Origin of the sequence: Paenibacillus sonchi, assembly GCF_016772475.1 — a bacterium.
In the GTDB taxonomy this organism is placed as follows: domain Bacteria; phylum Bacillota; class Bacilli; order Paenibacillales; family Paenibacillaceae; genus Paenibacillus_AQ; species Paenibacillus_AQ sonchi.
This window is the reverse complement of the sequence record NZ_CP068595.1, coordinates 1-56,682: the sequence shown is the minus strand read 5'-3', so window position 1 is coordinate 56,682 and position 56,682 is coordinate 1. Positions and strand designations below refer to the sequence as shown.

63 protein-coding genes and 3 pseudogenes (1 of these 66 only partly in view) are annotated in these 56,682 nt (G+C 45.7%); 26 read left to right on the top strand and 40 right to left on the bottom strand.

All coding sequences use genetic code 11. The features are described from left to right. The 8 genes from JI735_RS00330 to JI735_RS00295 form a co-directional block, all read left to right on the top strand. Positions 1-414: the end of a sensor histidine kinase gene (locus JI735_RS00330; RefSeq protein WP_202676922.1), read on the top strand. Its footprint begins 1,353 nt before the window's first position; only the last 414 of its 1,767 coding nucleotides appear in the window; its start codon lies beyond the left edge, outside the window; it ends in the stop codon at positions 412-414. A gap of 1 nt (position 415) precedes the next feature. Continuing rightward, positions 416-1,189 (top strand): response regulator transcription factor, encoded by a 774-nt coding sequence (locus JI735_RS00325; RefSeq protein WP_039837117.1) that lies wholly within the window; start codon positions 416-418, stop codon positions 1,187-1,189. A 25-nt stretch (positions 1,190-1,214) separates the two neighbouring features. After that, positions 1,215-2,513: an ABC transporter substrate-binding protein gene (locus JI735_RS00320; RefSeq protein ID WP_039837118.1), complete on the top strand. Its 1,299-nt coding sequence runs from the start codon at positions 1,215-1,217 to the stop codon at positions 2,511-2,513. Between the two features lie 124 nt (positions 2,514-2,637). Further along, entirely contained in the window at positions 2,638-3,999 is a 1,362-nt protein-coding gene (locus tag JI735_RS00315; RefSeq protein ID WP_202677598.1) for an FAD-dependent oxidoreductase, read from the top strand. A 30-nt stretch (positions 4,000-4,029) separates the two neighbouring features. After that, entirely contained in the window at positions 4,030-5,322 is a 1,293-nt protein-coding gene (locus JI735_RS00310) for a TRAP transporter large permease subunit (protein WP_039837120.1), read from the top strand. Positions 5,323-5,375: 53 nt separating this feature from the next. After that, positions 5,376-7,520, top strand: a complete 2,145-nt coding sequence (locus JI735_RS00305; protein WP_233476196.1) for a hydantoinase/oxoprolinase family protein — start codon at positions 5,376-5,378, stop codon at positions 7,518-7,520. Positions 7,521-7,540: 20 nt separating this feature from the next. Continuing rightward, positions 7,541-8,215, top strand: coding sequence for a hypothetical protein (locus tag JI735_RS00300; protein WP_039837122.1), 675 nt, complete (start codon positions 7,541-7,543; stop codon positions 8,213-8,215). 127 nt (positions 8,216-8,342) lie between these two features. Continuing rightward, the gene (locus tag JI735_RS00295) at positions 8,343-9,203 is read left to right on the top strand and encodes a MurR/RpiR family transcriptional regulator (protein WP_039837124.1); all 861 of its coding nucleotides are present in this window, start codon (positions 8,343-8,345) and stop codon (positions 9,201-9,203) included. A 38-nt stretch (positions 9,204-9,241) separates the two neighbouring features. On the opposite strand, the gene JI735_RS00290 is transcribed toward JI735_RS00295, so the two are convergent. Genes JI735_RS00290 through JI735_RS00280 form a run of 3 tightly spaced genes read right to left on the bottom strand, consistent with a single transcriptional unit; the run spans position 9,242 to position 12,490 of the window. Beyond that, complete coding sequence (locus JI735_RS00290; RefSeq protein WP_039837126.1) at positions 9,242-10,732, bottom strand: helix-turn-helix domain-containing protein; 1,491 nt, start codon at positions 10,730-10,732, stop codon at positions 9,242-9,244. After that, the gene (locus tag JI735_RS00285; protein ID WP_202676921.1) at positions 10,713-11,591 is read right to left on the bottom strand and encodes a sensor histidine kinase; all 879 of its coding nucleotides are present in this window, start codon (positions 11,589-11,591) and stop codon (positions 10,713-10,715) included. The genes JI735_RS00290 and JI735_RS00285 overlap by 20 nt, the downstream gene beginning before the upstream one ends. Further along, positions 11,549-12,490 (bottom strand): cache domain-containing protein, encoded by a 942-nt coding sequence (locus JI735_RS00280; RefSeq protein ID WP_202676920.1) that lies wholly within the window; start codon positions 12,488-12,490, stop codon positions 11,549-11,551. The genes JI735_RS00285 and JI735_RS00280 overlap by 43 nt, the downstream gene beginning before the upstream one ends. Positions 12,491-12,689: 199 nt before the next feature. Between JI735_RS00280 and JI735_RS00275 the strand changes: the two genes are divergently transcribed. The 6 genes from JI735_RS00275 (at position 12,690) to JI735_RS00250 (ending at position 18,641) form a co-directional block, all read left to right on the top strand. Continuing rightward, the gene (locus JI735_RS00275; protein ID WP_051052031.1) at positions 12,690-13,973 is read left to right on the top strand and encodes an ABC transporter substrate-binding protein; all 1,284 of its coding nucleotides are present in this window, start codon (positions 12,690-12,692) and stop codon (positions 13,971-13,973) included. A gap of 82 nt (positions 13,974-14,055) precedes the next feature. Then, positions 14,056-14,949: a carbohydrate ABC transporter permease gene (locus JI735_RS00270; RefSeq protein WP_051052032.1), complete on the top strand. Its 894-nt coding sequence runs from the start codon at positions 14,056-14,058 to the stop codon at positions 14,947-14,949. Then, a complete protein-coding gene (locus JI735_RS00265; RefSeq protein ID WP_051052034.1) occupies positions 14,946-15,761 on the top strand; it encodes a carbohydrate ABC transporter permease in 816 nt (271 codons plus the stop codon). The genes JI735_RS00270 and JI735_RS00265 overlap by 4 nt, the downstream gene beginning before the upstream one ends. A 168-nt stretch (positions 15,762-15,929) precedes the next feature. Beyond that, on the top strand, positions 15,930-17,150 hold the full coding sequence (locus JI735_RS00260) for an IS701 family transposase (RefSeq protein ID WP_039834932.1): 1,221 nt from the start codon (positions 15,930-15,932) through the stop codon (positions 17,148-17,150). A 99-nt stretch (positions 17,151-17,249) separates the two neighbouring features. After that, the gene (locus JI735_RS00255) at positions 17,250-17,924 is read left to right on the top strand and encodes a DUF1868 domain-containing protein (protein ID WP_051051558.1); all 675 of its coding nucleotides are present in this window, start codon (positions 17,250-17,252) and stop codon (positions 17,922-17,924) included. A 9-nt stretch (positions 17,925-17,933) separates the two neighbouring features. After that, a complete protein-coding gene (locus tag JI735_RS00250; protein ID WP_039833554.1) occupies positions 17,934-18,641 on the top strand; it encodes an MgtC/SapB family protein in 708 nt (235 codons plus the stop codon). A gap of 526 nt (positions 18,642-19,167) precedes the next feature. Here the strand turns inward: JI735_RS00250 and JI735_RS00245 are convergent. From JI735_RS00245 to JI735_RS37650, 3 genes and pseudogenes are all read right to left on the bottom strand, one after another. Continuing rightward, the gene (locus JI735_RS00245; RefSeq protein WP_051051557.1) at positions 19,168-19,665 is read right to left on the bottom strand and encodes a TraC-like domain-containing protein; all 498 of its coding nucleotides are present in this window, start codon (positions 19,663-19,665) and stop codon (positions 19,168-19,170) included. 448 nt (positions 19,666-20,113) lie between these two features. Further along, positions 20,114-20,698, bottom strand: a pseudogene (locus JI735_RS00240) (biotin--[acetyl-CoA-carboxylase] ligase); the annotation flags it as partial. Beyond that, a complete protein-coding gene (locus tag JI735_RS37650) occupies positions 20,580-21,089 on the bottom strand; it encodes a biotin operon repressor (protein WP_411830151.1) in 510 nt (169 codons plus the stop codon). The pseudogene JI735_RS00240 and the gene JI735_RS37650, both read right to left, overlap by 119 nt. Positions 21,090-21,265: 176 nt before the next feature. Here JI735_RS37650 and JI735_RS00230 point away from each other — a divergent pair, with 176 nt between their 5' ends. From JI735_RS00230 to JI735_RS00180, 11 genes and pseudogenes are all read left to right on the top strand, one after another. Further along, the gene (locus JI735_RS00230) at positions 21,266-21,832 is read left to right on the top strand and encodes a biotin transporter BioY (RefSeq protein WP_325175565.1); all 567 of its coding nucleotides are present in this window, start codon (positions 21,266-21,268) and stop codon (positions 21,830-21,832) included. 8 nt (positions 21,833-21,840) lie between these two features. Further along, positions 21,841-23,325 carry an AMP-binding protein gene (locus JI735_RS00225; RefSeq protein WP_039833551.1) on the top strand — a complete coding sequence of 495 codons (1,485 nt, stop codon included), beginning with the start codon at positions 21,841-21,843 and terminating at the stop codon, positions 23,323-23,325. A gap of 1 nt (position 23,326) precedes the next feature. After that, entirely contained in the window at positions 23,327-24,478 is a 1,152-nt protein-coding gene (locus tag JI735_RS00220) for a thiolase family protein (protein WP_039833550.1), read from the top strand. Continuing rightward, a complete protein-coding gene (locus JI735_RS00215) occupies positions 24,475-24,855 on the top strand; it encodes an FAS1-like dehydratase domain-containing protein (protein WP_039833548.1) in 381 nt (126 codons plus the stop codon). Before JI735_RS00220 ends, JI735_RS00215 begins: the two co-directional genes overlap by 4 nt. Next, positions 24,852-25,205, top strand: coding sequence for a MaoC family dehydratase (locus JI735_RS00210; protein ID WP_039833547.1), 354 nt, complete (start codon positions 24,852-24,854; stop codon positions 25,203-25,205). Before JI735_RS00215 ends, JI735_RS00210 begins: the two co-directional genes overlap by 4 nt. Next, complete coding sequence (locus JI735_RS00205; protein ID WP_051051556.1) at positions 25,202-26,038, top strand: SDR family NAD(P)-dependent oxidoreductase; 837 nt, start codon at positions 25,202-25,204, stop codon at positions 26,036-26,038. The genes JI735_RS00210 and JI735_RS00205 overlap by 4 nt, the downstream gene beginning before the upstream one ends. Continuing rightward, entirely contained in the window at positions 26,025-26,825 is an 801-nt protein-coding gene (locus JI735_RS00200) for an energy-coupling factor transporter ATPase (RefSeq protein ID WP_083886447.1), read from the top strand. Before JI735_RS00205 ends, JI735_RS00200 begins: the two co-directional genes overlap by 14 nt. Next, the gene (locus JI735_RS00195) at positions 26,810-27,670 is read left to right on the top strand and encodes an ATP-binding cassette domain-containing protein (RefSeq protein ID WP_039833545.1); all 861 of its coding nucleotides are present in this window, start codon (positions 26,810-26,812) and stop codon (positions 27,668-27,670) included. Before JI735_RS00200 ends, JI735_RS00195 begins: the two co-directional genes overlap by 16 nt. Before the next feature lie 63 nt (positions 27,671-27,733). Beyond that, on the top strand, positions 27,734-28,405 hold the full coding sequence (locus tag JI735_RS00190) for an energy-coupling factor transporter transmembrane component T family protein (protein WP_233476547.1): 672 nt from the start codon (positions 27,734-27,736) through the stop codon (positions 28,403-28,405). A gap of 40 nt (positions 28,406-28,445) precedes the next feature. Beyond that, on the top strand, positions 28,446-29,411 hold the full coding sequence (locus JI735_RS00185) for an NAD(P)H-dependent flavin oxidoreductase (protein ID WP_039833542.1): 966 nt from the start codon (positions 28,446-28,448) through the stop codon (positions 29,409-29,411). A 331-nt stretch (positions 29,412-29,742) separates the two neighbouring features. After that, a pseudogene (locus tag JI735_RS00180) lies at positions 29,743-30,951 on the top strand (IS701 family transposase). A gap of 114 nt (positions 30,952-31,065) precedes the next feature. Here the strand turns inward: JI735_RS00180 and JI735_RS00175 are convergent. Together JI735_RS00175 and JI735_RS00170 are read right to left on the bottom strand one after the other, a co-directional pair. Beyond that, positions 31,066-31,572 (bottom strand): transposase, encoded by a 507-nt coding sequence (locus JI735_RS00175; protein ID WP_233476195.1) that lies wholly within the window; start codon positions 31,570-31,572, stop codon positions 31,066-31,068. Then, positions 31,503-32,426: a transposase gene (locus tag JI735_RS00170; protein ID WP_099091755.1), complete on the bottom strand. Its 924-nt coding sequence runs from the start codon at positions 32,424-32,426 to the stop codon at positions 31,503-31,505. The genes JI735_RS00175 and JI735_RS00170 overlap by 70 nt, the downstream gene beginning before the upstream one ends. A 280-nt stretch (positions 32,427-32,706) precedes the next feature. On the opposite strand from JI735_RS00170, the pseudogene JI735_RS00165 reads away from it, so the two are divergent. Beyond that, a pseudogene (locus JI735_RS00165) lies at positions 32,707-33,414 on the top strand (IS4 family transposase); the annotation flags it as partial. Here the strand turns inward: JI735_RS00165 and JI735_RS37645 are convergent. The 32 genes from JI735_RS37645 to JI735_RS00005 form a co-directional block, all read right to left on the bottom strand. Further along, positions 33,383-33,502: a hypothetical protein gene (locus JI735_RS37645; RefSeq protein ID WP_411830027.1), complete on the bottom strand. Its 120-nt coding sequence runs from the start codon at positions 33,500-33,502 to the stop codon at positions 33,383-33,385. The pseudogene JI735_RS00165 and the gene JI735_RS37645 sit on opposite strands and share 32 nt — an antisense overlap. Before the next feature lie 82 nt (positions 33,503-33,584). Further along, positions 33,585-33,905, bottom strand: coding sequence for a transposase (locus JI735_RS00155; RefSeq protein WP_051051490.1), 321 nt, complete (start codon positions 33,903-33,905; stop codon positions 33,585-33,587). A gap of 134 nt (positions 33,906-34,039) precedes the next feature. Beyond that, entirely contained in the window at positions 34,040-35,050 is a 1,011-nt protein-coding gene (locus tag JI735_RS35105; RefSeq protein WP_051051488.1) for a hypothetical protein, read from the bottom strand. Positions 35,051-35,146: 96 nt separating this feature from the next. Continuing rightward, positions 35,147-36,961, bottom strand: coding sequence for a VirB4 family type IV secretion system protein (locus tag JI735_RS00145; protein WP_233476194.1), 1,815 nt, complete (start codon positions 36,959-36,961; stop codon positions 35,147-35,149). Positions 36,962-36,965: 4 nt separating this feature from the next. Next, on the bottom strand, positions 36,966-37,799 hold the full coding sequence (locus JI735_RS00140) for a C39 family peptidase (RefSeq protein WP_233476193.1): 834 nt from the start codon (positions 37,797-37,799) through the stop codon (positions 36,966-36,968). A gap of 3 nt (positions 37,800-37,802) precedes the next feature. Beyond that, positions 37,803-38,483 (bottom strand): TraC-like domain-containing protein, encoded by a 681-nt coding sequence (locus JI735_RS00135; RefSeq protein WP_202676917.1) that lies wholly within the window; start codon positions 38,481-38,483, stop codon positions 37,803-37,805. A gap of 18 nt (positions 38,484-38,501) precedes the next feature. Further along, positions 38,502-40,244, bottom strand: coding sequence for a DUF8193 domain-containing protein (locus JI735_RS00130; RefSeq protein WP_202676916.1), 1,743 nt, complete (start codon positions 40,242-40,244; stop codon positions 38,502-38,504). A gap of 65 nt (positions 40,245-40,309) precedes the next feature. Then, positions 40,310-40,885, bottom strand: coding sequence for a DUF6550 family protein (locus JI735_RS00125; RefSeq protein ID WP_202676915.1), 576 nt, complete (start codon positions 40,883-40,885; stop codon positions 40,310-40,312). A gap of 107 nt (positions 40,886-40,992) precedes the next feature. After that, on the bottom strand, positions 40,993-41,541 hold the full coding sequence (locus JI735_RS00120; protein WP_039832481.1) for a hypothetical protein: 549 nt from the start codon (positions 41,539-41,541) through the stop codon (positions 40,993-40,995). Beyond that, on the bottom strand, positions 41,538-41,930 hold the full coding sequence (locus JI735_RS00115; protein ID WP_233476192.1) for a DUF4320 family protein: 393 nt from the start codon (positions 41,928-41,930) through the stop codon (positions 41,538-41,540). Before JI735_RS00115 ends, JI735_RS00120 begins: the two co-directional genes overlap by 4 nt. Positions 41,931-41,964: 34 nt before the next feature. Continuing rightward, positions 41,965-42,342 (bottom strand): hypothetical protein, encoded by a 378-nt coding sequence (locus JI735_RS00110; protein WP_202676914.1) that lies wholly within the window; start codon positions 42,340-42,342, stop codon positions 41,965-41,967. 35 nt (positions 42,343-42,377) lie between these two features. Continuing rightward, positions 42,378-42,839, bottom strand: a complete 462-nt coding sequence (locus tag JI735_RS00105) for a hypothetical protein (RefSeq protein ID WP_202676913.1) — start codon at positions 42,837-42,839, stop codon at positions 42,378-42,380. A gap of 15 nt (positions 42,840-42,854) precedes the next feature. Beyond that, positions 42,855-43,604 (bottom strand): JAB domain-containing protein, encoded by a 750-nt coding sequence (locus tag JI735_RS00100; RefSeq protein ID WP_202676909.1) that lies wholly within the window; start codon positions 43,602-43,604, stop codon positions 42,855-42,857. Between the two features lie 232 nt (positions 43,605-43,836). Next, a complete protein-coding gene (locus tag JI735_RS00095; protein WP_202676907.1) occupies positions 43,837-44,235 on the bottom strand; it encodes a hypothetical protein in 399 nt (132 codons plus the stop codon). Positions 44,236-44,360: 125 nt separating this feature from the next. Continuing rightward, complete coding sequence (locus JI735_RS00090; protein ID WP_202676906.1) at positions 44,361-44,774, bottom strand: hypothetical protein; 414 nt, start codon at positions 44,772-44,774, stop codon at positions 44,361-44,363. Beyond that, positions 44,771-46,120: a CpaF/VirB11 family protein gene (locus tag JI735_RS00085; protein WP_202676904.1), complete on the bottom strand. Its 1,350-nt coding sequence runs from the start codon at positions 46,118-46,120 to the stop codon at positions 44,771-44,773. The genes JI735_RS00090 and JI735_RS00085 overlap by 4 nt, the downstream gene beginning before the upstream one ends. After that, a complete protein-coding gene (locus JI735_RS00080) occupies positions 46,117-46,683 on the bottom strand; it encodes a hypothetical protein (protein WP_202676903.1) in 567 nt (188 codons plus the stop codon). Before JI735_RS00080 ends, JI735_RS00085 begins: the two co-directional genes overlap by 4 nt. Continuing rightward, complete coding sequence (locus JI735_RS00075; RefSeq protein ID WP_202676902.1) at positions 46,641-46,982, bottom strand: hypothetical protein; 342 nt, start codon at positions 46,980-46,982, stop codon at positions 46,641-46,643. The genes JI735_RS00080 and JI735_RS00075 overlap by 43 nt, the downstream gene beginning before the upstream one ends. After that, positions 46,975-47,724: a Flp pilus assembly protein CpaB gene (gene cpaB, locus JI735_RS00070; RefSeq protein ID WP_039833721.1), complete on the bottom strand. Its 750-nt coding sequence runs from the start codon at positions 47,722-47,724 to the stop codon at positions 46,975-46,977. Before cpaB ends, JI735_RS00075 begins: the two co-directional genes overlap by 8 nt. Before the next feature lie 27 nt (positions 47,725-47,751). Next, complete coding sequence (locus JI735_RS00065) at positions 47,752-48,216, bottom strand: prepilin peptidase (protein WP_051051582.1); 465 nt, start codon at positions 48,214-48,216, stop codon at positions 47,752-47,754. Next, positions 48,189-48,527 carry a hypothetical protein gene (locus tag JI735_RS00060; protein ID WP_039833723.1) on the bottom strand — a complete coding sequence of 113 codons (339 nt, stop codon included), beginning with the start codon at positions 48,525-48,527 and terminating at the stop codon, positions 48,189-48,191. The genes JI735_RS00065 and JI735_RS00060 overlap by 28 nt, the downstream gene beginning before the upstream one ends. A gap of 10 nt (positions 48,528-48,537) precedes the next feature. Further along, a complete protein-coding gene (locus JI735_RS00055) occupies positions 48,538-48,747 on the bottom strand; it encodes a hypothetical protein (protein WP_039833724.1) in 210 nt (69 codons plus the stop codon). Between the two features lie 4 nt (positions 48,748-48,751). Next, positions 48,752-49,588 carry a conjugal transfer protein TrbL family protein gene (locus JI735_RS00050; RefSeq protein WP_202676901.1) on the bottom strand — a complete coding sequence of 279 codons (837 nt, stop codon included), beginning with the start codon at positions 49,586-49,588 and terminating at the stop codon, positions 48,752-48,754. A 54-nt stretch (positions 49,589-49,642) separates the two neighbouring features. Continuing rightward, positions 49,643-49,873 carry a DUF6133 family protein gene (locus JI735_RS00045; protein WP_039833727.1) on the bottom strand — a complete coding sequence of 77 codons (231 nt, stop codon included), beginning with the start codon at positions 49,871-49,873 and terminating at the stop codon, positions 49,643-49,645. Positions 49,874-49,938: 65 nt separating this feature from the next. Beyond that, positions 49,939-50,163, bottom strand: coding sequence for an Mbov_0395 family pilin-like conjugal transfer protein (locus JI735_RS35100; RefSeq protein WP_197074276.1), 225 nt, complete (start codon positions 50,161-50,163; stop codon positions 49,939-49,941). A gap of 119 nt (positions 50,164-50,282) precedes the next feature. Next, the gene (locus tag JI735_RS00035) at positions 50,283-51,881 is read right to left on the bottom strand and encodes a VirD4-like conjugal transfer protein, CD1115 family (protein ID WP_233476546.1); all 1,599 of its coding nucleotides are present in this window, start codon (positions 51,879-51,881) and stop codon (positions 50,283-50,285) included. After that, entirely contained in the window at positions 51,838-52,353 is a 516-nt protein-coding gene (locus JI735_RS00030) for a hypothetical protein (RefSeq protein ID WP_202676899.1), read from the bottom strand. The genes JI735_RS00035 and JI735_RS00030 overlap by 44 nt, the downstream gene beginning before the upstream one ends. Further along, the gene (locus JI735_RS00025) at positions 52,350-53,189 is read right to left on the bottom strand and encodes a hypothetical protein (protein ID WP_202676898.1); all 840 of its coding nucleotides are present in this window, start codon (positions 53,187-53,189) and stop codon (positions 52,350-52,352) included. Before JI735_RS00025 ends, JI735_RS00030 begins: the two co-directional genes overlap by 4 nt. Before the next feature lie 33 nt (positions 53,190-53,222). After that, positions 53,223-53,939 (bottom strand): hypothetical protein, encoded by a 717-nt coding sequence (locus JI735_RS00020; protein ID WP_233476191.1) that lies wholly within the window; start codon positions 53,937-53,939, stop codon positions 53,223-53,225. A gap of 14 nt (positions 53,940-53,953) precedes the next feature. Next, positions 53,954-54,586 carry a hypothetical protein gene (locus JI735_RS00015; protein ID WP_202676897.1) on the bottom strand — a complete coding sequence of 211 codons (633 nt, stop codon included), beginning with the start codon at positions 54,584-54,586 and terminating at the stop codon, positions 53,954-53,956. A gap of 207 nt (positions 54,587-54,793) precedes the next feature. After that, positions 54,794-56,029, bottom strand: a complete 1,236-nt coding sequence (gene mobP3 / locus JI735_RS00010; RefSeq protein WP_202676896.1) for a MobP3 family relaxase — start codon at positions 56,027-56,029, stop codon at positions 54,794-54,796. Further along, the gene (locus JI735_RS00005; RefSeq protein ID WP_202676894.1) at positions 56,010-56,492 is read right to left on the bottom strand and encodes a ribbon-helix-helix protein, CopG family; all 483 of its coding nucleotides are present in this window, start codon (positions 56,490-56,492) and stop codon (positions 56,010-56,012) included. The genes mobP3 and JI735_RS00005 overlap by 20 nt, the downstream gene beginning before the upstream one ends. Positions 56,493-56,682: the final 190 nt, after the last annotated feature.

Genomic DNA, 56,682 nt, shown 5'->3' with positions numbered 1-56,682 from the left:
CTTGTGCCAAAGCTGATTTTGCAGCCGCTTATTGAGAATGTCATCGAGCATGCTCTGGGAACGGGAACGGGAACGGGAACGGGAACGGGAACGGGAACGGGAACGGTACGGCTGACGCTGTCAGCCCATGTCGATGGGGATGATCTGATATTATCCGTTAAAGATGACGGAATCGGAATGACCGGTGAGCGGAAGAGCTGGCTCGAAGAGTGGCTGTATGCGCGTGATCACAGTTTGGCGCTGAATGAAGAAGAGCCCGGCGGCTTTGGCAGGATTAAGAAGGGTTTGGCCCTGCGTAATGTGCACCAGCGTATCCAACTGCACTATAACGCGCCCTATGGACTATATATAGACGATACGGCAGAGCGCGGCGTAACGGTGTATCTTCGACTTCCCATACACTGGAGGGACTAGGATGTACAAGCTGTTTCTGGTTGAGGATGAAGCACTTATTCGTACAGGCTTAAGGCATTTGGTTGAGGAGGTAATTGGTGGATATCGGGTTGTTGGCGAAGCTGAAAACGGAAGACTTGCCCTGGAAGCGCTTAAAAGCGTCATGCCGGATATGCTGATTACGGATATACGCATGAATGAGATGAATGGAATTGAAATGATTAAGCGGATTCGGGATCGCTATCCCGACTTGTATATTGTAATATTAAGCGGTTTTGCCGAATTTGAATATGCGAAGCAGGCGATTAAGTACGGAATAAGCGATTATCTGCTGAAGCCTGTTGACCGCACAGAGCTGGCCCAGGCACTGGAGGATTTTAAGCGCAAGCGCACATTGCGCGATGCACCCTCAGGCGATTCGGACGAAGGTGAAGCCGAGAGCCAAGGCAGACAGTTGATTCGCAAGGTGAAGGAGCTGGTCGCTGAACGGCTGGATCAGGAAATATCGCTGCAATATATGGCTGAACAGGTACATCTCAATCATCAATACTTGTCCGTTCTTTTCAAGTCGGAGACAGGACATACCTTTACGGACTATGTTACCCATAGCAGGATGAACAGAGCTAAGCAGCTGCTGAAGGAGACGAATCTAAAAATTTATGAGGTGGGCAAACTGTCCGGCTATTTAAGTTCCAAACATTTCATGGCCGTATTTAAGGGGTATTCCGGCAAAACTCCGTCGCAGTTCAGGGAGCAGCCGGATGAAGACAGGTGGAGTAACAGCGATTCTTATTAACCGTGTTCTAAGGAGGAGAGGTCTATTGCGAAAGTTAAAATTTCTACTGCTGGCTCTTGTGATCATGACTACCGTACTTCCGGGCTGTTCCCGGTATGCGGGCAGCTCGGCGGCAAGCGAAGCAGTCGGGGCGGAGCTGTTGGAGCCGGTCAAGCTGAAGTTCAGCATGTGGGGCAATGATGCGCAAAAAATGATGTATGAGGATCTTATCACTGAATTTAAAAAGACACATTCTAATATTGATATCGAGATAGTGGTCATTCCTTTCGCCGATTATCAGCAAAAGCTCTCTATCATGCTGGCATCCAGAACAGCACCTGATGTGGGCTGGCTGGCGGACCGCATGATACCACAGTTGATCGAATCCGGCCAACTGGCCGATATTTCGCCCAGCGTGATGAACGATAACGACTATAACCTTTCCGATATAAATCCCTCCACGCTTAGTTTGTTCCGGAGAGACGATCGATTGTACGGTATCCCGTTCTCCACACCGCCGGTCATGATGTATTACAACATGAGCCTGTTCAGGGATAAAGGATTGAAGACACCAACGGAGCTGTACAAGGAGGGAAAGTGGACTTACGAGCAGTTTATCCATGCTGCCAAAGCCATTGCGGAACCGGACAGCGGCGTGTATGGGGTCAAGCTTGTCCGGGATTGGAATAATTGGTCGGATGCGTTACTACCGCTAATCTGGTCGCATGGCGCAGATCTCTTCACGAAGGACGGGAATGCATTTGCGCTGAACTCTGCGGAAGGAAGGGAAGCGCTCCAATTATATAGTGACCTAATGTTCAAGGACGGGGTGCATCCGCAGCCGGGGGATGAGATTGGATTCGAGTCAGGCAACATCGGTATGTATTCCGACCGCTACAGCTATATGTCAAAGGCGAGGGCTATTACGGAATTTGAATGGGATATTGCGCCGATGCCGGAAGGGGTAACGGGTAGAGGCACCTCCTTGGGCTATGCTGGTTATTCCGTATTTGACACGGAGAACTCCCTGGAAGCGGTGGAATTCCTGAAGTACATTACAAATCCGACCTCTATGGGCGTGACCTCACAATATTTTGTTCCATCCAGAAAATCGGTGCTTGACTCCGATGTTTTTATGAATTCGGCCTCACAGCCTTCTGCCGAGAGTATCCAGCTTGCCGTACTCGATCAGATGAGCGAGGCAAGGATCGCACCGGGACACAGGAACTGGCAGGAGATTGATGTGAAAATTCAAACGCTGTTAGACCATATCTATACACAGAGCAGCTCAGTAGAGAAGGTTCTGAAGCAAATGGAGACCGAAGTCAATGCAAATATGAAATAAGCTTTCTCTGAAAATAAAATCCAAAATAAAAGAATGTATATGAAAAAAATAAACAAAAATGTTGATGATTTTTGGATGGCGTGCTATTCTTTAATTGTTCAATGTAATCGCTAACAATAAGGAGATGAAAAAGCATGTTAAACTACGAGGTTATTGTTGCGGGGGCGGGGTTTCAGGTTCCATTGCAGCGATTGCGGCGGCACGGGCGGGTGCAAAAACGCTTATTGTGGAATCGGGTGGATTCATGGGCGGAACGCTGACAGCTGCGGGTGTAGGGCCGATGATGACCTTTCATGCGGGTAGCAAGCAAGCAATTCAAGGAATAACCGATGAGCTGATCCAAAGATTACGCTCCATTGGTAAATCACCCGGGCACATTGCTGACGCGACCAATTATACATATTCGGTCACGCCGTTTGATGCCGAGGCGATGAAATACGAGCTGGATTTAATGCTGCAGGAGAGCGGTGGCGAAGTGCTGTATCACACCATGCTGGCCGGAGCCGAGGTATCAGACAGAAGAATTAAATCGTTGACCCTGTGTAATAAAGCTGGTCTGAGTCAAATGTCTGCTGAGGTATATATTGACGCTACCGGAGATGGTGATCTGGCCGCCTGGTCTGGAGTCCCGTTTAGTAAAGGGCGTGATGCGGATGAAATGTCGCAGCCGATGACACTGAAGATGAGGATGCGGGGCGTCGACATCGGCCGAATCAAGGATTATATCAAGGAACATCGTGAGGAATTTCCCCGCATGAACATTGACATATCCCAGATGAATACGGCGGCCAGAATGTCTGTTGTAGGCTTCGACAAGCAGTTTCGTGAAGCGAAGGAACGCGGTGAGGTGAGCATTCCTCGGGAGGATGTTTTGTTTTTCGAGACCAATAATCCAGGAGAGGTAATTATGAACACCACCCGTATCCTTGGCAAGGATAGCACTAATCCATGGAGCCTTAGCCTTGCGGAGATTGAAGGCCGCAGACAGTGCCGGGAGCTGGAGGTGTTCCTCAAGAATTATATCCCCGGGTTCGAAAATTCTGTTGTAATTTCCACGGGACCCTCCATCGGAGTACGTGGCTCACGGCAGATTAAGGGGGTTTATACTTTGACGGCGCAGGATATTTTGACGATGAAGTATTTTGAGGACGTCATCGCCCACTCGGGCTATCCTATAGATATCCACAGCCCGGACGGTGAAGGCACCAAAACAGATAGCCTTGAATGGGGAAGTATGTACGGGATTCCTTACCGTTCACTGATTACGAATGAAATCGACAATCTGATCGTTGTCGGAAGATGTCTCTCCGCGACCTTTGAGGCACAAGCAGCCGTGCGTACCACACCCACCGTTGGAGCGATCGGACAGGCGGGTGGAGCAGCAGCAGCTCAAGCTGTGAAGCAAAGAATCCCCGTGCAGCAAGTGGATATTCCAAGGCTGCAACGGACACTTCAAGAACAGGGAGCTTATTTGGAGCTTAAATGATGGTGCATTCATACCTTAGGGGGAATTAGTGTGGAAACCGTACAAATTATCGGAATATTCCTTGTATTTATTTTCTTTGTCGCGCTTATGATGACACGGAAGCTGACGACGCTGCTTGCGTTACCGATCATGGCAATTCTGTTGGCTGCCATAGCGGGTATTCCGCTTCTGTCCAGCAACCCGGATACCTTTACTATTACAAAAGGAGTACTGGCGGGCGGAGCCATGAAACTGTCCACAGCCATTGCTGGACTGATCTTTGGGGCCTGGTTCGGACAAATTTTAAGTAAAGTAGGAATTACCAAAACCATTATCCGTAAAGCAGCAGAGCTCGCGGGGGATAAGCCGCTTGCGATTGCCATTATCTTCTTTCTCGCCGCCTCTGTAATTTTCTCTGCCGCCAACGGATTGGGCATGGTAATTCTTGTCGGTACAATTACCATTCCTATTATGCTCACTGCTGGAATGAAGCCTTTTGTAAGCGGACTTGTTGTTCTACTGGCCAATGCAGTGGGTGTTGTCTTCAACGTATCAACTTGGGCAATTTACACGGATGTACTTAAAGTTCCTACAGATGTCATTGCCTCCTATTCGTTAATCTGTGCGGTACCTCTTATTGTCATCGCACTTCTTATGATTGTGTATTATACCAAAAAAGACGGCAAGGTCAGAAGAGCATGGGCAATGCCGCTGAAGCCGGAATTTCAGAGTCAAGATTCTAAAAATGTGCGGTCGATCGCTTTAATTAGCCCGCTGGTTCCTGTCCTCCTTGTATTTTTTCTGAAAATTGATATTGTATCCGCTGTCTTTATCGGTGCTCTTGTTACACTGCTGCTCGCCACACCTAAACGGCCAATCCATGTGTTGTCCAGTGCGCTTGTTGAAGGCATTCAAGATATCGCCGGTGCGCTGGGACTGATGATTGGAATTGGCATGCTGCTGAGTGCCGTGACGGCCCCGCAAGTCTCTGCGTTGATCCAGCCTTTAATAGAAGGGATTATTCCAACCAGTCCGTTGATGTACATTGTGATTTTTACCCTGCTGTCGCCGCTGGCGATTTACCGCGGTCCGCTAAATGTGTGGGGGCTGGGGAGCGGTGTCGCTGCTCTGATTGTAGCCGGAGGCATGTCGCCTGTTGCGGCCATGTTGGCACTGCGCATCGTCAGCAATTTGCAGGCTGTTAGCGATCCGACCAACTCACATAATGTCTGGGTGGCTGATTTCACCAAGACGGATATTGTCGAGACCCTCAGAAAGACATTGCCATGGATGTTTGTGGCTGTGCTGATTTCTATGATTATCGCCAGCGTTGTAGCCTTTTAAGAGGCGTTCAGCACTGTGTTTAATTAGAAGCTTTACGGGGAGGATATGCTGTTATGGGCAATAAACAAATTAGAATTGGCATTGATGTTGGTGGTACTTTTACGGATGCGGTAGCCATCGACAATGAAACCTTTGAGGTCCTATCCAAGGTCAAAATTCCTACTACACATCACGATAAACGGGGTGTCGCCAGTGGAATTGTAACGATTATTCAGCGAATCATGAGTGAAAATGGAATTCTTCCCCGGATATTAAGTTTATCGCCCATGGAACCACGCAGGCAACCAATGCTCTGCTCAGAGGGCGACGTTGCTCGTGTCGGCATCCTGGGAATGGGCACCGGCATGGATGCTCGCAGTGCCCGTTCTGAAACCAATGTAGCAGACATCGAACTGGCTACAGGGAAATATCTGAAAACCTATCATCGCTTTATCGATTCCAAGGAGCTGACCCATGAGGTGATAAACGATGCCATCGAACAGCTACTAGATCAGGGAGCAGAAGTTATTGTTGCTTCAGAAGCTTATAGTGTGGATGATCCCTCGAACGAGCTACGTGTAATTGAAGCGGCACGCAGCAGGGGGGTATACGCTACCGGAGGGCATGAGATATCCCAGTTATATGGTCTTAAGACCAGAACCCGCACGGCAGTGGTAAATGCCAGTTTGATCCCAAAGATGATGGAGACCGCCAATATGACAGAGCAGGCAGTCAAGGAGGCTGGTATTTCCTCCCAACTGATGATAATGCGCTGTGACGGCGGTGTGATGAGTATCGACGAGGTGCGCAAACGTCCGATTCTTACTATGCTTTCAGGGCTAGCGGCAGGTGTAGCGGGAGCCCTGATGTACGAGAAGATATCTGACGGCATTTTCTTCGAGGTCGGGGGGACGAGCGTCGATATCTCCGTAATCAAGAACGGTAAGGTGATGATTGAGAATGCCCAGGTCGGAGGACACAAAACCTATCTGCGCTCTCTGGATGTGCGAACGCTGGCTGTTGCCGGAGGCAGTATGATTCAGATCGGAGGCGGCAAAATTACGGATGTTGGTCCACGCAGTGCCCATATTGCCGGGCTGGAGTATGAATGCTTCGCTGAATCTGCGAATCTGGCAGAGCCTTCTATCGGCCTCGTCAGCCCCCGTGAAGGGGATCCGGATTACGTGACGGTCCGCTGTGCCGAAGGCCACGAATATGCACTAACCTTGGCGGGTGCTGCTAATCTGCTGAATTTAGTACCTGAGGATGATTATGCTCGTGGTAATGTGGAAAGTGACCGCATAGCTTGGGATACGCTTGGCGCCCACCTTGGAATTAGCGCTGAGGAAGCTGCAAGATCGGCAATGGATATCGCCATCCAAAAGGTGATGGTGGTGGTGAGCCAGATGATTACTGATTATGAGCTGGACACCGGATTTGTTACACTGGTTGGCGGCGGCGGCAGTGGAGCCGTTCTGGTTCCAGCCATGGCGGCCAAGGAGGGCTTCAAGCACCAGATTGCTAACAACGCACCTTATATCTCTACCATCGGTGTGGGCATGGCGATGGTCCGGGAGCAGATCGAAAAGACAGTCGTTGGCGCTACAGAACGGGACATCAAGCTGATCCGCATGGAGATTATCGAGAAAATCGTACAATCGGGTGCCAATGAATCGACCGTTGACGTTACAATCGAAATCGACGCCCAGCGCAATATTCTACGGGCTATTGCCACTGGCTCGACGGAGCTGCGCTCGAAGGATCTTGGCAGCCGCGAGGTGCCGGTGAACGAACTTTTGCTTACGGCGGCACAGGCGTTAAATCAGCCGGAGGGCCAGACCGAATTGAAAGCCGCATCCGGCCGCTGGTTTCTGTTTGAGGCAAGTGAGGTGAAGAAATCGATGTTCGGACTGGTGAAGAAGAAGCTGAATCATGTTAGTGTGCTGGACCGTCAGGGTGTAGTGCGCTTCAAGAAAGCGAATGCATTTCATTTGGCTTTTGTGAAAAAGGATATGTACAGCCGCTTTGCCTCCTTTCTGGATGAGAACACGATCTATTCGGATGCAAACGCTACTATACCCAAAGCTTTTATCTTTTATAAGGAAAAAATGCTGGATTTGACCGGTATGCAGACGAAGGAGCAACTGTTCTCTATTCTGGAAGTGGAGACGCAGATGTTGGAGGACAACAACGAAATGCTCGCTGTTGTCTATCAATAAGCCTGTAGGAGGTGTTAGAGATGAACAGGACAGCTGCAACAACCCGGCTGGGGGACAAGGTTCTGGCGTATTCTGAATTAAAAAATGACCTCCTTTTTCATAAAATACCAAAGGACAAGATGATCTATTACATTGAGCAGCCTCTGGCTATTGGCACGGCAAAGGCAGGAGAGTACAAAGCTAAATTCGGCACAGATATCCAAGCGATCTGCAGAAACCGGGGCATCAAGGTGGTCATGAACGAACGTTCGGGAAAGCTCGGACAGATCCGTTTTCGTGCACAAATTGAGCTCTCTGCCGAAGAACGGGTTATTACACTGTATAAATCATCCATGGAGGAGCTGCAGCAGTGCGCGGGTGTATTGCTTCCAGGCCGCGCTTTCAGTCTTGAGGAGATCATGGATATTCATCTCGCGCATGAGCTGTTTCATGATCTGGAGTTCAGCGAAATTGGCTATACTAATGAGAGATTGGATTATATCAGCAGCCTTTCACTTGGGCCATTCCGCATCCGAGCCAGTGTGACCAAAACCTCAGAGATTGCTGCACATGCCTTCAGCCGTCATCTTCTTGGTCTCCCGTATCTCCCCAATCTGCTCGATTATGCGCACATGATTCACAGTGGTGCTCTGTCAAGGGAGGACTTCTGGAAGCTGGTGGAGGACTGGTCCGCTGAACTTGATAATTATTGCTAAGCCCCTTTACGCTCTTCTTCAGGACGGCTTATGAACTCTATGACAAGGTAGTTGGAAGTTACTATCATTTGTTATTGAATTTTGATAAGCTGTAGGAATGAATACTGAGGTTAGCAAGGAGGCACCAATGAGTAATCAAGCGAATGCAGTGATCGCCAAGATTATTTCCAATAAAGGAAACTTAACGTTTATCGAGAACGAAATTGCGCAATTCGTGATGAACAATCCAGAGTTTTTTACGAAGAATACCATTACAGCGATAGCTCAGGAGGTTGGCGTTTCGGAAACGAGCATTAACCGCTTCTGCAAGAAGGTAGGCTTCAAAGGCTTCAATGATTTCAAGATTGCTATTGCCCAAGACACCCATTACCGTAATATGAACAGCAAGGTGCAGCAAAGGGAGAATATCTCTTTCGCCGACTCGCTAGCCTTCGATTATAACGACCTAATTATGAATACCTCTGCTATGATTGAAGAAGAGGATATCAGTAATGCAGTGAAGATAATAGTAAAAGCCAAAACGATTCATATATTCGGGGTGCTGAGCTCATGGATGGCGGCACTGGAGCTGAAGCAGAAGCTGAGTCTCGTCGGTATTAACGCTTTTGCCTATAATGATAGTTATAATATGAAGCTTTCAGCTTCGCAATCAACGCCTGACGATGTAGTGATTGCCATTACCCGGTCTGGTTCGGTCAGAGAGATTATTGACGCCCTCAACCTGGCCAGCCAGAACAATGCGAAGATTATTACCATTACCAGTTATAATTCAACCGCTATCACCGAATACTCGGATATCAAGCTCATTGCGTCGGACAAGCTGTCCGTCAAGAACAATGCCCTCCTGTCGGAGCATATTACCTTCCTGTTCGTCATTGATCTCATCTTCGGCACGCTGCTGAAATCCGACAGCCGTTACATGAAGAAGAAGCTGAGCAGCGATGCCGTGATCGAGAGTAGCCAATTCTGGAAGAATGAATACATTTAGAAAAAACTCCAAAGAAATCGCTGGGATGATTTCTTTTTTTAAAGCTTCATTTTCTTATATTCCATCGGCGTGATTTTGCAGTGCTTTGAAAATAGCTTAATAAAGTGGCTTTTGCTGTAATATCCGACTTTGTGGGAAATTTCTTGTATGGATAGATCGGTTTCTAAAAGCAGCTTTTTTGCTTCAGCGATTCGCAATTGCGTGATATACTCAATAAATTTTTGACCGATCGTTTTATGAAAAATAGTGCTGATATAATTCGGACTTAAGTCGAACATTTCTGCAAGCATAGCTATGCTGATGTTATGCATAAAATTATGGTTAATAAATTCAAGGATCGCATCCATATAATTTGTTTTATTCGTATGGGCTCTAAGTACATTTATACTCAAGTGCTGTAATGCATCACTCAGCTCCAAAAAACTTGCGTTAGTGGCTGCTTGAATGCCGATGGTATATCGAAAGTAGATAATCGTCGCTTCGAGTAGCTTTTTTTTCTCATAAAGCTTGTTTTGCTCCATCATCTTTATCCATCTGTCGATTAGTAGATGGAACTCAATAAATTTCTTCTCCCTATACATATTTGAGATTTGGAGCGATAGCTGACTTAAGGCTAGATAAGAAGGAAATTCACGGTCCATATGTTCCAGAAAAGACAAAGCATAACTTTGCTGGATGCCAAGCACCGCTCTTAAGCAGCTAAGTTTAGTGAGCTTTGCGTAATTGTTTAATAAATTCAAGTTACTTTCAAACGTTTCACTTGTAATGAGAGATACGATTTTTTTATCTTGGTTGAAATATTGAAGCGAGAGCGTCTTCACGTCATTGACTAATGCATCTATAGAAGCCCGGCTGTCTGCTTCATATCTTTTATCATGGGAGCAGATCAGCAGACGTTCAGTTGTGGATACGTAGATAAGAGCCGCACGGTATTGAGCTGAAATGTATCGATCTGCACAGGCCTTCACCTTTCTGAATAAGTTGTCTTCTTCAAGGGTATTGCCTCCCGAAAGCGCGTGCTCATGAATACTAATCCAAACCAATTTATAATGTGAAGTTTCGTTATCTATTAAATCATCACTATTGAATTGGCTTTTGTCTCCTGAAAGGAAGGAAGTGATTTGTGAGGTAAAGGTACGATTTAGAGTTAGGTTTTTTTTGTGAACCTTATCAGAAATTTTATCAATTAAAAGCATTAACTGTTCAAAGCTTACGGGTTTCAACAAAAAATCGGTAACTTGAAGCTCAATGGCTTTTTTGGCATATTCAAATTCGGAAAATCCGGTAATGATGATAAACTCGGTATTCGGCGATAGACGCTGTCCCTTTTCTATTGCCTCCAGACCGTTAATATAGGGCATCTTGATATCCACGAAAGCGATCTCCGGACACAACTCTGAAAGCATGTGCAGGAATTCGGTGCCATCCGTTGCTTCATGGATATTATTTTCGTTCCAATTCATTTTTAGGAGAGCGTTTTTAAGTGATAAACGAACCAGATGCTCATCGTCAGCTATTAGAATGTTCATAGTTCAATTCTACCTCCGGTATGTCTATAAGGATACGAGTTCCATTCATCGGGCTGCTTTCAAATTGGAAAATATGATTTGGATAACAAAGTCTCAATCTGTCTTTTGTATTTGAAATGCCGATGTTTTCACCAGTTAGAGGCCGAGTCGCATCAAAACCATGCCCATCGTCTTCTATGCGGATTCGAATATAAACGATTTCGTCCCTTGTTATTTTACTGGCAGAAATGATTAGCAAACACGGCTGATTTAAAGGTTCAATGCCATGGATGATGGCATTCTCAACCAATGGTTGCAGCAGCAATTTAGGAATTAGGCCCTTTTTAATAGCTTCCTCACAAACAATGGAGGTATTCAATCGGGAACCGAAGCGAAGCTTTTGCAAGGAACAGTAATTTTCTATAAAAGAAAATTCTTCTTCAAGAGTAGTCATGTCTTGATGATTTAAAATAAACCGTAGCATAATGGTCAAATCAAAAATAGATTTCTCAAGAAGCGTGGTTTCGCCGATTTGGTTAAGCGTGATAAATCCGTTTAACGTATTAAAAATAAAATGTGGTTGGATTTGGGATTGTAAAGCTTTGTATTCCGATTCTCGCTGTTTCAGGACAAGGATATACTCCTTGTCTATTTTCTGTTTAAGCTCAGCGATCATTGAATTTAATGAGGTGCCGATAAATTCGAATTCGTCCTTGGTTTTAGAGCGATACCTCGCGTTAAAATCTCCATTTTTCACATGCCTCATTGTAGTAATAATCTCTTTGACGGGTTTTGTGATTTTTTTTGAAAGCCATTTATAACAGATAAAAGCGATGATCAAGCAAAGCGCAAAAAAGAGAGAGAAATGAGATAAATCCAATTTGCTTTCTGTTGAATTTCCGTGGAAGAAAGCAGAATATACAACCGCCAATCATAGGTTTCAAGACTTTTGGAAATAACGCGATACGATTCTTTGTTATCTTGAACGCTGCCGTCAGGATGGTCATTGATTTGTTGCAACAAGGAGTCAGATACCCTATTTTTGGCGTAAATCACATGCTTGTTTTGATCCATCAAGATGATATTGGATGATACATGGAACTGAAGCTCTTCAAACATTTTATCAAAAATGATTGTATTGGCATCCGACTTAATAATACCTATTGGTTTATGTGTTTTGAGATCATTGATTGCTCGAACAACGGAGAAGGCTGTAATGCTCTGTTCATTCTTCAGATAATCCAGCCTATGCGGCTCTATAAATACTGCGTTTCCTCTAGCTTGGAGCGCTTTGTGATACCACTCCTGATCTTGAAAGGCGAAATTATCTGCGATACTATCCTCAGGGTTATTGGACGAATAAAAAAGTATTTTGTTATGGGAGACCATCAGAGTGCTTAGTATATCTTTACGGATATTTCTAACAAAGCTAAGCTGTGAACTTAATAAATTGTTGATCCGTACGACTTGATATTTATCGGTTGATGTATCAAAAGAATCGTTTGCTTTCACCTTAAGCGCGTAAATGAAATCATCGTTAAAGTAAGGAGTCAGGGTCAGTTGATCCAGCTCCTTTAAATAGGTGGTAATATTTTGCGAAATCGACACTAGGGTGTTGCGAACTAAAATGTCTTGATCTTTACTGTAATTCGCAATATAAAGTTTGGCAATAATATAGGTGGTTCCCATGACAGGAATCAATGTCGCAATAAAAAAGATAAAAAGCAGCTTGAAATTTAATGAGCGGTAGGGATGATAAGAGCGATGCTTTTTGTCCATGCCGTATCTCTCGCTTTCAAAGTGTGATTAGAGTATGGGTAGTATTCGCTTAACTACAGCCATCCTCCTTTAAAGTTTAAGGTATCATAGAAAACAACACTTCTAGTGTAGTTATGAAATACGCAGACTGCTGATTTTACATGTATCTTTAAGTATGTAAGCGATATCAAATATTATTTATTTCAAAGGGGTGCTCAACATGAAAAAACTGATTTTGGTTATGATCACGGTGTTAACGATAGGCGCAATTCTATCCGCATGTTCTTCAAATACGCCAAACTCGTCCGACCAGTCGTCAGAGACAGAAAAAACGCAAGATAAAGTAAAGTTGGTCATGCTGACGAATGCAACGGGGGCAGTTTTTGAAGCGGAACAAGGCATTATTGCGAATTTTATGAAGGAGAATCCGAATATTGAAGTGGATTTCAGCACGCAGGGCAAAGATTACGAGCAGCTTATGAAAGCCAAGATGGCAGCAAACGATCTACCGGATGTATTTGCTACACATGGCTGGTCGGTTAATCGCTACAAAGAGTACCTGCGTCCTCTGGAAGATCAAGCTTGGTCGAAGAATATTGTCGATTCTTTAAAATCTACGATTACTGATGAGGCTGGGCATATTTACGTGCTACCGATGAATTTGGATCAATCCGGGTTCGTTTACAACCGCAAGGTGCTTGAGGATCTAAATCTGGAAATCCCTAATAATTGGGATGAATTTATAGCGGCGAGTAAAGTCATAAAAGCTGCTGGGATCACTCCTGTACAAATGGGGGACAAGGATCCTACTAAGTTGGCATCTTTCCTGGATAAAGTAGCTCCGGTATTCTTAATTACAGACAAGGATCATAACTACGGAGATGCGCTGAAAGACGGCACATTTGATTGGAGCAAGTGGAATCAGGTTTCCCAACTGCTGCTTGATCTATACAGCCAAGAATTTATAAACAAAGATATTCTGACAGCTGATCCAGTCACGACGGCAGAGAAGTTAGCTCAGGGAAAAGCGGCCTTTGCTTTTGAAAGCAACGGTGTTATAGCCCAAGCCCTAAAAACGAATCCCGATGCAAAGCTGGGCATGATGCCTATACCCGCTTTCTATGAAGGAGATGAACCTATTCTGAATGGCGGCGAGAAGGAAGCTTACGGTATTGGCAAAGACTCCAAGCATATCGAGGAAGCACTTAAGCTGTTGACGTTTATGTCTAAACCGGAAAACGTTCAAGCGGTCTCAACAGCAAGCGGGCTTCCGGCCGCCTTTAATGGTGTGGAGAACAAACTGGGCGATCTTTCCGGAGATTATGCGAAATATGCCGATCTGAGAACAATCCCTGTATTTGATCGGGAATATTTGCCGAGTGGCATGTGGAGTACGCTGCAGGTTGCGGGCTCCAGTCTCCTGGTATCTGGCGGACTAAGTGTTGAGCAGGTTTCCGACTTAATGAAGGAAGACTACATGAAGTTCCGCGCACAGCAAAAGTAAACAGACCACTAACAGGATCAGAGGAGACTGAGAAGATATTCGCTCCGCTGATCCTGATTAAAAATTTAAATGGGGAATTAAAATGAACGCGAAGATTCGTCTGTTTTTGAATTCGAATAGGGGTTTATCTTTATTGTATTTGCCCGCCGTACTTTTATTTATAGTGTTTGTCATCTATCCACTGTTTTCGGGAATCAATCTTTCTTTTACCAATTGGAATGGTTATTCTCAAAAATATAACTATGTAGGGTTTGACAATTATCAAAAGATGCTTACAGATCAGCGATTTAAGACAGCCTTTATAAATACGTTAATTTACGGCTTCGGAAGCGCCATTTTACAGAATGTATTCGGGCTTTTATATGCATTGTTGTTAAATATGAAATTTAAAATTAGGGTGTTGGTTAGAACGATTGTGTACATGCCTGTAATCGTCGCTCAATTGATTATGGGTTATGTTTGGTATTTTCTCGTTCAATATGATGGGGGGGCTCTTAATGAGATTGTTGCTCTATTCCATGGAGAGCCAATAGACTGGATGGGTGAGAAAGTTCGTGCAGTTATCATCATCACCGTTATCAATGCTATACAATTTGTAGGGTCTTCCATGATCATTTATTTAGCTGGCTTACAAGGCATTCCGCAATCCCTTAACGAAGCTGCGATTATAGACGGTGCCAATAGTTTGAAACGATTACGGTTCATCACTTTCCCTTTATTGATGCCTTCGATTACCACTAGCTTTACGCTGAATTTAATTGGCGGTTTAGGACTGTTTGCTACGATTCTTTCTTTGACCGGCGGAGGTCCGGGCTATGCCTCCCATTCCCTTTCTACGTTGATTAACTACTTTTATTTCTCCAATCAGGATGCAGGTTATGCCGCGGCCATCGGGATTGTGACTTTCATCTTTATGATGTCAATCAGCATCGCAACATTGAAATTCTTTAACAAGCGAGAGGTGGATTATCATTGAAGAGCTACAATAAAATATTGATAAACTTAACCGGTCTTGTGGTTGTAGTTTTTCATTTCATCCCTTTCTATATATTGATCGTATCTGCTCTAAAAAAACAAACAGATACCTCTTCCCGATGGGTATTGCCGAATTATTTGGATTTCAGTAATTTTCATATCGCTTTGGATAAAGGGCATCTACTGCAAGCCATGTCCAACAGCCTCATTGTTACCTTAATATCTGTAGTTTTGATTGCTATACTCGGGGCCATGGCCGCCTACCCGTTAGCACGAGTGAAAAGTAGATTTAATGAGATGATGATGGGTTTTATTCTTGCTATGATGATTGTTCCTAAATTGACGATATTAGTTCCACTGTACAGTTTGGTTGCAAAAATGGGCGGAATCAGTACGTATTGGGCTATTACCCTACTCTTTCTAACATATAAATTACCTGCCTGTATTTTTCTATACAGTAAATTTATGAGCACTATTCCAAAAGCGTTGGATGAAGCAGCTATGATCGATGGATGCAGCAGATACAGTGTTTTCTTTCGAATTGTACTCCCTTCACTTAAGCCCGTCACTGCGACAGTTATTATACTGAATGGTGTTGCCATATGGAATGATTATTCATTTTCCTTATACTTTTTGCAATCTCCGTTAAAGCGGACGGTTACATTAGCCATTTCTTCTTTCTTTAGTCAGGATAATGTGAACTTACACGCGGCTGCAGCTGCGGCATTATTAGCGATCATTCCAGCAACTTTACTTTATTTGTTTTTGCAAAAGTACTTTGTGCGTGGCATGGTGGATAGTGGAGTGAAATAAATCAATTACTTGAGTCTTGTAAAAAACGTGCTGTCGGACAAATGGAATCAAAGTCAAATCGTTAGAACCTTTGTCGAACAGGCAGACAGAAGAAGGACATCCAGCCTTGTTGGAGAAATTGTCGTTTACCAGACCACAATTTCCAGATAAAGGAGATGTCCCACTATTATGTTATCCCTCTACCTGCCCATCGTCAAGTTTATTTTGGCCCTCCATTTGCAAATGTCTAAGCCACAGCTCGGCCATCTGTTTACGCTCGTTCAAGGCATCATTCTCTGTGCCGGACGGAAGAATATCACTCAAATTCAGCATGCGGCCAAAGGCAATCGTCATTTAAGCAGCGCGACGAATTTCCTGAATCATTCGCCGTGGTGTGTGAACCGCATGCAGCGTCGGCGCATGGAAAGGGTCATGAAACTTATTTCTGCCAAAGCTGGCGATAAGCGAGCTCCCGTATTCCTCATCGTGGACGACACGTGTTGCAAGAAAGACAAGTCGACGAAGAAAATGGAGGGGCTCAGCTTTCAGTATGCTCATGAAGCCGGGAAAACGGTATGGTGCCATTGCTTGGTCACTACGCATGTGGTTGCTGCAGAGGGCTCCTATGCCTGGGATTATCGCCCCTACTATCCCAAGAAGTACTGCCAGGCTCAGCGTCTGCCTTTTAAGAGCAAAAATGATTTAGCGTTAGAGATGGTCGAGGCGTTTCCCAATCCCCAAGACGAACGGGTCTACGTCCTCATAGATAGCTGGTACACCAGCGAAAAAGTGATTAACGCGTGTAACCGCAAAGGATTTCATGTCATTGCCGCCGTCAAAACCAATCGCCGGATTCGTCCGGCGGGGATTAGCATGCCTTTAGATGATTTCGCCCAGCAGTACATTCGCAAGTCTGACCTCCACTCCGTTACGGTAGAGGATCAGGGAAAGTACTGGGTCTACCCGTACGAGGGACCGGTGAGCGACATCGAAAACGTCAAATTGTTGCTGTCCTGGAAGGACGAATACACCGCTTCGAGCAAACCACAGGTTTGTCTCCTGTGCACGGATCTGTCTCTGGATCTCGTTACGATCCAAAGGTATTATCACGTGCGGTGGAATATCGAGACGGGATATCGATACTTCAAGGAACTGCTTGGCTTTGACCAATATCAATTGCTTTCGCTTCATGGCATTGAGCGCTTTTGGGCGATCCAGTTCTTGACGCAGAATTTCTTGGAGTGTCAGCGGCAAGAGTGGATGACACCAACCTCCAAGCTCACGCTGGGTGATGTAGTGCGCCGCATTCGAGAAGAGCATTTCGGGCAAATGATCGTCTATGTGTATCAACAAGCCCTGGAAAAGAAGCCTCTTTTCGACATTCTCCAGTTATTTCGGTTGTCTGCCTAAAGCGTCTAGTACCCTAACACACTACAACTCTGTCCATTTCAGGATCTTTCAGGTTGATTTTGCAAGACTCAAGTCAATTAGTGATAAGGAGCAAATAACATGTTAAATCAGAATACAACATCTAATGTGGGGCGCAAATTCAATCAGGATGGATCAGTCAAAGAATTTCCGGGAAATACAATTATCAGCTGTGTTGATCCTTCATCCGAAACCTTTGCTGCCTTAAACAAACTGCGTGAACAGTTTTTATTATTAAAGTCTGCTGGCAAGTTTACGGTACTTCCTCCATCAAGCTTTCATATGACTCTGATTCAAGGGATTTGTGATGTGGATCGAAAAGCGGAGCTTTGGAGCAGATATCTTTCATTAGATACACCATTAGAAGAAGTTGATACGTTTTTCAAAGAGAAATATAAGTATGTGCGTCAACTGGAACCGGTTAAAATGAATTTTGACTTCCTCGATCTCAATCATCATGTGATCAAAGTAAGTCTTCGGCCGCAAGACTTAAAGGATGCATTAGAATTGACAAGGTTTAGAGAAGACGTATCTTATCATCTTGGCTTGCGTTTTCCTGATCATGATCGTTACGTATTTCATATTTCACTTGCTTATCAAATTTACCACCTGACTGATGAGGAAAAGCTAGAACTACAAGTATTTAAAGAGAAAATGGATGTTGAATTTGGAAGGTTATTTGGCAGTTTTGAGCCACCAGTTCCGCGGTTAGTACTATTTAATAATATGTTCAAGTTCGGCGAGGTAAGAGACTAGGAGGACCGCATGCACATAGACTTCTGTTTGAAGGTGACCTTGTCTTTATTCTTAGGTCTGTTGATCGGTATCGATCGGCAGCTCAAGCACAAACCATTAGGCTTAAAAACATGCATGGTGATTTCGGTAACCAGTTGTCTTATTACGGTCATCTCTATAGAATCTGTGGAAGAATTGTCTGGAGCAATCTTGTCCACTAACCGGGACCCGATGCGATTGGCAGCGCAAATCGTCAGTGGCGTTGGCTTTTTAGGGGCAGGTGTCATTTTGCGGAGAAGCAATGATGCGATCTCAGGCTTAACTACCGCTGCGATGATTTGGGCTGCATCTGGTATGGGAATTGCTGTGGGTGCAGGATTTTATAGTGAAGCTTTCGTCACTGTATTTGCATTGATCGTAGCAGTTAACATTTTACCTTTTGCAATTAAATTTTTGGGGCCAGCCAAATTAAGCCGTAAAGATATTTCTGTACGGTTCATTGTATCTCAATCCTGCGAACTGACGGAAGTCATGAAGGTGATTGAAGGGAGCAGAAGCAAAGGGGAGCCGAAAAAGGATCAGGTAGAAATTAGGCATATTAAATTAAAAGATCTGGATACAGGGGAGCGGCAGATTGATATGATTTTGTCCGCATTTGAAAAGAAATACATGACCGAAATTTATGAATTGATAAAAAGAACAAATCATGTGCTGAAAGTAGAGGTTGAGGCTCTATAGGAAATGAGATCTGTCGAAGAGATGTTTTTAATTGAAGATAATGATATTATAATGAATTGGGATTTCGCTTGAAGTCTAGGCTAGATTATGCTGGGCTCTGAAAATTTTAATACAGGAAAAGGTGGGAATTCACTCACCTTTTTTTGTTGTACAAACATACCTCTGATGAGAGCTTTTTTTGAATACGACATAATAAGCCTTGATACTCAATTTATTATTACAATTAAAGGTGATGTTTACTATATCCAAAAGTTGAATTTTACGACAAAAGTATTAATTATTTAGGGGATTTATGGCTATTGATGCTCTCAACGCTCTCAACGCAAGTCGCTTTCCACTGTCCACTTAAGTAGTTTGAGGAAGTTCTAATGTAGAGGATTAAAGCTTGACGTTTAAACACAATAACATATCTTCTTACCATTACTAAGAAAAAAATAAACAACATAAATAGCTCATAAGAACGATTTCATGCAGTTTTAAAACATGAGCTTGTACTTGTCCATCTTCAAAATGCTGAACAAGCCGTTTAGCCTTCTCCATTTTCTTGCTGCTGCCATAGAATTAAATGAAATTGCCGTTCCACCACTTCTCCGGACAAAGCCAAGGTGTTCATTTCTGCAATTTCTTGCCGCAAAAGCTCTTTTTGTTTGGAGTCTGCAGTGGGGGTTGCCGTGACAAGTTCAGAGATAAGTGGGGAAATATCAACTGGGCGACTAACCGCCAAAAACTTGAAGGGAAAGCGGATGGAGGATAATTCGGCTGTTAGTTTATTGATAAGGAGCTTTTTCTCAGAGCTATTGAGTAAATCCAGGCTGATAGGGAAAACGCGAAGATAGCAGAGCAGCCAACCATCCTGGGTATACAGAAAGTAGTCTCGGATATCTTGGACGTTTACGAATTGCTGGGCAGTCTGCTCACTTAAGTTGAGGGGAGTTTTAGAGCCAGGTTTGCTTGTTTTTAAGTAAAATAAAACAGCTCCTCCACCGATTAGGCAGAGGAGCAACATGACGATAGGGAGCAGCATTAGAGCGGCACCATCTTTCTATTTAGGATCTTCCGGAGCAATATGCCAATCAGAGAACAAATTTCCGGAGATGGTGATGGAATTTTGCAGTTGGATCGTAAGCATTCCTTCGGGCGTCTATGCGTCTGAGAATTCGAGTGATTGGCGTATAGGACCCGTTAGGGAACCAGATGGGGGTAAAATGCACGCGGCTTTGATAAGTGGAGTATTCGTTAGGCTTAAGCCAGAAGCTGACGCTATATCCTGAGGATTTTATATCATGCAACCGCCAGTAGTTATACAACATTAACGCGGGTACGAGTGAAATTAATTGGATTAAAAATAGCTGTCGAAACTTTCTCGACAGCCTGAGAATCCTTATTCTATTTACCATTAACATGATACTCATGAATAATTTGAAAGCCCAATGCATCTTCAATGTAAATCCCTATTTAAAAAGAGTCACCAGCTAAATTTTAATGCTGACTTCTCCGCTTGAAAGATATTCCTCATCACCATTCTTATATCTTACTTTCAGACGACAATCGTTATCGATATCGATGGCTGTTGCCTCACATTGTTTATTATCCTTCATCACCGTTACGGGTTTGCCAAGTAACATGATTCGTTCTCGATATTCGGAAAGAAACATTCTATCCGCTAAATACTCATAATATCCCATAAAATGGTTTAGCACTTCTGCTACGAGCCGGTTGCGGAGATCACCATGATGATTTCCTTCAGAAAATACGGATGTTGCAATCCCGGTAAGATCGTTAGGAAAGCCGCCCGTCGGCAGTGACACATTGATACCAATGCCGAGAACGGCATAATCGAGCCAACCGTTTTCCAGTGACATGGAAGCTTCGGTAAGGATCCCGCAGACCTTTTTCCCATCCATGAATACGTCATTAACCCATTTTATTTGTGTGTCTTTACCAGATACACTTTCGATGGCAAGAGCAACAGCGACTGCGGCGGAAGTCGTCAAAAGAATGGATTCTACCGCTGATAGTTTTGGACGCAGCAGAATGCTCATATAGATACCCGTTCCCGGGGAGAAAAAATTTCCGACCCTTTCTTCCGCGGCCGGCGGTCTGCTCTTCCGAAAGGATCACTTTGCCTTCTGCCTCTCCATTTGAGGCCAGGGCTTTTACGGCTTCGTTCGTTGAAGATATTGTCTTAAAGACTTCAACACGCAGCTTTTGACCCTGTGTATCCAGATATTTTGAAATGGAACCGGCAGACAAGATATCCGTATGGGGCGACAGGGAATATCCTTTATTGGTCACAGCCTGTATAGAATATCCGTCCATCTGCAGCGATTTTATGGCTTTCCAGACAGCGCTGCGCGTCACGGATAAGCGTCCGGCTATTTCTTCACCGGAAATATATCCACCTTTGTTACCATCGAGCAAGGTTAGAATATGTTCTTTAACTGTCATGGGACATAACCCTCCAAAAGTATAACTTTCCGACCAAACCTCTTCGAATATATTAACATGCTTCTCTAACAATAGGAAAACTCACGTGTTTTATTTCATCTCTATTGTGAACTTATATAATTATTTAGGTTTACAATAAAGTCTGCCTCCATTATAATTCAGCTTATATCTTACCAATGGAGGTCATTGTTTTGAAAACAAAAGAACTTGTTTATGCCGCATTATTCGCAGCTCTCATCACGGTGCTCGGCTTGATTCCGCCCTTGCCCCTCGGCTTTATCCCCGTTCCGATAACTGCCCAGACGCTTGGCGTCATGCTCACCGGATGTTTTCTGGGTAAACGGATGGGTGCTCTCAGTCTAGTCGTTTTCATTATTCTCATAGCGCTTGGCCTGCCGGTGCTGACCGGCGGACGCGGTGGGCTGGCGGTGCTCGTTGGACCGTCCGCAGGATACATATTCAGCTGGCCGGTCGCGGCCGGCCTCATAGGCTGGTATTCCGAAAAAATCTGGCCGAAGGTCCAAACATGGAAGCTCGTAGTCGTCAATTTGATCTTTGGCGTATTGCTTGTGAATCTGATTGGCGCATCCATCATGGCATGGATAACGAATACGCCGGTCTGGGCCGGACTTGCCGGTGCGTCTGCCTTTCTTCCGGGAGACATCATCAAAGCCGTTATTGCAGCCGTGATAACGATGCAGCTTAAAGCAATCAGTCCTATTGAAGAAAAAGCGCAGGTGTGAGGATACCCATGAACCTGATACAGCACATTCTAAAACGTGCACAGATTGACCCTCATCGTATCGCTGTCTCGGACGGCCGCGAAGAACGTACATACGCTCAGTTCATGAGGCTGGTTCAACAGGTTTCAAACGGATTGCGGCATGGCGGACATACGAAGTGCAACATTGCTATCCTGTCCGGAAACCGCATGGAATTCGCCGAGTTTGTTCTCGGCGCCATCTACGCGGGATGCGTTCCCGTAATGCTGGACCCCAAATGGCATCCGGGTGAAATGGATAAGGTGATCCGGCAGTGCGAGCCCGGGCTGATCGCTAGTGAAGGGCGCTTTGCGGCTGATCTCGCAGAACGTTATAACGAGATTCCGCAGTTATACTTCGATGAGGATCAGAAAGTCGGCAGCTATAGCTCTTGGCTGGCTGCCTTCGAGCCGAATGCCATAGCGGAGGAGAACCCCGAGCTGCTGTTCATCGGGTATACTTCAGGCACAACCGGCTTCCCTAAGGGGTACATGCGGACTCATTTGTCGTGGTTAAGAAGCTTCGAGGCGACGGAGAAGGCATTTAGGCTGAACCGTATAAAGCACGTGCTTGCACCTGGGCCGCTCGTGCATTCTCTGTCGCTGTTCGCCATGATGCAATCCCTATACAGTATGGCGACTTTTCATCTGCTCCCGGAATTCGATGCCGAGAGCGTACTGAACCTCTGCTCCCGCGAATCGGATATGATCCTATTCGTTGTGCCTACGATGATTGACGCTTTGCTTCGGCAAGCGGCTTCAAGCACCGTGCAGATATCCATCCAGACCCTGATCAGCTCTGGCGGCAAATGGCCCGAGTCCTCGAAACAGAGGTGCCGCGCGATGTTCAAGGAAACGAAGCTTTATGAGTATTACGGTTCGTCGGAGGCCAGTTACATCAGTTATCTTGAGATAACCGGGGAGGAGCAGCCGGATTCGTTGGGCAAACCGTTCGACGGGGTACACATTTCGATCCGCGACGAGCAGTTCCGCGAGGTCTCTCCAGGTACGATTGGTGAGCTGTACATCCGAAGCGAAATGATGTTCGCCGGGTATCACCAACTGCCTGAAGAGACGGGAAGTGTATTTCGCGACGGCTGGCTGCGTACGGGGGATTACATGCTCCTTGATCAAGACATGCATTTACACTTGGCTGGCCGCGCCAGCAATATGATCAAAAGCGGGGGCCTTAAGGTATTTCCCGAAGAGGTAGAGGCTGTACTGCTCCGCATTCCGGCTATTCGGGAGGTCATGATATTCGGCAAACCGGATGACCGATGGGGGGAGCAAGTAACGGCGCTGATTGAGTGGAACGGAGAACAGCGGCTCAGTCTGGATGAAATCAGAAATTACTGCCGCCCCTATCTTGCAAGCTTTAAGGCACCTAAGCAGCTCGTTACTGTGGAACGATTCATTTATACAAGTTCGGGGAAAATAGCACGCCAAGAGATGAAGACGATAGGAGAGAAGGGATGAAATGAAAGAGGCCGTTCTGGTCATGGCTAGACGTACCCCTATCGGAAAAGTCGGGGGACAGTTAAGTACGCTAGAACCGGAAGAACTGCTTGCACCGCTGATTCGCCTCCTGGTTGCTGAAGCACAGGTGCCTTTGGAATGGATCGATGATGTCATCATAGGCAACGTAGTGGGCCCGGGCGGGAATATTGCCCGTAAGTCTGTGCTTGAAGCAGGACTACCCGTTACAGTTCCGGGGGTTACGATCGACCGGCAGTGTGGTTCAGGGCTTGAAGCCATCATCATGGCGGCACGCTTCATTCAGAGTGGTGCGGGAGAGATATTCCTGGCAGGCGGAGTCGAAAGCGCAAGCCGGGCACCTTGGAAAATGTTCAGACCTGACACGCTGATCGACATACCAACGCTATATACACGCGCGCCGTTTACACCCCTTGCTTTTGGAGATCCCGACATGGGGCTTGCCGCAGAGTATGTGGCGGACAAATACGGTATTTCGCGGGAGGCACAAGACCGATATGCGCTTGAGAGCCATCAAAAAGCAGTCCACGCTAAGCGCACCAGCAAGTATGCACCGGAACTTGTACCACTTCAAGTCAACGGACTCTGGATCACAGACGACGAATGTCCGAGACCGGATACGAGCTTGGAGAAGCTACTCAGCCTGCGGCCTGTTTTTGCGGAACATGGCACCGTTACAGCCGGTAATGCTTGTCCCATTAACGATGGCGCCGCTCTGGTGCTCATGATGTCGCGTGACAAATGCGAACAGCTTAATCTAACTCCCGTCCTCCGTTTTGTTGACTCGCAAGCTGTCGGAGTTGATCCCCGTTATCCAGGGATTGGGCCAGTGCCGGCGGTTCGGAAAATGCTGAGCCGTCAGCATCTGCATATAGACGCTTTGGATATCGTTGAATTTAATGAGGCTTTTGCCTCCCAGGTATTAGCCTCGCTGCGTGAGCTTCATCTTCCACTGGATAAGGTCAATCCTGGCGGTGGCGCATTGGCTCTGGGCCATCCCTATGGAGCATCCGGTGCGATCCTTATGACGCGCCTATATTCGGAAATGCTGCAAAACCCCTACCAAAGAGGGCTGGCAACGCTTGGCATCGGCGGTGGAATGGGGCTGGCGGTTCTGATAGAGGCGGCCTTATGAATAGCATCCGGTTTCAGATTCAGCTCACACCGGACAGTATTGCGCAGTATGCAAACAGCATCAGTTCACCTTTACAGAGAATAGGGGGAGTTGCCGTTGCTCCTTCAACGATGCCGGTAACATTCTGGACAATGGAGGATGCCCCCTGGCTCCATAAGGAGACAACAATGATTCACGGAACGCAGAAGTTTTATTATCATGCGCCGCTGATGGCCGGTATGGACCTAAATTGTGAGCTATCCTTGCTTAAGGCGGAGCCGAAAAACGGCAGGCAAGGTGTGCTGACCTTATATACCCATTCTCTTATCTGCTATCACCAGGGCAACCCCATAGCTGTAGCAGAAACCGTCCTGATCGGGATAGGTGAAATGAAATGATAATCGAGATCTCTGAGGCGGACATCCAGCATTATGCCTCTGTCACCAAGGATGAGGCAGCCATTCATCTGGATGCCGCAGCTGCAAGAAAAGCGGGTTTTGAAGCCCCCATAGCACATGGAATGTACATCATGGGGCTAGCGCAGTCTCTATATATGAAAGAACATCGTTCTCATTGGATTCAATCCTTTAGCATGAGGTTTGAAAAACCGTGTGTTCAAGGCTCGACCGTATACTTCCGGTATAACACTTGGAACGATGATCAAATCCAGGTAATGGTCACGTCGGATCACGGAAAAATCATTGCTAAAGGTTCCTTTAGCGTGGTAGAGGGGATAACCGATATATGAAAACTGTGCTGATTACTGGGGCAACCAGGGGGATCGGGCGCAGTATAGCTTTAGAGCTGGGGCGCTGCGGTTATCAGGTCGCCGTTAATGGCTTGCATGATGAGAGGATTAGGCAAGTAGTTGAGGATATTCGCCGGACAGGTGGCCGGGCGGAGGGATTCTGTGCCAGTGTCGCTGATCCCGCTGCGGTTACTGCGATGATGAACGAAGTGATCGATAAGATGGGTTCTATGGAGATTTTAATTCATAACGCCGGGATCATTAAGGACCGCAAATGCGAGTCCATGAGTGATCTAGAGTGGCAGACCGTATTGGACGTTCATTTGAACGGAGCTTTCTACTGTATTCAGCGGGCTTTATCTCATCTGAGCCAGCACGAAGGCGATATTGTGTTGATGACCTCAACCGCGGGCCTTGCCGGATCGACGGGACAGGTCAATTATAGCGCTGCCAAGGCTGGGCTTCTCGGGTTGTTGTGGACGCTTGCCGATGAACTGAAACCCAAACGGATCAGGGTCAATGGCATTGCCCCCGCCGCCGTGACCGACATGACCCGGCCGGTTATTCAACATTTGAAAGAAAAATACGCACAACGCAATGAGCCGTTCCCGGATGCATGGAAGCTCGGAGAAGCTGATGATGTGGCCCGATTCGTTCGTGCGCTTCTGGATCAACAGGACCCTGAACTGACCGGTAAAGTGTTCGGCATTAACGGAAGACAGGTTACACATTGGCAGAAACCACAGCCCTCTGCTCCTGTTACTTCCGGGCCGGAAGATTTTTTCGAGTTATGGAAGCAGCGGAAGGAGCATGAGGAAGATGCTTGTTTTTGATCAAGTTGATTATCATTACCAGCGGGAACATCCCGTTCTCCATCAGCTTAGCTTCGAAATTCACCAAGGTGAATTCATTTCCATCATTGGAGGGAACGGAAGCGGAAAATCCACGCTCGCCAAGTTAATGAACGGACTGCTGCAGCCAAGAGAAGGACAAGTAAAGCTGGAGCATTTGAATACCCTGAACCCTGATGATCTCGGGAAGATTCGTGAGCTGGTCGGATTGGTTTTTCAAAATCCTGACGATCAATTCATCACGACATCTGTTCTGGATGAAGTCGTCTTCGGACTAGAGAATTTGCGCGTACCCAGAAATGAAATGACCCATCGGGTGAAGAAGGCACTACAAGCCGTTCATATGGAAGATTATGCGAAAGCAATGCCGCATCAATTGTCAGGCGGTCAGAAACAGCGGGTTGCGATTGCGGCCGTTGTGGCGATGGAACCTCCCATTATGATTTTTGATGAAGCGACCTCCATGCTGGATCCGCAGGGGAGAAGAGACATCCTTGATGTGATGCATACCCTTCACCAGCAAGGCCTGACGATCATTCATATCACTCATCATATGGAAGAAATTCTTTCAGCTGATCGCGTTCTGCTTCTAAGCAAAGGAAAAATTGCTTTTGACGGACCACCATCCTCCTTGTTCAGCAGCGTATTCATGACCGAACATCAGCTCACTCTTCCTTTTGCGGTAAGACTGCATCAAGCGCTCGGGTTAAACGCCCCTTTGTGCGCGGACTGGAAGGAGACGATCATCAGCTTATGGCCTATGAGTTGAATGACGTAAGTGTGAGGATAAACGGCAAAGAAATTCTGCAAGCGGTAAGCTGTACCCTTCAGGAAGGAAAATGGATTTCGATCATTGGCCAAACCGGAGCCGGAAAGTCTACCTTTGCTCAAATGATTAAAGGTTTGATTCCTTTCTATAGAGGCAAATATACGCATAATCGGCAGCTTCTGCCGAGGGACGGTAAAGGTAAAATGAAGATCGTTCCGCAAATCGGTTATGTATTTCAGTATCCAGAGCACCAGATTTTCGAAACGACGGTTTATAAAGAACTAGCCTTTGCTCCTAAAATGAAGGGGGAGTCACCAGAAAGGCTGGAGGAAGCCCTCAAGATGGTTATGGGACGGATGGGACTCTCCGAAGAGCTTCTCCAGGAGAACCCGTTCCGGCTTAGTGGGGGACTTAAGCGGCTTGTCGCTATCGCTTCCGTGCTGTTTGCAGAGCCTGAGCTGCTGATTCTCGATGAGCCGACGGCCGGTCTTGATCCTGTAAGTCGGATGGCGCTACTGAAGCAGCTCAAAGCATGGCAGAGGGAGAACAATCGGACGGTGCTGTTCATCTCTCATCAGCTCGAGGATGTTGCCGAATATTCGGACGAGGTGATGATCTTTAAAGAGGGGTGTTTATTGGTGCATTTGGATGCGAATGAACTTTTTTTGAAGCGTACAGCGCTCATGGAGCAAGCCGGACTGCCTTTGCCGGAGCCTATTCAGCTCCTAAGAATAATTGAGGCGTTATCCGGCCGGATTCTTGAGCCTGTAAGCTGTAGGGAAGAAGATATTATGCAGCAGGTGAGGTTGGCCTGGCAGTCAAGAGGTCTTCAAAATGAAGGATAATATCATATGGGGACAGTATATCAATTCAGACTCGATGATCCACTGGCTTGACCCCGAACCAAGCTGTTAAGCGTCCTTGCTTTCACACTTTGCTGTCTTACACTCCGCACATTTGGCGGATATGTCGCGGCGACTGTCCTGGTGGGAGGACAACTGCTGTTGTCCAGAGTTCCAGTTCGTATGTTTTTTAGAGGATTACAACCGATTCTTTTCATCTTGTCCTTTACCTTTGTCTATCATCTTTTAGTCACCCAAAACGGGATAGAAACCGGAGCCTTCGTTGTCTGGCGTATTCTATTGCTTATTTCGCTTGCTTTGGTCCTGACATTAACAACAAAACCGCTGGATCTGGCAAAAGGTCTGGAACAACTGTTTAAGCCGTTATCTGGCTGGGGGGTTCCGGTAGAAGCCTTTGCACTGATGCTAATGATTGCAATCCGCTTCATCCCAACGATTATCCAGGAACTGGACCGCATTCTTCTGGCACAAAAGGCCAGAGGATATGATATCAAGTCTGCTAAAGGTCATAGGCAGGTATATGCCTATTTGTTATTAGTGGTTCCGCTGCTCATAACGACGATTCAACGGGCGGAGCAGCTGGCTATGACGATTGATGCAAGGGCTTACGGGAACGGAAAGGGCCGCATTTCATATAGGGTCCTGAAATTTTCGCGAATGGATTATGCAGCCGGTGGATTTATGCTTGCATTTGTTCTACTGATCCTATACCTATAGCGTAGTTATCGAATTTGATCACCATATCGGAGGATTATATATGAATTGGAATACCAGAATAACCGAACTGCTGGAGATCCAGTATCCAATCCTTCAAGGCGGACTAGCATATCTGGCATATGCCGAACTTGCAGCTGCAGTTTCCAATGCCGGTGGTTTCGGCCAGATTACTGCGATGAGCCTCCCGGATGCACTGGCTTTAAGGAGGGAAATTCGGCGTGTACGAGCGTTAACCGACAAACCTTTTGGTGTTAATTTTTCCATTGGCATGTTTCGTAGTGACCAGTTGCAGATGATTCAAGCCGGCATGGAAGAGGAAATACCTGCGGTTACGATTTCAGGCGGTAATCCAGCACCTATATTGGAGCAGCTGAGTTCTACGCCGATTCATACCCTGGTGCTGGTCTCGTCCCGGGCACAAGCGCAAAAAGCAGAACAGCTTGGTGCTTCTGCGGTCATTGTTGTCGGACATGAGGGAGGCGGCCACGTCGGCCGTGACGAGGTAGGGACGATCGTGCTTGTTCCGGAAGTTGTCGATGCGGTTCGAATACCTGTCATCGCCTCGGGAGGAATCGGGGACGGCCGCGGCTGGATGGCTGCACACGCTCTCGGTGCTGAGGGAATCCAGATGGGGACGAGGTTTATCGCTACCCGCGAGTGCAGGAACGCTTCGATCGTCTATAAGAATGCGCTGCTCGAATCGGAATCCTCAGATACCATTGTACTCAAACGTTCCATAGGCCAGCCTGCCAGAGCGTTGCGGAGCCCCTTGACTGAGAAGATTGTGAATAGCGAGCATACCACTCCAGGGCAGGAAGCGATAAAAAACGAAATCAGTGGGAAAGCCAATTTACGCTTGATTCGTGATGGCTCCCTAGAAGAAGGATTCGGATGGGCAGGGCAAGTCGCTGGTTTGATTAAAGATGTTCCAACTGTCTCTGGCCTAATCGAACGAATGATTCAAGAGGCGGAAAATATAAGATGCAAATGGGGCAACCTGAGCTGAATTTTGGTGTAAGCGGACAAGAGCATAGTACGTAAAGAACCCGCGTGAGGCGCGAGTTCTTTATTTTAAGGGAGCAAGGAACTCTATAAGCGATAAAGGGTAATATAATTGGGAACATTAGGAGAGAGTTTTTTGATTCAAGCGGTTTTGATGAGGAAATGTTAACGGACGTATTCAATTGCAAGTTTGTTGAGAAAGTTAAATCTTCAACTATAAATGAGCAAATTCGCTTCCAGTAAACTGTAAAAAGCAAAAAGAATAGAGACAAAGTGCTTTCCTTGTGTTAAAAAGTAGTCACCACAACTCACTTTTAAACGAAGGAGAAATCGCTATGTCCCATACCGACATCGTACCTGAATCCAACGCGATCCACAACTATTTGTTGCAGCACCGGCTGTCTTTGTATTTTTCCAAGCCTGTTTTAGCACATGTGGAAACATACATGACGGCGGCAACCGCTAAAGGATTTCGCGGTAAAGTGACAGATTTGGCGGAATACAGCGACTGTCATCGGACCACATTGGGCCATTTTCTCACCGAAGGCGTCTGGGATGAAACGGTGCTGCAAAACAAAGTCAAAACAGAATCTCTTCGCCAGATCCTGGAGACCTCCCGGCGCACGGTAGAGCCGTTGTTTGTCATTCACGACGATACGATTGCTCAGAAAACAAAGCCTTCGTCACAGACCCGTTTTCCTATCGAGCAAACGGGTTTTCATCCCTCCCATTTGTTAGGCAAGGTCGTCTGGGGGCACCAAGTACAGGCCACCGTTCTTGGTTGTTCACACCTGCTTGATTCATTCCATTGACCTATACGACAAGACATTCACTCACCCGGACGGCACCGTATATACGAAAATCGACCGGGTTTGTGACCTGGCTCAAACCTTGCCTCTCCCGCCTCATGGCGGCTATTGTCTGGTGAATTCCTGGTTTACCTGTCCCCGCGTCATGGATGCGTACGCAGCGGCGGGCTATCACGTCATCGGTGCACTGAAAACCAATCGGATTTTCTACCCCAAGGCATCCGAGTCTCCATTCAAGACTTCGCGCAGCACGTCCGGAAAGAAGACGTTCGCCTCGTTACCGTGAACGGTTCGTCGTACTGGATGTGTCGCTACGAAGGGGCATTGAATGGTATAGACAACGCCGTGGTTTTACTTTGCTGGCCGAAGCAGGCGTTCGGGGAGCCGAAGGCGTTGCGCGCTTTTTGTTGCACTGATAGCTCATTGGAAACGGAAATGAATGCATCGTACTACGCTAAACGCTGGCCCATTGAGATTTTCTTTCGCCAATCCAAGAATAATTTGGGCTTCGACACGTATCAGGTTCGCTCGGTTAAAGCTTTTATCCGACTTTGGATACTCTTGGCTTGGACTCATCTGTATTGCACGGTCGGCTTGGGTTACACTTGTCCTTTTGGTGATGGACTGCGCTCTGTACGCAAGCAAGTCCGGCGGGATCGCCTCCAGTTTGTCTACGAATCTGCCCAAAAGGACATTTCATTTCAAGCTGTCTGTAAGCGATTTAAAATCGCCTAGTCCTATTTTGGTATTTTCTGTATCCGTTTTTGCTCATTTATAGATTTATATTAAATTTCGAACGAGCACGGTCTCCGAAGAGACGTATGAGCTCCTTCACACCGTTTATTTTGATCATTCTCTTGAGATTATAGGCGAACAAATCAAATTGGTTTCAGTACCTACTGATGCCAACCCTCGTGTTAAAAAGTATGTATAGCCCCAGTGACGTTTTATCGTACCGAAAGGGTGCTCAACGATGTGTCCTCTTTGCTTATAAATTTTACTTTGTTTACGCGTATTTCCGGCAATCTGTTCGATCACTTCTTCGTCACTAAGTCTGGTTACCGACCTTCCACCTTTGGCAGAAGTACAGGACTCTTTTTGTCCGCAAATCTCGAAGGCTTCGCAAGTAGAACGCTTATACTCTTTGCCATCTTGTTTTCCTTTCCATTTGAAAGGTAATTCATAACTCAGCGGGCAGGTATATTTATCTTTTATGGCATCATATGTAAAGTTCTCTTTATCAAATCCGCTTGTCACTTTGTCTTTCTTTCCCTTTTGCGGCTTTATTAAGAGTTCGGTAATTTTGTCGACAACGTCAATGATTTCAAGGTAGTTATAATAGCCTGTATCGGCCACAATTGTAATTTGTTGATCACAAAAACTTGCTTTGTTTTCTGCACCATATTGGACAGCTGCCCTTGATCGTTGACATCATTGACCGTATCGCAGTCCACGATTAGTTTATATTTACTGTCCACCGCAGTTTGAACATTGAAACAAACTTCATGCTTTCCGTTGTTTTTCATGGATTTGGCATCCGGATCGGTAACACAAAGCTGTTTTTCACCTGTCTCCTTGAGTTCTTGTTGAATGACCTGCAACTTATGCATTCTCTCTTGATAGACCTCTAACTTTTCCGTGATTTCCTGTTTTTTTTGGCGATTGTCCTCCACTAGAAAATCACGCAAATATGCATCGATTTTTCCATCGATATACTCTAACTTCGCACTAACAATATTGGCATTATAGTGTTGCTTTTTAGAGCAGTTCGCCTTTAATTTCGTGCCGTCAATGGCGACAAGTTGACCCTCGATTAACCCGAAACCTTTTAACATTAAAGTGAACTCTTTAAACAGCTTTTTTATAGCCGCTTGGTTATTTTTCATGAAAGCAGATAAAGTACCATGGTCCGGCTGTAGCTTGCCAACTAGCCACATCAGTTCAATGTTTCTTTTCGTTTCGGTTTCCATCTTGCGAGAGGAACGGACGCCGTTCATATAGCAGTAAAGATAGAGCTTGAGATCTTCCCGGCGATACGGTTTTTGTCCCGCTTGGGTGCCTGAATACACCTGAAACCCTAATTCATCCAGGACCAAACTATCGACGTAAGCATCGATGACTCGGACAGGGTTCTCTTCTTCTACAAAATCGTCCAGTGTATTCGGCAGTAAATAAATTAGATGTCTATCTTCACCTTCGACATATGGCATATACGCTCATCTCCTTTGATATAGAGATTCGACAAGCGTCTTCCATTTTCATGCCAAAAAAGAAGGGATTTCAATAATTGTTAGACAGCCTGACGTACGGATCTGTGAGGGGCATGAACCGTGAGGCTCATGTTTACTCGACCACCTGGAAAAATGGCGTAACACCTTGTGAGCGTAAGAAGAATTCAATAGACCTACTCGTATTGACAAAAAACACCTCACTTGTTTGGTATCATGGAAGTGTCGAGCCACCATGCCAACAAGAAAGGTGCGTAACTCTATGTTACAACAACATTCCCTGTCTGAACAGTCTCGCTTTTCCAAACTTTTTGCCAGTCTTCACATCGGAAAATCGTTGCGACAAGCGAGTATTTCTAAATCCTTCGGGCTTTCGAGTTAAGCGATTTTCCAAATCGTTTTCTCATTGGTTTTCGAAGGGAAGAACTGGTTTCGTCTTCTGGAAAGTTACCGCGCAGCAGATCTTCCCGGCAAAGACCTGATCTACCGTTTTTTGAATCAGGTCTCTTTTGCCTGGCGGCGCTTTTTACAGACTTTAAGTCTTCGCATCGTACGCCAATTTGAATCGCTTATTTCCTCGCAGCGCGTACGAGTATTCATTATTGACGATTCGGTACTTAGCCGAAACCGGAGTAAAAAAGCAGAGCTACTCGCACGAGCCTTCGACCATTCCGAAGGCAAATTCACCAAAGGCTACACTATGTTAACTCAGGGCTGGTCAGACGGCTTCAGCTTCGCTCCACTCGACTTTGTCATGCTTTCTTCGGCGAAGGCAGCCAATCGGATCTGTGAAATAGCTTCGGGTATTTCCAAGCGTAGCGCCGGGTTTAAACGTCGAATGGAGGCCTTTTCTCGGAAGCCGCAGGCCGTTGTCGCTTTGCTAGAACGGGCTTTGCTTGCAGGGTTCACCTCAGACTACGTACTCATGGATAGCTGGTTTACGCAAGCGCCTCTGCTTCGTGAACTTCAGGGAATTGTTCCTGAATGCCTCGAATGAATGCGGGAGACATATCACAGCAGATTTCTTGAATTTGTGTGGCCGTAGCCCCTTTACTCATCAGATGTTGTTTGAATTTCTCTAGTGTATCCTTACTCTTTCCTTCGGTTGCAAACAACACCGTTTATAAAAGGGGAGGGGGACTATCCTCGACGAGCTGCGAGCGTTGGGAGTCTAAGCTTGTTCGCCGTCATGTACACCATCGCGATCAAGTTTTGGACATTATGGTAGCCCCATGCCTTTCTCTTCGCCGCTTGGATCAGCCCGTTTATCCCTTCAAGCAAGCCGTTGGTCATGCGACTGTGAAACCACTGCAGGATACCCTCTTCGTGTCTCTTCAAGGTTTTGGACAATTCCACCATAGGTTTCAGTTGGGAGCGTCTAGCCCAGCCCATCCATTCCCGTAAATAGACATCGGCTAGAATATGAGGCTGTGTCCAGAGTTCCTGAAGAGGTAGCTTCATGGGGTTAGGAATCTATTAAAATAGACAAATCTATGATCCTATTCTAGCCAGCTTTACCCATCCAGTAGAGCGAAGAGCCGTTATAGGAAGAAATCATAAGGGATTTGAACAGTCTGAATTTGCTAATTGGATTTTCATAAATTAAGAACCTTTCTAAATGCAGTCTCGTTGGCTTTAGAATCAAATAAATCATGAGTATTATTGCAGTAGATGATGTCCTGACTAATAGTTTGTGACAAATACGTCTTAATATTATCAGGCACAAATAATCCTAGGGCTTGTACAGAGAGTGCTTTACACCGCTCCATAGCCCGGTAGAATCCTGCCAATTCATAGGGCATGGCTGAACTACAGATTAAGCGGATGTCTGAATCAACGAAATCTGTTTGGATCGCTTTATCTTTTAGTACGCCGCAGTCAACTATGATAAAGTTATAGTCTCGATTTAACTCTTTTGTAAAATAAAAATCAGAACCCTCCATGGTATAGGCATTTCCTGACTTTTCCGGCTTAAACAATTGAATTATGTGAGCAAGGTGGTTGTTACTGTTTGACTCTACATAACATGCCTTTCCTCCATGAGAATTAATCCAGCATACCAGGTTAAATGCCGTGGTGGTGACACCTACACGTCGATCACATCCAGCAATTGCTATTGTGAGATTCGTACAGTTAAAGCGGTATTTCACTTCTTGTTCTAATGTTGAAAACAGGCCTCCTTGTTCAAGTGGAGAGTTTTGAAGTTGGACGTTGTTATGTCGCTGCATGCCCTCTTCAGAAAAACACTCTCGGATTTCATCCTGTATTTCTTCAAAGCCCTCCGCTGTAACCACGTTTTGTATATTCAATTGGATTAATTGTTGCAGAAAAGGACTGCTTGTCGGCAGTCCTTCATCAATTAAAATGATTCGCATTTCATACATCATCCGATAGGATGAAAGGGCTTGTATAGTTTCTTCATCGGATTCTTGAATAGATGTTCGGTCAATTACTACATAGCGAACATGGTTGTAGTAACGCATATCTTTGACCACGAAGAAATTGAGAGAAAATGACCCAATTAACTTTTTTATCGGTAGTTCCAATTCATCCTCGATAAAATCAAGCAAGTTATTCTTGCCACTACTCGTCAGATATAGAATCATAATTTTACCCTTCCTTCATGAATAACAAAATGATCCCGATCACCACTAGACCCATATAGAAAAAAAGCTCAATGAGCTGTTTCTTTTTGTCCATGCTCATCGTCCTCCTGCTGTTCCCATATAAGCAAACTTATATTCAGGGATATCAAAGTGGACATGCAGCCTCTTGGAGCCAATCATCAACAAAGCATGCTCGCGCTTTTTGCTGGCCAGAAGTTCTTCTTCCGCGTCCGTTAGGTTGTAAAGCTCTCGTGTTTCTTGTAGGTTTTTTCCGTCTGTACCCATCAGTATTTTGATACAAGGAATATCCAAAAGCGCTTGCCCGTACATCTTGACTTCAGGTGCTAGAAAGTCGACAACACTATGAGAAATGATTACCAATCCGGCTTCATATTTTCGAGCGCGTTTCTCAACATTTCGTAAAAATACTAGGCTCTGCGGGACGTTAGGGTCGATCATTAAATAACACTCATCACAAATCAGCAGAACCCGCTCTGTTCGGTCCTGAGACATTTGCTCCCAGCACCAGGATAAGAGGTTAAAGTATTGAGTTCGCTTGATATTCTCAGAAGTATTTTGAAGAGTATGGGTGTCCAAACAAATGCAGCGGCTATGGGTTTGGATCGTGCTGTGACCATTCCATAAAAAAGAGTCCCCACCATGTGCAATATCATGCAACAGTAGGGACAATTCTTTATACACATCATCTCCAAGCTTCTTTTCCTTGCCATCAATCAGAGCGTAGAGGTCAGAAAAAGTAGGGAAGTCGGTGCTGGCTAGTTTCGTAATATCTGTGGTCCACGTAATTAGAAACTGATTATATAACTCAATCAAGCACTGCTTGAGAACAGCTTTTTGCATCATTGTAAGATCAGGAATATAGAGGTTAAAGAAGATTTCTAGATTCTTAAGATGCAGAGCCATATCGGACATACCATTACCTTCATCTTTATAAAGCGGAAAATCCTCATCCTCTTCATCGCGTGGAGCTGGACGAATTTGAAGAGGATTGATTCTACCATTAGATCCACCACCGGCGTTAATCCAGTCGCCATTTAGCCTCTGGCAAAGCTCCTTATATTCCGACTCTGGATCAATAAAAATAATTTTGGTACCCTTCATGTATTCACTAAGTGCCACATGTTTTACAGCTGTAGATTTACCTACGCCGGCTACGCCCATTATGACGATGTTTGAATTGGTCCGGTCGCCGCCACGTTTCCATGTATCGACGATGACCAATCCGCCGCTAGCGTCCTTAGCGAAATAATAACCCGTTCCGTCGTTGAAGCCAGAGCTTGCAAAAGGGAAGCCTCCAATGAAGGTACTCATTGGCATGATTTTATTTAAGATATCCCCAATTTGATCTTGTGCAGGGTACATGGGGGATAGGTGACGAAAGCCCTCTTTTTGAAGATGGGCCAGGTTGCGAATTTTGCAGCGCATCATACTTAAGGTGTTTTCAACACGTCTACATGCGCGAGTGAACTGCTTATCATCTTCCGCAAATGGCATGACCATTACATTCATGAGACCTACCGTTTCACCGTTTTGGTCAATCTGCATCATAATATTCTCACCGTCCGTAGCCGCCTTGTCTGCTCGTTGACGGGTTAGAGGATCTTTAGCACTGTCAGCCATGCTGCGATTTTGTGTAATGGATTTGGATATTGCAGAGATTAAGGCGCTATTGTCTATAGGTTGAAAACCGATAGATACCATGGTAGATGGCATATTGGTTAGAGTGGAGAGCCAACCGACATCTGCTTTGGGAGGATACTGAATGACGCCATACATTTTAGCTGTTTGTTCACCAATCACAAGGCCGTTACGAGAAAACTCCAGGCCCATAGGAGTGATTGCGTTTAGAAGCGAAGGATTCACAGATAAAGATGGAGATGTGGGTTTCAAAATATCAGTTCTCCTTTCCGCTTATGATCCAGAAGGGGCCACCTGCTGCTGCATTCTCTCGGGCTTCATTCAAAATAATGGAGAAATCCCATGCCTGCTCGCTTCGCTTTCGACTGGCTGGATCAGCGACAAGAATTTTGCCTTCTGTGGTGACGCCTCGAAGTACCATGAAATGACCAGAGGAAGTGAAGTGACCTTTACCCATAATGGCAACAACGAGTTTTCCACTGGATAAGGCATTAATGATGGTTTGCTTGTCTTTTTGAGCAGCCCCTTGCACATTCAAACCAAAATGCTGTGCACCATCAGGAATCAAGCTATGGTAGCTACCGGTTCCTTCTGCCAAATAACCATTGTCATAGGCCCACTTAGCCATAGAGACTGGATCGATCCTTTTACTCGTGAGGGTCGAAACGACAATTGATAAGGAAGTTGGACCGCAACCGGATACTCCAATGGTATCCCTAGGACCATAAGGTTTATCTGCCCAACGGGAGTCCATTTGGTTGTAGTAGACAACCTCACGACTTCCATCCTTAAACGTTACTCCCTCATATTGCTGTCCCTGACTTTCCACATATCCTTCGTCGTTATTTTGTAGAATTTGGGTGAAGCCATAGTCGATACGCATTTCATTTACAATGGGAGTTTCATCTGCCGAGAGCCATATTTTGAGTGACTCTAAGGGGGAGGTAAGCAGTTGTAGAACCATAGCGATGAGAACTAACAAGGTGGCTGCCGGAACTAAAATCAGCATCAACATTCGTTTGCGAGCTTGTTCGTCGGAAGCGATTTTCAGGGCTATTTTGGAAAGTAACTTCGCGGTGAAGGGATCCAAATTCTACACCTCCAACTTCGCAAGAAAAGGAATCACATTTTCAGGTTCTGTCGTTTCGAGGTGGGTGTAGGAGGGATTGTTAACTAGGTTGCATAACTGAACGATGTCTTGCTGTTTTAAAAGTTGGGTCTGTACTTGGCCCTCTTCAAAATGCTGGGCAAGCCGTTTAACTTTGTCCAAGAGATCCCGTTCAGTCCCGTCATTTTGACGCTGCCAGAGGATTAAATAAAATTGTCGCTCAACTACTTCACCTGAGAGAGTGAGCGTGTTCATCTCCAGCATTTCTTGTCGAAGCAGTTCTTTCTGCTTAGGGTCTGCGGTAGAGAGTAAGGCACTGAGTTCTGAAATTAGAGGGGAAATATCTACAGGGCGGCTTACTGCAAGAAACTTAAATGGATAGTTGAAAGAGGATAATTCGGCTGTCAGCTTGCTAATAAGCATCCGCTTTTCAGAGGTGCTCAATAAATCCAGGCTAATCGGGAAGATCCGTAAATAGCTCATCAGCCAACCGTCTTGAGTATGAAGGAAGTTTCCATGAATGTCTTGTACTTGGACGAATTCTTGTGCTGTTTGCATGGCAAGATCAGTGGTGATGTTGGATTTTGATTTACTTTTCATGAGGCGAAATAAAACAGCTCCTCCGCCAAGAAGGCAGAGGAGCAGCACAATAATGGGCAGCAACATAAAAGCAGCACCAACTTTCTATTTTGTTTTTTTCGGTGCAATATGCCAATCAGAGAATAGGTTCCCGGAGATCGTAATCGTTTCTTGCAGTTGAAGAGTCAACATGCCTTCAGGTGTCCAGGCATCCAGAATGCGTGTAATTGGAATATAGGGTCCATCAGGGAACCAAACTGGCGTAAAATGAACTCGACTCTGGTAGGAAGAGTATTCATTTCTCTTTAACCAAAAACTGGCGTTCACTCCACCTGATTTAAGGTCATGAAGCCGCCAGTAGGTTTGATAAGAAAACTCTGGGAAATAGGTGACGGCGTGCTGGGCACCGGTGATGTGACTACTAGGAGCATTAGAAGAGGTAGTGCTGTTGCTGGTTATCTCAATGCCATAGCCTGATTTCATCCTACTGGAGGAAAGAGATGGTGATTTAGTATCGGGGATGACTGATTGAGTGGCAGAGAGGGAAGCGAAATAACTAGTCCAGATATAATCCCACCAACCTCGATCATTCCAATATCCATAGTCTATCCAATAACCGGTATCCTTTCCGGTACTGTGCCATTGCCAGTTAGAAATCCAGACCCAGTATGCATGCCAACTAGCCGACCAGATTCCCCAGGAAGAAGTAGTTTTTGATGGATAGTTAGGAACTGGAGGGAGATGAAATGAATCGTTACGATCTGTGGCAGTAGGATTGGGCGGGGGATTCTGGTTTAGATCGACAATAGAAGCTGTTATAGAAGAAACATTAAGAGAGCCGTTTGTTGAGCGCACCTGAATAGAGATTGATTGTGGTGTGCTAGGTGTATGCCATTTTATCCAAACCAACTGACTGTCGCCTTCCGGAATGACGATATTCGTCACTGTGTAAGTGCTGCCCATAATCGAAAATGTAACTCGTGCAGAATTATCGGGTGTGATTTCAGCAGAGGTGGAAAGATGTACGGAGGTAATCACATCGGTATCTGTCCGGTATTGGTAGCTGGTCTGACTGGGGGAAGGGATAGTAGGGGCGTTATTAAAGCGGACGATGCCCAAACCAAGGGAAGTAATAATTTGATCGTTACTGACACGACTGGTGGTAGAACCATTCCAAGCGGGGAAGCCAAGATCGGAGGTCTCTAGAAATATGGATAATGGTAGGTTTTGATGAGTGAGGCTAACCATTTTCGAACGTAAGCCACCATTTAGAATTTGATCATACAAAGCGGCTTCATGTGCAGTCATCGCCATCTGCACACCTTGAAAGGTGATATAAGCGATGGGTTCTATAAGGAGTTTGTAGTTACCATTTATTAAGGTCTCGTAATCAATATTTGTTGCGTTCGCAATGCGCATTGCCATGTACTCGGAACAAAAATATCTTTTGATAAGCTCTAAACTCGGTTCAGCTTTACTCGACTTAATAATGAAAGGTAGACGTTCTCCAGGCTGTACATATGTGTAAGGGGCAGTTGATGGTTTTAAGGTTGTCTCTTTGCTGTATTGTAGTTTACTGACTTTTCCGAAATGAATAAGTGAGTTTGGAGGAGTGCGATTTGTAAAATCAATAGAGGCAGATACAGCAATTTGATCAGCTGCTCTTATTACAGTCACCCTGACTCCTTCATCGTTTGTATTCCAAAAGTTATCCCCACTACCGCTACCTAAACCCCCACCACCAATGTCGATATTCCCATCACCAGTACCATCAGCGTTTATACTATACGGCATGAAAATGGTCATCGTAAGTAATAGGATAAACATACATTTTAAGAATCTACTCATAACCAATGCCTCCAAAAAGAAAAAGACGCAGCAACACGCCGCGTCTTTTCTCATGTTTTGTGATTTTAATCCATGTCTCCAACTTGCTTATTCAAATCACCATCATTTCCAGTTTCAACAACTTGAGTTCCTCCCCCTTGGTCCTCAACCCATCCGAAGCCAGGAACGTAAACCTTCCCATCATTATTTTTAGCTCCAGCCTTTGGTTCATCTTTTTGTCTATTAGGCTGAGTTGTCTTTTCCTCATAAGCTGGAGTAGAAGCAGGAGATTGTGGTTTTGTAGATGCCTTAACTTTGGGCTTAGGAGGCTGGGTAGGTTTTGGTGTTTTTGCAGGTTGGGTAATAGGTACTTCAACATTCTTCTTTTCCTTTTCCGGTTGAAGTATGGGAGTTTCAGATATAGTAGGCTGAGGGGTGATTTCGGTAACAGAGATGGGGGATGAACTTGGGCGTGGATTCTGGGAGAAGTTAGTAGGGCTTGGCTCTTTTTCAGGAACATTGATCTTAGAAGGATCTGCTGCGGTTATAGTATTTGTTGAATCAGGAATCTGACTACTGTCTTGATTTGGCCATGCTGCCAAAGTGACAATAAGGCCAACAATCACAATTCCTCCGGCAAAAGCCCATATCTTTCGCTTCATTGTTCTCGACTCCTTATAGCATATTAGTGTTCTACAAGAGGCTCCCGTTCTTCTATTTTACTGTATAAATCTGTAAATTCCAATGAAATCAGCAAACTCATAAATATTTAATGAGTTTGTGAGTTGAACCGAGGCATATATACTGCTTTAACATGTAATTCTGCCTTCATAGAAGGTAGATGCCCCCAGCCAAAGGAAAGTGGTACCTCTAGCTGAATTACTGCTTCAGCGGTTAATTGCTCTATGGTGTTCGGTGAGGAAGGGGCGAACGGTGCATTGATAAGTGTTACGGTTAATCCAGATACACTATATTCTGCTTGATCTCCAATTAGCTTGGCATATCGTGTCCCTTGTTCGATCAGTCCCAAATTCTGTTGTAGCCGAGGATAGATATGCCCTATGGAGACCTGCTCCTGCCATTCGTTTCCGGACCGTAAATAACCGCCGGAGTAACTTTGCCGCAGGCTGCTGTATACATTACTGTAGTTTTCAGCAACCACGGCAATAATGGAGCTTTGCACGGCATCTCGTACACTACTGGCGATAATTGTTAGTCGCATATATTCAAAAATTACACAGGAAAACATCAGTATTGCCAACACAATGGCAACAACTAACGGAAAGCCATTACCGGATTTGTTAGTCAGCCACTTCATTTCCAATACACCTCAGACTTTCCTTGAGCTCTAGCGGAGAGTTCAATGGGGAAGGAGCCAAAATCCCCAAATAGTCCGATATTAACAGTGGTTTTCAAAGTTACCGTTACTTCTTCATTAATTTGAATTTGTCCGGTTCTGTTCCACGTTATTGTAGGATATAGACCAGTTTGTGTGTGTAATTCATTAGCCCGTTCTGTTGTCTCACTGCCAACTCTGCCGGATATCTCAGCTTCTCGTACTAGTTCGGCGGCGAAAGTGTCCAACTGATGCTTCACAACAAAGACTGGAAACACCTTAATCGCCAGAGCTACGCATAACATGGCGGCCAATACTAGCACCACCACATCGACGTAACCTTCTCCGCGCTTACTTCGGAGGATGGACACCAAGCATTCCCCCTTTCCTTCTGGATGGTATGCATCAGAATAACTTGCCCATTGCCCGCATGATCTCCATGCCCAAAATGACAATGTACATCAGCATAAAGCAGCCGAGCATATAGAATGAATACTTACGTACTTTGCCTGGACGCTTCATTGCAATAAGCTTGAGTCGCTGAATCTCTACCAATTTGAAGTCATGTGCGAGCATTTCAAAATAGACAACTCCCTGATCCCCGCGTAATACGGCTAGCAACCCCCGTACAATATCGGATAACATCGTGCTGCCAATACGTGTCTCGAGCCTCAGCAGGGCCGTCTCCTGATTGCCGCTCTTTATATCCGCTATAGTGATAAATAATTCGCTCTGCAAACTGCTCCCAGCATTCTTGGCGTAGACCTCAAGCATCCGCAGCACGTCTCTGGTGGCTTTAAGTTCTTGCGCGATAGTGGCTACAAACCGGGGGAGTTCGGCTTCAATTTCTTCTCTTTTTTGCGAACAGATTCACTTGCCGTACTTATATTTTTGAAGAACACAGCGATCGCCAAAAAGATAAAGAGTGGTGAAATCAGCGGTAGAATTGGCAGGCTGACTAATCCTCCACCAAAAATAAGACCTGCTTTTACAATGGAATGAGCTACATAGGCTTGTGGGGTTAGTGGAATGCCAGCTGACTGAAGGGTTGCAGCCGTTTTGCGTTTATAGTAATCGCTTAGTGGAAGTTTAGGAGCTAGCCAGGAAGACATACGAAAGATGAGAGCATCGAATGTAGAACTGCTTTTCTTCCCAGTTCGGGCGACCCGAATGACAGCCTTTGTAGCAGCAAGGGTAGGAAGTTTAATCAGATCCGCTAATACGAGATAAGTTCCAGCAGCGAAAAACAAACCAATGAACAATAGTAATCCGGACATCATAGACCGTCATCTCCTTTAGCGCTCCCATTCTTCCTCACGGATTACACCATCCCATACAGGCTCCGGGTAAGGAGCGGGAATATAACGTTCGACTTCCTCCAGACTTTTGAGGGTGATGGCCTCATAACTAATCGCCTCTTCAGCTGCTTTCGGTAATTGCCCCGTCTGTGTCAATGAAGTAAAGCCAGCATTACCAATAATGATGTGATCCAAAATACTAATATGAAGCGGTTCGAAGATCGCAACCATTCGTTTGGTCATCTCTATATCTTCCCGAGATGGCTTTAGGCTTCCGCCCGGATGGTTATGCGCCATAATGATGGAAGTGCAGTCACAATTCAGCGCAGCCTTTAAGATATTGCGGGGGTACACAGGAGCTTCAGTGAGACCACCTTCAGAAATAATCCGAGTTTCAATCACATGATTCCCATTATCTAAGAAGGCGACCATGAAGCGTTCTCGGTCCCGTAGCCCTTGTAAAAATGCTGAAAAGTAGCTTCCTGCCAGCTCTGGAGAGGTGATTTTTTGCTGTGTATTCTCCACTTCCCACTGCAGAACACGATGGGAGATGAGGAATTCATTAAGCTGCTCTACTTTCTGTAATTGCGTTGAAGTGAGTTCCAGGGAATGGGGATGCTCCAGAGCATTCATTAGGTTATTGGTATTTCCATAGTTCTCTAATTTATCGAGTGGAATTCCCGTTAACTGATGAAGGGATTGGATATATTCCTTGACCATTCTCTTATCAAGAGAGTCTTGGCCCATTGGATTCGCTCCTTTCAGGAGATGGGACTGGCTCCAATGCAAGTAGGATCTTCTTTACTGCCTGCAGCTTGATTTTTAAATCACCAGACAGTTCCTTTTCCTCGAACCGGTCCCAAAAGTTACGGAACCCGTGTTCCTCAATCAGGGATTGTAAGATGATCCGCTCTTGCGGGGATGCCTCAATCAAATTGCATAGTAACCGAATAGAATCGTGCATTTGCATTCTCCCTTCTTACCGTTTGTATTCCAGAGGACGTGTAAACCGGATTACTGCTGCCAGTGAGACAAACAACGTCAACGCGCAGATTGAAAGCACAACATGCCCAGGAGTACTCGTAGTCAATGTATGGAACCAGTCATGATTCAGAAAATAAAGTATGGGAATATTGCCGACGAGTAGAATAGCCATGGTCAGATATTCTTTTAAGGGCTCATAGAGCAAATAGTCAAGCTCCGCCGAGACAACGCGCATATCGGACAATTTGGCAACAATGGGCATGAGTGTGGATTTCAACGTTCGGTCATACTGACAGGCAATCAGTGCATCACACCACTCCTGAAAAACAGTGTTGTTAATCCGGCCTCTAAGCTGTAGAATCGCCAGTCTGAGGTTGGCATGAATCAGTTTCATTTCAGCTAGGAATGCTTGAAACACATCTGCTACGGGAGGATTCAAATAAGGGAGATTTTCTTCAATCGCTGCCAGAATATTCTCGTTACGCAGGTAGGAGGTGGTAATGACGGAGAGAGCCGTTTCTAGTTCACTACCAAGCCGCTTCTTGTAGAAGGTAGAGCTGAACAAGACACCCCAAAAGGGAGTAGGGCAAATCCCCCAGCCATTACGGGCAACAGCCACAAGTTGTTCATGAGGATTGCCAGCATAGCTCCTATAATTGCTAAGGATAGAGAACCGGTGATGAGTAATCCAAAACGTTGACTATGACCCGTCTGTTCTAGAATGGCATGAGCTTCATGAACTGTAGCTTGCCAGCCTTTAAGTTTCTTTGGATGCTGAACAGCACGGATCCGTTTTGTTAAGGATTGATTTCGAATAGACAAATGGGAGAGTAGTTCGGAAAGTTCTTGGGCTAATGTGTAAGGAGTGAATTGCAGGATCAACATGCAGCCTACAGTTAAACCGATAGAAGCTAACAGCAGCATAAACGTCATGAGGCTTCACCTCCAGATAGCAAGCGTTGCAATGAAGATAAGGGTAAACCGTTTTCGAGCAAACGTTTTTGTAGGCCGATGGAAATGTCACTAACCTTCTCATAAGCGCCGTCGATGCAAATATGGCCGGCTCTTTCGTAAGTAGCATGGACGGCAAACCGGAATAGCGTATGAATGACACGCTGACCATCTGGCAGGATGCAGCATTCTGTGATTTCCATCATCCTGCGGGTATTGTCCTCAAGTTTCTTCACAAACAAAATGAGTGGAAAAGCTTCTGTTACCAGGTTGTACAGGGTCTGATCATTCATATCATATTTCTGGGTACAGAGCGTTACCATGCGGTAGTAGGTAGCAAAACAAGAATTCGCATGGGTAGTGGTAATCACAGTATGACCGGTTCGAGCTGCTTCTTGAGAGGCAAAAGCTTCAGCGGATTTCATTTCCCCGACGCAAATAATATCCGGGTTGGCAGTCAGGGCAAATTCCAGAAGTTTTTCCTGATCGATATGCTGGCGGGAGTCTTCGCTGGAGCGTGTCACCGTATGCACCACATTGTTCAGAACGCGGTCGTTTTCGTCGGTAATGACCAGATCAAACTCACGGCAATCATTTTCAATAGTGAATATACGCTTGTCATAGGGGATCGTTGAGAGCAGCCAGCTCATCAAGGTTGTTTTCCCGCTGCCGGTGGCTCCAGTGACGCACATGGATAACCCATACCTTAGACAGATGCTAAGGAAGTCCAGCATTTCCGCGGTCGCTGTTTCATTCTGAATAAAATCCTCTCGGGCTAACTTCTGAGGGTTAATGATCCGTATAGAAGCAGCAATCCCTTTATCTTTATCTGTAATGGGAGCACCGAACACGGTAATGCGAATATTGTTGGCCAGATGGCCCCGGACAATGGGCTGAGAATAGTCGAGGATCATACCGGATTGATGCAGAAGTCGCCGAATGACATCCACCGCATGCTCTGGTGAAGAAAACTGTTCTTCAGCGGGGAGTATGCGTCCATCCGTATAGCTGATTTTCACGTCATTGTAGCTATTGATATTGATTTCTTCGACATCTCTTGAAAAAAGGTAACGGGTTAAAAAGGAATACTCCACCATCTCGGCATACAGTCGATTGATTAGTTCATCGAATGTCAGTCCTGGCACATGTAGCCGTTGGTCGGTTAGATATTGACTCATATAGGAAATGATCTGCTGTTTTTGTTCCTCAGGATGGCGGCTCATTAGTGTGGCATATTTCCCGGAAAGATAAGTCTGAACTTCCTTTAACACATCTGTAAAGGGCTTGGACTGGGTGGCAGAGAAAAATAGAGAAGAAGCTTGATTCATTGACCATCACCTCGGCGTTTTGGTAGGAATGATTTCAGCCAATTGAGGAGATTTAAAGTTGTCGAATTATGGATTGGAGTTGTAGAGGATTTATCTTTTGACTTCGCTACATGCGGGTGTTCTTCCGGTAAAGCCAGTTGAATCAAATGTTCCACACCACTGAGATAGGTTTTTGCTTCTTTGCCAGATAGGTCATCGAGCAGCCGGGCATCTGCCGTTTGTTGCTCAAGCTCAGTCACATAGGGAAGGGTTACCTCAATACCTCCGAAAACTTGACTGTATTCCCGTTCGTCTTGCCCTGCTTTAACATTGGATAGTACAGAGACATTCAATGAACGGCGAAACCGTAAATCCGTCAACAATGGTAAATAGGAAGCATAGAACATGAGGCTTTTCAGCTCACAACTGTGTAACCGATAGACGGTATCGGCCAGTTCCAGTGCTACCGTGGAAAGGGGGTCAGCGGACAGATAGCTGGAGCAGTCGACCAATATCACATCAGCTAGATGTCTTGCCAACGTTAGAAGATCGACAGCTCGTTCTCTGTCGTAAGAAGCATACATAAAAGCGGTGTCCCCTTTTTGTAACCAATCAGAGCAATATTAGGAGAACCTTCCAGTGGTAGAGCAAACCGTAGTAATTCATCTTGGGTTAACGCAGGCAGACTGAGCAGTTCGCCTAGGGAGCGTTGTTGCTTGGCGGCTTGCGGCAGGATTGTGGAAGCGGAGGGGCAAAGGGCATCGCAGCAAAGTATCAGAACATTTTTCTTTTTAGCGGCAAAGGCTTTCGCCAGCTTGATCGTCGTTACAGTCTTGCCGCTACCGGGATTGCCCCAAACAGCGATCAACGGTTTATTACTCATTTGCCTCTCCTTTCTTTTGCTGGGCTGTAAAGTAAGCATCTTGTTTGTCGGTAAAAGCTTTGGCGGTAGCAGGGTCGCCGCGGTACACGAGGGAAGTATGCAGCTTAGCTTTATTCTCAAGATCGGCTAAAAGTTGAGCCTGCTGCGGTTGGACATGTAGGGTTAGGGTCGAAGGGAGTTCATTTTCCTCATCGTCTTCAGCGGTGACGTTAGTACCTGTTTGGGCGTCCAGTCCGCTGCTTGCAGTGACAGCCAATACTTCAACATATTGCAGCTCTGGAGGCATGGTAGTCGTACGCATTTCTCCGTAATCTGAAGCGATTAAGGTCACGATATCTCCAGGTTGAAGTTTCCCGGATAAGCCTGCTGCAAGACTTTTAATTGTGACGGACAAGGCTTGTTTGTGCCCATCCAGTCGATTGAGGTAAGCATCTAGTGGATCAGCAGATAACTTGGCAGGGAGCAAATAGTCGCCGCTTTTGAGATCCACCGCCGCATATTGTCCAACGACGGTCTCCGTCGCTTTGAGAACAGCTTCAGGCAAATGGAGCTTTCCTACCTCAACGGTTTCTACCTGTTCAGACTGAATTATCGAACCTTTGGCAACATCCTTGGTAATACGGATGATTTGAGTGGTATCGCTGGCTGCACGGTTTAAGAGTGGTGCAACACCAAAACAAATGATGAGGGAGAGTATAATACAAACTGCTCCTAATACAGAACGATTTTTAAATCTGTGCATAAAAGACAAGACCTCCTGAGGAAGGGTTTAGAGTTGGAGCATGATAAACGCAAAAAGACCGCCGGCAGATAAAAAGGGAGCCAGCGGCAGAGAAGTTTGTTTAGCAGATTGATAACCGGATTTGATGCCGATACCTGCAGCAGTGAATAGAACAAGTGTTAATCCAATGATGCTTTGAATGGTGCCACCTACAGGACCTAGCACAAATCCACAGGCCGCCATAAGTTTGATATCACCGCCTCCAAGCTTGCCTTTGGAGATTACAGCCGCAACAAGGTACGGTATGCCAGTCAGGAGCATCCCAGATAAGGAGAAAAGAGGAGAGAAGTGTATGAATCCTAGAGCGGTAATAGCTACGGAAAGAGAATCAGGGATCTGGCGAGTTTTCACATCTTGAAAGCTGGCATAAGTCAGGAGGAAGGTAAGAAGTAAACCTTTCAGAAGGATGATATTTAGGGACAGACTCAAGGTTGTTTCTCCTGCCACGGCCATTCAGGTAGACTTCTGTAGGGATATACCTTTTGGCTTTTGGCGAAGCGAATCATAAAGTGTACTTGATCGAGAACGGACAGATTATTTCGGTCTTTCGTGGTCATCATCACTGAGGCGGAAACACCGGTTAAGAAAGTAACTAAGGCCATCGGCACGCTGCCATTGATCAACCAAAGTAATAGCGCCAGAAGTACAGTGAGCAGCGAACCGAGAAAAGCCTGACCTAATTGCTGTTTGCCAAAACCCTGAAACCACTCGGCTTCCGGCTTCACACCCATCGGAATATACAAACTTTGCGATTCTTGAGTCATCTCAGACCTCCTACTGGTAATAGAACAAAATGATATCTTTTACCTGCCAGATGCTTTCGGCAAGTATGTAAAACAGTACAACGTTCCGGCTGCGTTTCTTGTATTTCGCCGCTTCCTCGTCAGCTCCAGCCAGACGTACCATGCAATATACCAAGCGACAGGCACTGCCAAGTCGGATTAAGGCGATAAGAGCTTGTGCAAGCTCCTCCAGTGTATCCATTCAGTCACCCGGCCTTCGTCATTTTGCGGGCCATCCCTACGAGTTTGACGGAGTGATAGACATTGTTTACAACCCCGCCACCGCCACCTGTTGTAATTAAGAAATCAGAGAGGAAGCGTGGTGTCTTGATCGCGAGCATCATACAGGCTAGTCCCCAGAAGACATGGGATTGCAGCATCAACCCCACACCTAATTTGGCTAAGGAGATTTGAATGACTACCGTCAACATGGATTGCATAAATTTCTGGGTATACGCCAGGAACACACCGCGGTCATTATCCAGTAAACCAGCGCAGGCCAGCGGAATGCCAACACGAAGGATGAACATCTCGAGTCCGCGCATGAGAAACTGGAAATATAGAATAAAGAAACAAACCACAAAGACCAATCCGAACAGTGCTGTCACAAGTCCGAGTGAGCTGATGCTGTTAACCCAGGCCTGCCAGTTGTAGTCGGTCGATTGTCCGATGACGACCAGTAACTGATTGGTTAGCTCTTCAACCATTTGACCGATCCAGGTATAGATAGTGGGAAAACAAATGGCAACAGCCATTGCCCTGAAAAAATTGGTCAGTAGAAATAGCGGTTCTTCATCCGGATCGCCATCGGTCCACAGTACATAAATCTCAAAGCCCTTTTTCAGAAATTTGAGAATCATCACTGCAACTCCAAAGCCAAACAAAATATCGTACAAGCTTTCCAGTAGATTCGTGCCAGTTGTAAGGGTCATGTATTTCTCTGCATATAAGGAGATGGGAAGGATATCTTTTAACAAGGTGTCCATATAGATTAGCGCCCCGTTAAGCAGAGCAACGACGAGCAGCAGCAAGATCTTCTCCATCTGTTCCTCCTTTCTAAGAGAAGCGGCGTGACCGCCGCTTCCTCTGAAGGCTGCTTAACCTTTGTAGTTGAACATTTCCTTGATCCGCTGAGTAAGTGTGGGCAGGATGGTTCCTTCAAACAGCAGATACAGACCGCCTAACACGAGTGCTCCGATCACAACAGCCATCAGGATCTTTACAGCCGTATCCACGAAACCTTCCCCGCTTCGGTTGCTAAGTACTCTCTTTGCATTGCTCCCCATGTGAGCAAATTTCTTCGCTATAGCCTTCATCATTTTTTTCATTGTTCATAACCTCCAGAATTCAATGTGAGCATAGAAAAAAGCCTGCTGTGGTTAGCAAGCCCCATTTACTTGTAGTAGCCAATAATGATATTAAGAGTGGCTGCGCCGAGTACTGCACCAATGCAGGATACAACGGCAACAATGATACGGTTGTTCCACTTTTTGGTGTCCATCTCATCAGCGGCAGAGCGCCGGATACTAAAATAAACAATGAGCAAACCGGAAACAACCGGAGCCAGAATCATCAGCCAAGTTGTAACATCACCGATTAATTTCTCAGTCCCGGTCACCAGCTTACTACCTTTAATGTCGCCGGAAGCATAAACGGATGTGGATTCAACCCAATTGTAGTAAAGCGTAAATAGTACGGCTGCTGCAGTTCGTATAACCGAAGAGAAGCGGCCTGACCTTAATCGTCGTCTGAACCTGGAGGGAAGAATCCGCTTTGAGCGGTTGCTTGTTGCCGTTGTTCGGCCATCTGCCGGGTAATGTCTTTCTGATAGTAGATCCAAATATTCCAAAGTTTCACCTCCTCAGCGGTATTCGTTCGTACGATTCGCCGCATTTCTCGTTCTTCTCTTACTTGGCGATTATGCTCCTTGTCCCCAAGGCCCATCATTGCGTTAAACGCCCAGGAGGATAGATCGGGAGAATACATCATTGCTGGATGGGAACGAGAAAGTACAATCTGATAAGGGCGTGAGACACGGTGCACCTCGTCTACCGTTAACAACTTGCGCTCAAGCAGATTCAAGCTGTGTGAAGTGCTGGGCGTCGAATATTTGCCATGTGATGCAGATAGCTGGTAACTGGACGTTGTATATGTCCCAAGCTTCTCACTGACTTCCCGCAGCGTCTCTAAATCGTCAGCCTGTAGATATATCCAAGTCTGACAATTGGATTTGATCGTATTGGCTACATGGTCGTCGTATTTTTCTTTCAATTGTTCGAAACTCTGTAGAAATAGGTTAAAGCGCATTCCACGCCCTCCGCCGACCGTCAACTTATTTGTGAAATCGGCAATAGGCGTAAAGTTACCAAACTCATCAAGGATAAAATTGACCCGTTGTTTTAAGCGTCCTCCACGTTTGTCTGCTTCGGTAGTTAACAGTTCGTACAACTGGGATACCATAAGCGAAGCCACAGGATAAAAGGTTGTCTTCTCATCGGGGAGGATAATAAAAAGCACCTGTTTCTTATTGCCGATGTCGGCTAAAGAAAAGTCGCTTTTGTGTGTGATGGCATAAATGGATTTGGAGGTGAAGAGGCGCAATGTGGTCAACGCTGAGGTATAGAAACTACCTTTGGTGCGGGAGGGAGCAATGTCGGAGATGCTGAGCAGAGCCCGAGCAGGATGGTTCTGAGGCAACCGCTTAATGTACTCCTGCATCGGTGTTTTGTTGCCGATTTGTTTGTTCATCTCCGCTAGAAACCAGTAGACATTGGTCATATTTTGAAACTCCGGGCGCTTGACGTTATCCCACACGACACTTAGGATCGAGGCGGCGATGACCGACATTTCTCCGTTGGTCCAGATTTTTTCACCCTGAGCTTTGCCTACCAGCACGTTCGTCATATCCCAAGCGAGCATTTCTGCTTGCTCTTGGTCTCCAGCCAGCGTCGCGTCAATGATAGGCTGAAGCAGATTGTAATGGTGACTCTTTTCAGGATGGCGGAAATCGAGAGCAAATACTTCATAACCCAGCTTCTCCAGCAGTACGCTACTATAATGAAACAGCTCTGCTTTCGGATCAGAGATAACCAATGATTCTCCGGCTAAAGCCAAGAGTCCGATGGATTGAAGGACCACTGTTCGAGATTTCCCACTGCGCGTCGCGCCGATACAGAGAGAATGAACATCGTCCCCTATAAAGAAAAGACGCTCCTGGTTTCGTGCTTGTTGTAATCCTAGGACAATACCACCCGATTGGATCAGAGGTGGTGCTGCAGCTCGGTGAGGATGGTTAATCACGGCGTTCACTTTCGGAATAGACTTCGGATGAAGCATCCTCACGGTGAAAGTCCTCCTTCTGATCGGTTCGTCGGAAATGCAGGTCGTCGTAACCGGATTGAATCAATTGGCGAATATAGGGATGCTGCAAATCGAGCAATTCGCAGTCGAAGGCATGAGCCCATTCCTCTTCTAGGAGCCATCGTGCGGAACCATGCTGATTTTGTCCCACCTTTACTGGTGTTTCAATCCCGGGTGCAATTTGCTTAAGTTTACTTTGATATGGCCGGTTATTGGAGACGAAAAAGAGAGTGGATAGCAGTAGAGTAAATCCTTGAAGACAAAGAAAAAGCAGAAAGTGAACTCTGCTAGAAATAAGACTACCCAGGCTTGCATTTAGGGAGGGGACAGTGAGGGTTGAAGTTGAACCGGATAAGGCACCATGCAGGGCCGTAGAGAAGAAGAGATTAAAGATGGAACCGTTGGTTATTAAAAGCGTGCAAAGCAGCAGCTTTTGTTTCGTTTTCACCACTCCGGCTCCTCTGTGGGTTCAAAAAAATTATCAGGTCGTTCTCTCAGGGAGGTAGAATCTTGATGGAATTGTGGGGATTTTTCGTATTGTTCCGTAACAGGGAAACGCGCTTCCTGATCCAGCTGTATTTGTAGAAAGAGTGATCTTGGTGCCGGCTGATCATAAATACGGCCCCATTCTTCAACATGAAGATTATGCATCGTTACATAGACGGGATGATCCTCACATAGTGTGTGCACCAAACTATCCTCGTTGATAATTTGTTCCAGTATAGCGGGGTGAGAAGCAGATAATTCATAAACCGGAATGGAGCAAGCATCGAGTGGAAAAAAGAGATAGTTTTCTTGACCAGCTGCTACTTCCTGTGCCATCTCCGATAGACAATGATTTGCGATCGTTTGATGTACCGCGAGTGCCCACTCTCCGTCATGATTCACCATGGAAATACCATTGTAGAACTCTTGGCTTTCCGTAATGTCTCCCCAAGGTGTAGTTGCTGGTGGGGTCATTCCACCAAAATACTCCGGAGCAAAAAACTCTCCATCCTGGGCCAGTTTTTCTGGCGATCCGCACCATTCTTTAAATTCCGGATCCGTAATTGCATCCTTCTTGAGCAGTTCATAGGCAGGGATGATACTTTTGGCATCGTCGAAATAGATATGATCACCTTGTGACTCTCCAGCTTGCAACGCTTCTTCACTGAGTACTTCTTTGGCATAATCAGCATCCACAACAATGCCGCTATTGTGTTCGGCCATCATGCCGTACACATGCAAGCCAATTTCCGCGCAGGTTAAAATATTACCCCATATCGAGCTTTCGGGCTGAGGCATGGACTCACTTCCTTCTATAATAAAGATGAGTTGTTACCGACCTTCTTCGGTAATTTCAAGCGTCTCCGAGTTACCGTCAAAGTCATGGCTAAATTCTTGTTCGTAGTTCAGGTGGATTTCTCGATCTTTAAGCTCGGGCAGTAGTTCCTCCAATCGGTCGATCAGGATCTGGACCTGTTCGAATTGGTCCATCGTCTTGTCGTTGGGACTGATGAGGAATTTGACCATCTCATCATGAATGAGAATAAGCTCATTTTGGTTGAATAGTTTCTTACCATCTACCAGGCCGCTGCGGACGGCAAAGTTCTCCATCGCCTCATTTCTGTCATAGAAATATTGGCGTTGTACCGGTATTCCATTCTCTGGAGCGAGACGGTAGGTCGAAAATACATATTCGAATAGAGGATGATGTTTGCAAGCCAGAATGACATCCCCGTATTCACTAAGCTTGTAGACACCGTTTGTGATCTTCTCTTCCTTATCGGTGTATGGCTTTTCAGTACAAACACCCAGCTGCAAGGCTGTTTTCCTTGCTAGGTCTGAAATACTGCTCATAAGCCGATCCGGGACAGTAACAAAAGGATTGCGTTCAATACTGTCCATCCTCGTATAAAAGGCAATGATCTGATTCTTCTGATACAAATCTGCTAAATAGTCCGCAGATGTGGAACGCCGAACCTCAATCCCTTGTTGGGATAGGGCAGCAAAGAAGCTTTTATAAAATTCACTTTTACTTTTCGTTCGAATCACTCCTATCAAAAAGGCTACTGTTCGAGATCCAGTTCAGCTTGAAGTGGCGAATGAAGGAGATTTGGAGAATGGGGAGTCAATGACTCGATTTTCTGTAGAAGGAGGTCGATGGATTGCTTTTCGTTATATCCTAGTGTGGGATCATTGATGCTGCGATAGAGAAGGGCGGTGTAAAGCGAACTGAGCTGATCGCTATCGAACAATCTACCTTTGTCGAGTAATCCACTTCGCATTAGAAAATCGTCTGTTGCCTTCCCATATTCATTGCGATAAAAATAATGCCCCATGGCAAATCCAGTCCGCTCGTTATTCATCTCCCACGTAACAAAGCGAAACTCACCGTCCCCATCGTAGCGGCCGGCTAATACATGATGGTTATATTCCAGCATACTGCGGTAACTGCTCAAACTGGAGATTCCAAGCTGGGTAGCATTACGGTAGGTAGTCTCTATCTCCCAGACCTTTCCGAGAATGCTCGAAATCTGGTGAGCGAGTGCAGCTTCGGTATTAGCTGGATAATGAATTTCACCATTATCATGGATAAACGCGATAGGGTCATTCTTATGAAGAACGGAGAGAACGGAGGACGATTCGCGCTGGATATTCAAACCCAAACGGGAGAGTTCTGCTTCTAGCACCTCGTTCATTCGATTATTGATCTCCATTGGCCGATTGTTCCTTGAGCTGAGATGGACTCTCCTGAGAAGGAATTACTTGAGATTGTTGATTCGGTTTGTCTTCTGAAGATGGTCGATGTTTCCGTGGAGTTTGACGCATCAGTTTCTCAAAAGATTGCAGCTTTCCATTGGTAAAAAACATTTGATCATTCCTTTCGATGTGGTTGGAGACTCACATTACCTATCGAATCCTTTATCCTTATTTCGAAAAAGCCATTCTTTCTTAGCCTGCTTCGATAAGTCACCGCCCATTAGCTTGCTTTTGTCGTCGTAATCCATTTGGGCATTCATCGCCAAGCCTTCCATCATGTTAAGCAGCTCAAGCACTAATTGCTCTGTCATGGCATACTGCCAATTAGCTTGTTTGATGTTAAAGTTGGCATCCTCCTCTAGCTGGATGATGGTGCGAACCGTGGAGAGGATGCGGTTGGCGATACGTTTCTCTGCTTCAGCCTGATACTTAGCACGCTGCCTGTTCAAATGATCTGGATTAGAGTCATAAAGCATTGCCAGGTTCATTTTGGCCTCAACGTAATCATCTACCATCTGAGCCAGATAGCGATTCTCTTGCAACAAGTTCTGTACAAACTTATCCAGCAGTGCTTTCGATTCAGGAGGCAACAGCTTGTACGCAAGTCGTCCGGATTTCGGCATTTGTTGACGCAATTGAAAAAGCTGTTCAGCCAACTTCTTGACAGAAGAGGGCTCCACCAAATGATGTTTAGGAAAGAGGAGAAGAGAGTCTTCATCGTCAATTTCGAACCGCTGCTGGAATGCTCGAAATGCTTTTGGATTCAACTGTTTCAGATAGTTCTCAAATTCTGCTACCAATTGATCGGTAATTTCGGATACTCCAGATTTGGCCTGATCCCGCATGGCAATAAACTGTTTAATTTTATAAGCGAATGTGTCTTTAATCAGCTGTTTGCGAATGCGGTTGGGGATTTTGGGGGAAGTGTAGTTCCTCATGATTTCTTGTTTCTTATCCCAGAACACTACATGAAGATGGGGGTGATCTATTTCGTTATGAAAGGCGGCAGCCCAACAAAGGTTCTCTGTTTTAATCTGGTTTTGTGCTGCAAGTGTGGTAATGTGTTGTTCGATATACTGCTGCCATGCCGTGAAGTTTGATAGTCCTAGTTCCATTGCAGTTTCTCTGCGGAAAGAAATAATGCAACGATACATGTTTTTGCCTTGCTGCGAAATATCTCGGACAGTTCGCGCCACTTCTTGCCAGGAATCAAATATTTGCATCTCGCCGGGCTTTAGTTTTCCGAATAGACCATGGTTTTTCGCATCATGCCGAACTGCACCGGGGCGGGTGGCGATATAACCAATATGACAGTAATTGCTGACTGCAGTTTTGGACTTATTGGGATGGAAGAAGCGTTGCTTATAGATCAGAGCCGACATCGGTATCGCCTCCGCGCAGTCGCTCAGCATCCTGCTCAAAACCATCACCGGAGAGGAATAGCTTCTCCACATCAGTGAGCTTCATCTTCATGTATTCCACTGCAAGCTGCCGAGCCTTCTTCTCAATCTCCCGGAAAGTTGTATAACGATTCACATCGATTAAATCCGCAATGATAGCAATGGTGGAGTAATAAGAGGCGGCGGACATGATGAGGTCTTTGCTAGCCAGTCCGGCTAACCGGTTACTCAAACTGTTGATGGCAATGGTGATCTCCTGGCGGATAATAGTAGTGATGAAATCAATCTCTTCGGTATAGGCATCTACAGACATCCCCTTTTGAATAAAGGCACGTACGATATCTGCCATACTGAGATGCTTGGTAGCTGCATGCTTTTTCAATGCTTCATATTGTTTCTTTGGGAGCTTGACGGTGATCTGTATGGTTTTCTCAGCTTGTGCCATGGCATCTCCTTCCCTTTGGGGTACTCTTAAGCGACATTCGTTTGCCGGGTGAAAATCACTAAAAATGTCGGTGGAAGCTCTGCTTCCACGCTGTTTTCTCGCAAAATGACATTTTGCTATTCCTGCCTTTACACCACCACCATCGGGCGGTGCCCTCTGGTGGTGGGACGGCAGTTCTCTTATCCAATGA

What these genes read in the sequence shown, in the direction of transcription:
- JI735_RS00095 (WP_202676907.1), bottom strand. Translation starts at nt 44,235, where the DNA reads ATGAAACTGATTCATGCCAACCTCAGACTGGCGATTCTACAGCTTAGA.
- JI735_RS00305 (WP_233476196.1), top strand. Translation starts at nt 5,376, where the DNA reads ATGGGCAATAAACAAATTAGAATTGGCATTGATGTTGGTGGTACTTTT.
- JI735_RS00195 (WP_039833545.1), top strand. Translation starts at nt 26,810, where the DNA reads ATGGCCTATGAGTTGAATGACGTAAGTGTGAGGATAAACGGCAAAGAA.
- JI735_RS00225 (WP_039833551.1), top strand. Translation starts at nt 21,841, where the DNA reads ATGAACCTGATACAGCACATTCTAAAACGTGCACAGATTGACCCTCAT.
- JI735_RS00155 (WP_051051490.1), bottom strand. Translation starts at nt 33,905, where the DNA reads ATGAAGCTACCTCTTCAGGAACTCTGGACACAGCCTCATATTCTAGCC.
- JI735_RS00035 (WP_233476546.1), bottom strand. Translation starts at nt 51,881, where the DNA reads ATGCTTCATCCGAAGTCTATTCCGAAAGTGAACGCCGTGATTAACCAT.
- JI735_RS00300 (WP_039837122.1), top strand. Translation starts at nt 7,541, where the DNA reads ATGAACAGGACAGCTGCAACAACCCGGCTGGGGGACAAGGTTCTGGCG.
- JI735_RS00280 (WP_202676920.1), bottom strand. Translation starts at nt 12,490, where the DNA reads ATGGACAAAAAGCATCGCTCTTATCATCCCTACCGCTCATTAAATTTC.
- JI735_RS00245 (WP_051051557.1), bottom strand. Translation starts at nt 19,665, where the DNA reads ATGCTGCTCCCTATCGTCATGTTGCTCCTCTGCCTAATCGGTGGAGGA.
- JI735_RS00085 (WP_202676904.1), bottom strand. Translation starts at nt 46,120, where the DNA reads ATGAATCAAGCTTCTTCTCTATTTTTCTCTGCCACCCAGTCCAAGCCC.
- JI735_RS00205 (WP_051051556.1), top strand. Translation starts at nt 25,202, where the DNA reads ATGAAAACTGTGCTGATTACTGGGGCAACCAGGGGGATCGGGCGCAGT.
- JI735_RS00090 (WP_202676906.1), bottom strand. Translation starts at nt 44,774, where the DNA reads ATGACGTTTATGCTGCTGTTAGCTTCTATCGGTTTAACTGTAGGCTGC.
- JI735_RS00135 (WP_202676917.1), bottom strand. Translation starts at nt 38,483, where the DNA reads ATGTTGCTGCCCATTATTGTGCTGCTCCTCTGCCTTCTTGGCGGAGGA.
- JI735_RS00290 (WP_039837126.1), bottom strand. Translation starts at nt 10,732, where the DNA reads ATGAACATTCTAATAGCTGACGATGAGCATCTGGTTCGTTTATCACTT.
- JI735_RS00275 (WP_051052031.1), top strand. Translation starts at nt 12,690, where the DNA reads ATGAAAAAACTGATTTTGGTTATGATCACGGTGTTAACGATAGGCGCA.
- JI735_RS00015 (WP_202676897.1), bottom strand. Translation starts at nt 54,586, where the DNA reads ATGAACGAGGTGCTAGAAGCAGAACTCTCCCGTTTGGGTTTGAATATC.
- cpaB (WP_039833721.1), bottom strand. Translation starts at nt 47,724, where the DNA reads ATGCACAGATTTAAAAATCGTTCTGTATTAGGAGCAGTTTGTATTATA.
- JI735_RS00185 (WP_039833542.1), top strand. Translation starts at nt 28,446, where the DNA reads ATGAATTGGAATACCAGAATAACCGAACTGCTGGAGATCCAGTATCCA.
- JI735_RS00025 (WP_202676898.1), bottom strand. Translation starts at nt 53,189, where the DNA reads ATGCCTCAGCCCGAAAGCTCGATATGGGGTAATATTTTAACCTGCGCG.
- JI735_RS00125 (WP_202676915.1), bottom strand. Translation starts at nt 40,885, where the DNA reads ATGAAGCGAAAGATATGGGCTTTTGCCGGAGGAATTGTGATTGTTGGC.
- JI735_RS00210 (WP_039833547.1), top strand. Translation starts at nt 24,852, where the DNA reads ATGATAATCGAGATCTCTGAGGCGGACATCCAGCATTATGCCTCTGTC.
- JI735_RS00200 (WP_083886447.1), top strand. Translation starts at nt 26,025, where the DNA reads ATGCTTGTTTTTGATCAAGTTGATTATCATTACCAGCGGGAACATCCC.
- JI735_RS00270 (WP_051052032.1), top strand. Translation starts at nt 14,056, where the DNA reads ATGAACGCGAAGATTCGTCTGTTTTTGAATTCGAATAGGGGTTTATCT.
- JI735_RS00060 (WP_039833723.1), bottom strand. Translation starts at nt 48,527, where the DNA reads ATGACTCAAGAATCGCAAAGTTTGTATATTCCGATGGGTGTGAAGCCG.
- JI735_RS00005 (WP_202676894.1), bottom strand. Translation starts at nt 56,492, where the DNA reads ATGGCACAAGCTGAGAAAACCATACAGATCACCGTCAAGCTCCCAAAG.
- JI735_RS00075 (WP_202676902.1), bottom strand. Translation starts at nt 46,982, where the DNA reads ATGAGTAATAAACCGTTGATCGCTGTTTGGGGCAATCCCGGTAGCGGC.
- JI735_RS00065 (WP_051051582.1), bottom strand. Translation starts at nt 48,216, where the DNA reads ATGGCCGTGGCAGGAGAAACAACCTTGAGTCTGTCCCTAAATATCATC.
- JI735_RS00215 (WP_039833548.1), top strand. Translation starts at nt 24,475, where the DNA reads ATGAATAGCATCCGGTTTCAGATTCAGCTCACACCGGACAGTATTGCG.
- JI735_RS00170 (WP_099091755.1), bottom strand. Translation starts at nt 32,426, where the DNA reads ATGCCATATGTCGAAGGTGAAGATAGACATCTAATTTATTTACTGCCG.
- JI735_RS00315 (WP_202677598.1), top strand. Translation starts at nt 2,638, where the DNA reads ATGAAAAAGCATGTTAAACTACGAGGTTATTGTTGCGGGGGCGGGGTT.
- JI735_RS00255 (WP_051051558.1), top strand. Translation starts at nt 17,250, where the DNA reads ATGTTAAATCAGAATACAACATCTAATGTGGGGCGCAAATTCAATCAG.
- JI735_RS00325 (WP_039837117.1), top strand. Translation starts at nt 416, where the DNA reads ATGTACAAGCTGTTTCTGGTTGAGGATGAAGCACTTATTCGTACAGGC.
- JI735_RS00120 (WP_039832481.1), bottom strand. Translation starts at nt 41,541, where the DNA reads ATGAAGTGGCTGACTAACAAATCCGGTAATGGCTTTCCGTTAGTTGTT.
- JI735_RS00295 (WP_039837124.1), top strand. Translation starts at nt 8,343, where the DNA reads ATGAGTAATCAAGCGAATGCAGTGATCGCCAAGATTATTTCCAATAAA.
- JI735_RS37645 (WP_411830027.1), bottom strand. Translation starts at nt 33,502, where the DNA reads ATGAGTAAAGGGGCTACGGCCACACAAATTCAAGAAATCTGCTGTGAT.
- mobP3 (WP_202676896.1), bottom strand. Translation starts at nt 56,029, where the DNA reads ATGTCGGCTCTGATCTATAAGCAACGCTTCTTCCATCCCAATAAGTCC.
- JI735_RS00260 (WP_039834932.1), top strand. Translation starts at nt 15,930, where the DNA reads ATGTTATCCCTCTACCTGCCCATCGTCAAGTTTATTTTGGCCCTCCAT.
- JI735_RS00105 (WP_202676913.1), bottom strand. Translation starts at nt 42,839, where the DNA reads ATGATGTCCGGATTACTATTGTTCATTGGTTTGTTTTTCGCTGCTGGA.
- JI735_RS00055 (WP_039833724.1), bottom strand. Translation starts at nt 48,747, where the DNA reads ATGGATACACTGGAGGAGCTTGCACAAGCTCTTATCGCCTTAATCCGA.
- JI735_RS00130 (WP_202676916.1), bottom strand. Translation starts at nt 40,244, where the DNA reads ATGAGTAGATTCTTAAAATGTATGTTTATCCTATTACTTACGATGACC.
- JI735_RS37650 (WP_411830151.1), bottom strand. Translation starts at nt 21,089, where the DNA reads ATGACAGTTAAAGAACATATTCTAACCTTGCTCGATGGTAACAAAGGT.
- JI735_RS00080 (WP_202676903.1), bottom strand. Translation starts at nt 46,683, where the DNA reads ATGTATGCTTCTTACGACAGAGAACGAGCTGTCGATCTTCTAACGTTG.
- JI735_RS00045 (WP_039833727.1), bottom strand. Translation starts at nt 49,873, where the DNA reads ATGAAAAAAATGATGAAGGCTATAGCGAAGAAATTTGCTCACATGGGG.
- JI735_RS00050 (WP_202676901.1), bottom strand. Translation starts at nt 49,588, where the DNA reads ATGGAGAAGATCTTGCTGCTGCTCGTCGTTGCTCTGCTTAACGGGGCG.
- JI735_RS35105 (WP_051051488.1), bottom strand. Translation starts at nt 35,050, where the DNA reads ATGATTCTATATCTGACGAGTAGTGGCAAGAATAACTTGCTTGATTTT.
- JI735_RS00220 (WP_039833550.1), top strand. Translation starts at nt 23,327, where the DNA reads ATGAAAGAGGCCGTTCTGGTCATGGCTAGACGTACCCCTATCGGAAAA.
- JI735_RS00230 (WP_325175565.1), top strand. Translation starts at nt 21,266, where the DNA reads ATGGAGGTCATTGTTTTGAAAACAAAAGAACTTGTTTATGCCGCATTA.
- JI735_RS00100 (WP_202676909.1), bottom strand. Translation starts at nt 43,604, where the DNA reads ATGGGCCAAGACTCTCTTGATAAGAGAATGGTCAAGGAATATATCCAA.
- JI735_RS00250 (WP_039833554.1), top strand. Translation starts at nt 17,934, where the DNA reads ATGCACATAGACTTCTGTTTGAAGGTGACCTTGTCTTTATTCTTAGGT.